The following is a 56,405-nucleotide window of genomic DNA, read 5'->3' on the forward strand; positions in this document are numbered from 1 at the left end:
GCGTGTACTTCCGGATGCTCCTGATTGGGTACTTCGAGCGGCTTGATTCGGAGCGTGGCATTTGCTGGCGCTGTGCCGATTCCCTCTCGTTGCGCAGCTTTCTGGGGCTTGGCCTGGACGAGTCGATCCCCGATCATTCTTCGCTTTCCAGGATTCGCACTCGTCTTTCTCTGGAGGTCCACGATGCGGTGTTTCGTTGGGTCCTTGGCGTTCTGGGAGCGCACGGCCTGATCGACGGCAAGACCCTCGGTGTCGATGCGACGACGCTGGAAGCGAATGCAGCGCTTCGAAGCATCGTGCGTCGGGACACGGGCGAGACCTACGAAGAATATCTGAAGGATCTTGCCCGTGAGAGTGGAATCGGCACCCCGACGCGCTCAGATCTTGCGAAACTGGACAGGAAGCGTCCGAAGAAGGGTTCCAACAAGGAGTGGGTCAATCCGCATGACCCGGATGCCGAGATCATGAAGATGAAGAATGGCGCCACGCATCTTTCGCACAAAGCAGAGCATGCAGTGGACATGAGCGGCGCTGGCGCGGTGTTGTCGGTGACGTTGCACGGCGGAGCAAAAGGTGACACGAAGAGCTTGCCCGACACGCTCGAAGCCGCGCAGTCGAACCTTCATGAGCTTTCCGATGATCCCGAGACCCAAGACGAAATCCATGAGAAGCAGGTCGAAAAGTCGTGGCAGACAAGGGCTGCCACGGAAACGAACGTTGTGCGCGCTGATCGACGAGGGTTACCGGGCCTACATTTCCGAGCCCGACCGAGGCACTCGAAAGTGGATCGGCAAGAAGGACGCCCAAGCCGCGACGTATGCGAATCGAAGACAGGTTCGTGGTGATCGAGGAAAACGACTCTTACGCAAACGGGGTGAGCTGCTCGAGCGGCCATTGGCTCACTATCTCGAAGCAGGGGCATGCGGCGAACGCACCTACGCCACCATGGGAATATCCTCAAACGGTTACTCGTGCATATCGCCGGCTTCAATCCGGGAATCCTGATGCGCGATCTCCTCGGTACGGGGACGCCAAAGGAGTACGCGGAGGGGGCGCGAAGCCTCATCGGAGCTTTTTCGCGCATTTTCGGCTATCTGTTCGCCTGTTTCACCCCTGGCCAACGCGCGCGGAGCACCTTTTTCACAGGGCGGTCAGTCGAAGACAACAACCCGGGCCGTGAATCACGGAATCCGAAGTTTGGCTCTCGGGCGAGAATTCTCGCTTTTTCAACGGGCTGCTAGGGTCGCGACCCCGCGAGGCCGTCAGCGGGTTCTGGGTGCCAGGGCGAGAATCCGCAGGGGCTTGTCGTGGAAGGCGTCGGCCTCCTGGGCCAGCAGGGCGAGATCGACGTTCTGGTGGCAACTGCGACAGGCGAATGCCATGTTGACCGCACCCTGGTCGCCGGCATCGAGTCTCACGAAGCCGCCCTCTTCGGTGAACATCTGCGCGTCCGCATCCGGATCGATGCGGAACAGGTGCGAGCGCACGCCACCCTTGTCCGCACCGAGGGCCTCGGCCGACTTGGCTGCAAAGGGCATGTGTAAGGCCCGGCCAGACAAACTACTCCCGCCCCATCAACCCGTCACGCGCCTTGCCCGGGAGTGCGCCGGGAGCCGGCTTCAGGGGACCGAGCCGGCCAGCAGCCGATCGAGGCGATTGGCGAAGGCCTGCCGGTCAGCCTGAGAAAGGGCGGGAGGGCCGCCGGTGTCGACGCCGGAGCCCCGCAGATCGTCCATGAAGTCCCGCAGGGCCAGCCGCTGGCGCACATTCTCTTCGGTATAGAGTTCGCCCCGCGGGGAGAGGGCCAGGCAGCCCTTGTCGACGACCTCGGCGGCCAGGGGAATGTCGGCCGTGATCACCAGGTCGCCGGCCCGGGCCTGCTGGACGATGAAACCGTCAGCCACGTCGAAACCCGCCGGCACCTGCTCGGAGCGGATGAAAGGTGAGACGGGAACGCGCAGGCGCCGATTGGCCACCAGGACCAGCGGCAGGCCCACGCGCTCCGCGGCGCGGTAGAGGATCTCCTTGATCACCTTCGGGCAGGCATCCGCGTCGACCCAGATCTTCCCCGGCTTCATCAGGCCCCCTGCGGGACGGTCGCGACCGCGCCCCGACGCGCCATTGTGAAGCGGCGCCGGAGGCTACGCCATCTTGCTCTGGGCCATGCCGAGGACCTTCAGGCAGTGGGGACAGAAGTAGACCGCTGAACGGGGGAAGAAGAACCACCCCACTCCAGTAGCCTTGTAGTAGACCTCGGTGATGGGCTTCTCGCAGTGGGGGCAGAGGGGGTCGAGGTCCTTGCGGGTGGTGACGGTCAGGGTCGCCTCACTCATGGTCGCTCTCCTTGGTGCCGGTGGGAGGGCCGGCTCGGGCCCGTTCCCGGAACCCGGATGCCGCATCAGCCTTACGGCCGCCGGCGCACTTTGTTCCGCAGCGGAGGCGATCTTCCGGAGAGGCCTCCCGTATCATCGGCTCCCATGACCGTGCCTCCCTCCCCTTCCACCGTTACCGCGACCCGCCTGCGCCGCTTCGCCTGGGTCGGCGTCTTCGCCCTGGCGTCGGGAATCCCCTTCGGCGTGTTCAAGGACCTGGTGCCGGTGTGGCTTCGCTCAGAGGGCGTTCCGGTGGAGGCCATCGGCGCGCTGGGAGCCCTGGCCATGCCCTGGAGCCTGAAAGTGCTCTGGGCCCCACTGGTGGACCGGGTGGGCGGCCGCCGGACCTGGATCGCCGGCAGCCTGGCCCTGGCGGCCGCCGCCCTGGGAGCGATGGCCCTGGTACCACCGGAGGCGGCCACGGTGCTGGCCTGCTTTCTGGGCGGCTTCACCGTGGTGGCCGCCACCGCCGACGTCGCCATCGACGCCTATGCCATCGGCATCCTCGAAAAAGGCGAGGAGGGCTACGCCAACGCCCTGCGGGTCGCCGGCTGGCGGGGGGGGGTGCTGCTCGCGGGAGGGCTGCTGGTGGTCTTCGCCTCGCGCTGGGGCTGGCCGGTGGCCATCGCCCTGGGAGCCGGCACGCTGTTCGCTCTCGGCCTGGCGGCCCCCCTGGCACCGCGACTGGAGATCGACCGCTCCGGCGCCAGGGAGCCCCTTTTCCGCGGCCTGGCCCGCTGGGCGGCCCGGCCGGGCGCGGCGTCTCTCGCCGCCCTGGTGCTCTTCTACAAGTGGCCGGACGCCGCCCTCGGGCCGATGGTGCGCACCTTCTGGGTCGACGGAGGACTCTCTCTTTCCCAGATCGGCGCCCTGGCCGTACCGGTGACCATCGTCGCCACCATCGGCGGCGCCTGGGTGGGGGGCTGGTTCGTGGCGCGATGGGGCCTTCTGGCCGGCCTTTTCTGGCTGGGCCTGGCCCAGGCCTGCTCCAACCTGGCCTACGCCGGGGCGGACCTGGCCGGCGGCGGGCGGGACGTGGTGCTCGCCGCCGCCACGGTGGAGAACTTCTGCGGCGGCCTGGGCACCGCCGCCTTTTTCGCCCTGCTGATGCGAGTCTGCGAGAAGGAACGCGCGGCGGTGGAGTACGCTCTGCTCTCGGCCCTGTTCGCCTCGACCCGCGACCTGACCGGCGCCGTCAGCGGCTTCGGCGTCGCCGCCTTCGGCTACGCGGGCTGGTTCGCCGCCACCGCCTTCCTCGCGCTGCCGGGCCTGGCGCTGGTCTTCTCCCGCGCCCTGGCCCGCCGCGTCGACGAGCCGCCCCTCTGGGGGCGAAGCGACCGGTGAACGGCGGCACTGTACCTCGTTCTGCTGCCGGGCGGTCACCGGTCTCCGTGAAACGCAAGCCGCGCGGGTGACGGAAAGCCGCCCGCGGGCGCTGGGATCGGGATCTCGTCTGGAGATGGTAGCGGGGGGGGGATTTGAACCCCCGACCTTTGGGTTATGAGCCCAACGAGCTACCGGACTGCTCCACCCCGCGTCACCGTTCGGACTGAAAGGCGCGTTCCGGCGTCGCGCCGACCGGGATACTAGCCAAGGGCACGAGGGTTGTCAACAAAACAGCAATGAATGGCGGGCCCCCGGCGGCCCGCCGATCCAGTCCGAAGGGCTGTTAGCCCGGGGGGGGAGCCACAGCGGAGCCGGGGGCGGCAGGAGCCGGAACCAGGGGGTCGTCGCTGCCGACCACCAGCACGGTCTCACCGGGTCGCTGATAGTCCAGTTCCAGCCGAATGGCCCGCTCGAGGACGAAGTCGTCATGGGCCAGGCCTTCCACCTCGGCGGCCAGTGCCCGGTTGATGGCGGCCTCCCGGGCCACCCGCTCTTTGAGAACATCGAGCCGCTGGCGGCGGCGGCGCTGGGTGAGAATGCCCTCGTCGCCGAAAAGGGCGTAGGTCCAGGAAAGCACGATCAGCACCAGCAAGCCCCATCGCAGGGCCGAGCGGGCCGCCGGTGAAGGCGTGGTCTCTGTGCGGGGCGCGTGGCTCACGAGCCTCGCCCCCTGCCCGCTCCTGCCTTCCGGGACCTGTCAGGACGATCCAATCGTGCTTCTCCCACAACCTCGACCGTAACGATCAGAAGGGAAAGCGCCCGGCGAAACGCGCCCCGTCGGCCAGGTCCTCTTCGATGCGCATCAGCTGGTTGTACTTCGCCGTCCGCTCTCCCCGACTCGGAGCGCCGGTCTTGATCTGCCCCGCACCCACCGCCACGGCCAGGTCGGCGATGAAGGTGTCTTCGGTCTCCCCCGAGCGATGGCTGATCACCGTACCGAAGGAGGCCGCCTTGGCCATGGAGATCGCGTCGAAGGTCTCGCTGACGGTGCCGATCTGGTTGAGCTTGATCAGGATCGCGTTGGAGATACCCTTCTCGATACCTTCCCTCAGGATCTCCGGATTGGTGACGAAGATGTCGTCGCCCACGAGCTGACAGCGATCTCCCAGGGCGTCGGTGAGCATCTTCCACCCCTCCCAGTCGGACTCGTCGAGACCATCTTCGATGGAGACGATCATCGGGTAGTCGTCGAGCAGCTTGCCGTAGTATTTCACCAGGCCTTCGGCACCGAGGGTCAGCCCCTCCCCCGCCAGGTGGTAGCCCTCGTCGGTCTTGAACTCGCTGGCCGCGCAGTCCAGGGCCAGGGCCACGTCCTCCGCAGGCCTGTAGCCGGCCTTCTCGATCGCCTCGAGAATCAGATCCAGCGCTTCCTTGTTGGCCTTGAGATCGGGCGCGAAGCCGCCCTCGTCACCCACGCCCGTGCTCAGGCCCCGCTCCCGCAGCACCTTCTTGAGGGTGTGGAAGGTCTCCGCCGCGCAGCGAATCGCCTCCGAGAACGCGTCGAAGCCCACGGGTACGATCATGAACTCCTGGATGTCCACGTTGTTGTCCGCGTGGGCCCCGCCGTTGATGATATTGAGCTGGGGAGTCGGCAGCAGCCGCGCCCCGGCGCCGCCCAGGTAGCGGTAGAGCGGCAGGCCCGCCAGACCCGCCGCCGCCCGGGCGGTGGCCATGCTCACACCGAGAATGGCGTTGGCGCCGAGGTTGCGCTTGCTGGGGGTGCCGTCCCGGTCATTGAGGGTCTGGTCGATCAGGCGCTGGTCGGTGGGGTCGAGTCCCTCGATGGCCGGCCCGAGCACCTCGTTGACGTGACGCACCGCCGTCTGGACCCCCTTGCCGCCGTAGCGGGCCGGTTCACCGTCGCGCAGCTCGAGGGCCTCGCGGCTGCCGGTACTGGCACCCGAAGGCACCGCTGCCCGGCCGATGATCTCGTCCTCCACCGCCACTTCCACTTCGACGGTGGGATTGCCCCGGGAATCGAGAATCTCACGAGCGTAGACGGCAGTGATCTCTGGCATGGGTCCCTCCTCAGTGCCCGACGCGTAGCGCCCCAGGCAACGGCCGACCGGGGTGGGGTCAGGCGCTTCTCTTAGTCTAGTATTTTCAACAGGCCCGCGTCAGGGCCCACGGGAGGTTTTCCCGATGACTGCCCCCAAGACCCGTGACGAAGAGCTGATCGTCGTCTTTTGCACCGTGCCCGACGCCGCCCAGGGCCGCGCGCTGGGCCGCATGCTGGTCGAGCGCCGCCTGGCCGCCTGCGTCAACGTGATCGACGGCCTGACCTCGATCTACCGCTGGCAGGACGCGATCCACGAAGACCCCGAGTCTCTGCTGGTGATCAAGACGCGCCGCGCGGCCTTCGCCGAACTGGCCGAAGCCCTGGTCGCCGCCCACCCCTACCAGGTGCCGGAGGTGGTCGCGCTCCCGGCCGCCGCGGTCCACGTTCCCTACCTGCACTGGGCTCTCGAGCAAACCCGGCCGTCCACCCCCGAACAGGGATCCTGATGCATCCGCGCGTTCATCACGTGGGGATCGTCGCCGCCACCACGCGCCGCGCCCTGCCCGCCCTGCGCCAGCGCCTGGAAGGGGTGGAAGTCATCCTTCACGCGGGAGGCCTGGGGCCCGCCGACGTGATCGAAGCCCTGGGGGCCCTCGCGCCCCTGCGGGCCGTGGTCGACCAACAGGACTACCTGCTCTGGGGCGACCGGTTCCCCGAAATCGACACTCTTACCGTGGGACCGGCGCGCATCCTCCTGACCCACCTGGCGGGCCGGCCGCCGGAGTGGCTGCCCCCCGTCCGTACGCGAATCGCCGCCGATCCTCCGGATGTGATCGTCCATGGCCAGGGAGACCGGGCCGCCGCCGAGTGGATCGGGGGCATCCTCTACGTCACTCCGGGGCCGGCCGACCCCGGCCCCGGCCCCTTGCCCGCGACGGCCGTTCGCCTGGACATCGAATCCCGGGCCCGGATCACCGCCCACGTGCTGGATCTCTCTCCCTCCGCCCCGCCCCTCCCTCCTCCTGCGCCCCGCCCCGGCTCAGGATCGGCCCTATATTGACCGGGTGAGATCGCGACGCCCCGGCTCGATGCGGTGCCTCGGCCGGCCCCTGCTGGCCGCCGGTCTCGCCCTCGCACTGGCCGCCGCCCCTGCCCGCGGCCAGTCCTGCGACGGCAGCCAGGTGATACGCAGGCTGGAAATCTCCACCCTGCCGGTTTTCAACCCCGCGGAAACCGGCAAGGACCGCAAAATCTTCCACCTGATCAATCGCCTGCACGCCCCGATGCAGACCCGCCACCGCACGATCCGCTCCCTGCTCACCCTCCGTGTGGGCGATCCCTGCCGGCCGGAGGACCTGGAGGAAGCCGAGCGTGAACTCCGGGCGCTGAGTTTCGTCCAGGACGCCTGGGTCGAGGCGATTGGCGAAGAGGACGGCGGTGTCGTGGTCCGGGTGCGCGTCCAGGACGCCTGGTCCACGAGACCGGGCTTTTCCATCAAGAGCGAGGGCGGCAAAACCACCACCCGCTTCCACCTCACCGAGGTCAACCTCCTGGGCACCGGCGCACGCCTGGAGTGGTCGGGCCGTCGCGACCAGGACCGCCGGGAACGCACACTCCGCTATCTCGACCCCTCGCTCAAGGGAACCCACTGGCAAGCCGAAATCATCAACTCCGACAACTCCGATGGCCGGCGGCGCCTGCTCGCCCTGCGCCGCCCCTTCTGGAAGCTCGACGAGAAGTGGGCCTTGAGCCTCGAGGGAGGCGATGAAACCCGCGAAGACAAGGTCTACGCACAGGGAGCCGCCATCGATCGCTGGCGGGTGGACGCCCGCACCGCGAGCCTGGGCTATGCACGCTCTCCTCGCGGCCTCGAAGCGCAGGGCCGCCTGTTCCGCTGGGGCGTGGAAATAGTTGCCGACCGCCAGCGGTGGACCCGCGCCACGGCCCGTCCGGCTTTCCGTCCGGAGTGGCGCCCCTACGACCGCGACCTGCTGCTGGTCGGGGGCTCACTGCGCTGGCAGCGCATCGACTTCCGCCGCACCTGGCACCTGGAAACCGCGCGACGCGTGGAAGACCTGGACCTGAGCCTGGACACGGGCCTGGCCCTGGCTGTCAGCGCCCCGGGCTCTCCGGACACCGGTGGCCGCCTGCGGGCCTGGTGGCGACGAGGCTTCGGCCTGTCCGACCGGGCCTTCCTGCAGATCGGGGGCAGCCACCAGGGCACCCGTCTGCGGGGTGGCTGGGTCAACGTGGTCACCTCGGCCCAGGTTCGGCTCTTCCGCCGCCTGACACCCCACCAGACGATCCTGGTCCACGCGGCCCTGGACCTGGGGGAAAACCTCGACGGCCCCTCCCGCTTCCTGCTGGGAGGCGAGACGGGGTTGCGGGGCTATCGCAGCCGGGCCTTCGACGGCAATCGCAGGCTGCTGATCGATCTGGAGCACCGCTTCTTCACCCCCTGGGAAGTGCTCGAGACCTTTCGGGTCGGTTTCGTGGGTTTCGTCGAGTTCGGGGCCGCCTGGGACGAGAGCGAGAGCCTGACCCTCGGCCGCGTCCACCCCGACGTGGGCTTCGGCCTGCGCCTGCAAGCGATTCCCTCCTCCCAGGCGACCACCCTGCACCTGGACCTGGCCCTGCCCCTGGATCCCAACGGCGAGCCCGGAGGAACCTCGCCGCGCTTCTCCTTCAGAACCGCGACCACCTTCTGAGCGGCGGCGGAGCCGCCCCCCCCCGAGTTGACAAAGGCGCCGGAAAGGCCTTAGGATTCGCTCCCTTCCCTGAATCATCCCCTTTTACCCAAGTTCAGGCCCCTGGCGAGATCCCTGTCGGGGGATTTCCTGCGGCAGAATCCTGATCGAGGATCCGATGGGTGACAAGGCTCGAGGCGGCTCGTCCGCGAAAGAGCACGAGAACACCTTCTCGATGAACCAGCTCGCACGCATGCGCGTCGACGAGGTGACCGCGCTCGCCGAAAAACTCCAACTCGAGGGCATTGCCGGCCTGCGCAAGCAGGAGTTGATCTGCCGCATTCTCCGGGCCCAGACCGACCGCAAGGGAACGATCTACACCGAGGGTGTCCTCGAAGTGCTGCCGGAGGGCTACGGTTTCCTCCGCTCTCCCGAGTACAACTACCTGCCGAGCCCCGACGACGTCTACGTCTCGCCGAGCCAAATCGGTCGTTTCTCGCTGATGACCGGCGATACGATCACCGGCCAGGTGCGCCCCCCCAAGCAGGACGAAAAATACTTCGCCCTGATCAAGCTCGATTCGGTGGGGGGCAGAGACCCGGAAAAATCCCGCGAGCGCATCCTCTTCGAGAACCTCACGCCACTGTACCCGATGGAGCAGATCCGCCTGGAGACCGGCCCCGAAAACCTCACGGGACGGGTGATGGACATGCTCACGCCCATCGGCAAGGGCCAGCGCGGCCTGATCGTCGCCGCTCCCCGCACCGGCAAGACCATGCTGCTGCAGAGCCTGGCCAACTCGATTCTCGTCAATCACCCGGAAACCTACCTCATCGTGCTGCTGATCGACGAGCGGCCCGAAGAGGTGACCGACATGAAACGCGAGGTGGCCGCCGAGGTGATCTCCTCGACCTTCGACGAGCCGGCCACGCGCCACGTCCAGGTGGCCGACATGGTGCTCGACCGGGCCAAGCGCCTGGTGGAGGCCGGTCGCGACGTGGTGATCCTCCTCGATTCGATCACCCGCATGGCCCGGGCTTACAACACCGTCCAGCCCTCTTCGGGCAAGGTGCTTTCCGGCGGTCTCGACGCCAACGCCCTCCAGCGCCCCAAGCGCTTTTTCGGTGCCGCCCGCAATCTCGAGAACGGCGGCTCGCTGACGATCATCGGCACGGCCCTGGTGGAGACCGGTTCGCGGATGGACGAAGTGATCTTCGAGGAGTTCAAGGGCACCGGCAACATGGAACTTCACCTGGATCGGCGGCTGGCCGACCGCCGGGTCTTCCCCGCCATCGACCCCACCCGCTCGGGCACCCGCAAGGAAGAACTGCTCCTCCCGCCGGACACCCTCAACGCCGTGTGGATTCTGCGTAAGGTGCTCAGCCAGATGAACGGCATGGAAGCGATGGAGTTGCTGCTCGACAAGCTCCGGGCCACGAGCAGCAACCAGGAGTTCATCGACATGATGCGGTCGGGAGGGTGATTGGCCTCCCCCTCCCCTCCCTGCTAGTATCCGCGCTGAAACGCCTACCGGGAGATTTGCCGTGAGCAAGCCCATCGAAGCAGCCCTGAAGAAGATCCCCAACCGCTTCCTGCTGACCACCGTGGTCGCCCGCCGCTGGGAAAGCATCGTGGCCGGCTCGCCGCCGCTGGTGGACTACGAGCCCGGCACGCCGCCGCTGAGGGTCGTCTTCAAGGAGATCCTGGAAGACAAGATCGAGCTCGATCACGAAGAGCGCCTGATCCTCCTCTCCGATCTTCCCCACGAAGAGGAAAGCAACGAAACCCTCTTCTCTTCGGCCTTCTCCCCCGACGCGGCCAACGTCAAAGAAATCATGGGTTCGGGCGACGGGGACTGACCTTACGCCCCGGAGCCCGCGACCATGGTTGCAGCGTGGCAAGACGACGAGGCGGCAAAGGCCGTCGAGCGCTGGGCTCCCCGCGGCGGTGAGGATCTCGCCACCCTGGTCTACGCCTCGCGGTTGATGGGCTCCGATCCGGCGCTGGTCTCCCACGGCGGCGGTAACACATCGATCAAGATCCGGCGGGACGATCTCTTCGGCGCTCCGACCGAGGTCCTGCTGATCAAGGCGTCGGGCCGGGACCTGGGCCAGATCGCGCCCGACGACTTCGTTCCCCTCGACCTCCAGCGGCTGCGCCGACTCTGCGCCCGTTCCGAGATGGACGCCGCCAAACTCGGGAAAGCCCTCCAGGCGGCGCGGATCGACCCCGAAGCCGGCTTCCCCTCCGTCGAGACGCTGCTCCACGCCAGCGTCGCGGTCCCGGTGGTGCTCCACGTTCACGCCGAAGCGGTGCTGGTGCTCGCCGACCAGGCCGCAGGGGGCGAGGCGCTGGCCCGGGCCCTGGGGGAGCACTTCGCGGTGATCGACTACGCCATGCCCGGGCTGCCCCTCGCCCGGCGGGTGGCCGCGACCCTGGAGGCCGATCCGGATCTCCGGGGCGTGGCCGTGCGGCATCACGGCCTGTTCGCGTGGGGCGCCACCGCCCGGGAGGCCTACGACCGCCTGATCGGAGCCGTAAAGGCCTGCCGCCAGGCGATCGACCCGGACCTCCGTCCTCCCGCCCAGGCGCTGGAGGGCGCCGCCGCGGCGGAAGCCGAGCAGGCCGCCGGCCGCCTCGCCCCCCGGCTGCGCGGGCTGCTGACCCGGGCCGCGGCACACGAAGGCCTGCCGATCCGCCCGGTCCTCGAATTCCGCAGCAGCCCGGCCCTCCTCGAAGGTCTCGACCGCCCGGGAGTCGGGGAGTTGTGCCGCCGGGGCCTGATGACCCCCGACCACGTCCTGCATACGGGACTGATTCCCCTGTTCCTGGCGGGGCCAGGCGACGACCTGCCCGCCGCCCTCGAGGCTTTCCGTAACGACTACGACGCCTACATCGGCCGCAACGGCGGTCAGGCCGGCCAGCCAGGCTACGATCCCCGGCCCCGGGTGGTCTTCGTACCCGGAGTGGGCCTGTTCGGCTGCGGGGCGAACCGACGGGAGGCGCGGGCCGCGGCGAGCCTGGCCGAACGCACCCTTTTCGCGCGCTTGGCGGCCGAGGCCATCGGCCGCTTCGACCCGACCCCCGAGTCGGAAGTCTACGCGCTGGAGTTCTGGCCCCTCGAGCAGGCCAAGCGAGGTCGCCGGCGCTCCCTCGAAGGCCGCGTCGCCCTGGTCACCGGCGCCGCCGGCGCCATCGGCGCCGGCATCGCGGCCGCCCTGGCCCGCCTGGGCGCCACGGTCTTCCTCGCCGACCGTCCCGGCGCGGAGGACGAACGACGCCTGGCCCGGGCGGTGGCGCGGGTCCGGCGGGAGGCCGGGGAGGACCAGGCCCTGGCCCTTCCCTTCGACGTCAGCGTTCCCGGCGATGTCGACCGCGCCCTGGGCCGAGCCGCCCTGGCCTGTGGAGGCGTCGATCTGCTGGTGCTCTCCCACGGCATGGCAGAAGTGGCCGGCATCGACAGCATCGATCCCCGGCGGCTGGAAACGGTCTTCAAGGTCAATGCCCTGGGCGCGTTTCACGTGCTTGGAGCCTACGTCCGCCAGGTGCGCGTCCAGGGTGCCGGCGGTGACGTGGTGCTGGTCTCCACCAAGAACGTACCGGATCCCGGGGCGAGTTTCTCGGCCTACTCGGCTTCCAAGGCCGCGGCCCACCAACTCGCCCGGGTCGCCGCCATCGAACTGGCTCCCGATGACATCCGGGTCAACCTGGTCAGTCCGGACGCGGTTTTCGGGGACCGCGAGATACCCTCCAAGTTGTGGCAGGAGGTGGGTCCCGGCCGCGCGCGATCCAAGGGCCTCGACCCGGCCCAGTTGCCCGAACACTACCGGCGCCGCAACCTGCTGGAGACTCCCGTCCGGGTCGAAGACGTGGCACGAGCCGTGCTCTTCTTCGCCAGGCGCCAGACGCCCACCACCGGCGCCGTGATCCCCGTCGACGGTGGCCTCCCCGGCGCCTTTCCCCGCTGACGCCCCGCGGGCGGAGCCGTTCCACAGTACAATCCCGCGATGCGTGTTCCGCTGCCTCCACTCTTGCGGCGCGATCGAAGGGAGACCGACCATGGACTGGGGTATGGCCAATCGACTCAACCGCATGATCGACCCCCGCACCGGGAAGATCGTGATGCTGGCCGTGGACCACGGCTACTTTCTCGGCCCCACCTCGGGGCTCGAGAACCTCGGCGAGACCATCGCTCCCCTGCTCGAACATGCCGACGCCCTGATGCTCACCCGTGGCGCCCTGCGCCACGGGGTCGACCCCGCCCGGCGGGTGCCGGTGATGCTGCGCATGTCCGGAGGCACCTCCATCGTCTCCAACGACAACGGCGCCAGCGCCCTGTCCAACGAGAGCCTGGCGGTTTCCATCGAAGACGCCCTGCGCCTCAACGCCTCGGGAATCACCGCCTCGATCTTCGTCGGCACCGAGCATGAGCGGCAGACCCTCGAGAACCTCACCAGCCTGATCGACGCCGGCCAACGCTACGGCCTGCCCGTCATGGCGGTCACCGCGGTGGGGCGCGACATGGTGCGCGACCTGCGCTACCTGGGCCTGTGTACCCGCATCGCCGCGGAACTCGGCGCCCACATGGTCAAGACCTACTACTGCGAGGGCTTCGAAAAACTGATCGAAGCCACCCCCGTACCGGTGGTGATCGCCGGCGGCAGGAAGATTCCCGAACGGGAAGCCCTGGAACTGGCCCATCGAGCCATCGCCGCGGGGGCTGCCGGGGTGGACATGGGACGCAACATTTTCCAGTCCCGGGCCCCGGTAGCGATGATCCGCGCCGTGCGGGCCATCGTGCACCAGGGAGCCACGGTGGACGACGCCTGGTCGCTGGTGGCCGGGGAACTGTCATGATGGGCCGCGGCCGGCTCACCCTGCGTCGATCTCTGCCCGCCAGGCCGGGCGCCCTGGTGGTGATGGAAGGCAGCGACCTGCCCGACCCCATCGCCCGTGAGGCGCGTCGCCAATTCGAGCGCAGCTCGGTGGCGGTGATCCCCAGCCTCGGACTGCATCCCGCCAACCTGCTGGTGGTCCTCAAACCACCCGCCGGTGACGCCCCTGAAGCGCTGACACGCGCCTGGGGCGCGGCAGGGCGCAAGCTGGTGGCCGAGGGCGTCACCCGGGCCACCGCCGTCGTCCCCGAGAACGCCGCGCCGGACAACGCCCGCCCCCTGGTGCTGGGCCTCGGCCGGGCCCTCTACCGTTTCGAACGGTACCAGGAAAACCCGAGCCCCCTGCCCAAGGTCGGCCTGGTCTCCCCTTCGCCGGCGTGGAGCCGCCAGGCACGGGCGGCCTTCGCCGTGCTCGAAGGGGTCCTGCTCACCCGGGACCTGGTCAACACTCCCGCCGAAGACATGGGCCCCGCGGAGCTGGAGGCCGCCGCCCGGGACGTGGCCCGGTCGACGGGGATGAAGATCCGCGTGCTGAGCGCCGCCCGCTGCCGGAAGATGGGTATGGGAGCCCTGACGGCGGTGGGCCGGGCCAGCACCCGGGAGCCGAGGATGATCGTCCTCGAACACCGGGGCCGACCGCGGGAGAGGGGCTTTTTCGCCTTCGCCGGCAAGGGCATCGTCTTCGACACGGGCGGCCTCGACCTCAAACCGCCCGCGGGCATGCTTTTGATGAAAAAGGACATGGGCGGCGCCGCCACGGTGCTGGGGGCGGCCCTGGCCCTCGGCGGCCTCAAGGTGCGCCACAATCTGCGCTTCTACCTGGCCGTGGCGGAGAACGCGGTGGCGGGCAACGCCATCCGCCCCGGTGACGTGATCACCGCCCTCGACGGTACCACCATCGAGATCGCCAATACGGACGCGGAGGGCCGCCTGGTCCTGGCCGACGCCATCGCCCTGGCCGTGCGGGAGGGGGCCCACCACGTGCTGGACGCCGCCACCCTGACCGGCGCGGCGATGATCGCCCTGGGCCGGATCCGGGTACCGATGATGGCCAACCGGGACGACTTCGCCGCCCGCCTCGAGGCCGCGGCGGACAGGGCGGGTGAACGGGTCTGGCGGCTGCCCATGGACCCGGAATACCGTGACCAGGTGCGCTCGAAGATCGCCGTGCTCAAAAACGTGGGCAAGGGCCGGGAAGCGGGAACCATCGCCGCCGGCGTCTTTCTCGAACACTTCGCCGCCGGACGCCCCTGGGCCCACCTGGACATCTCTCCCGCGAGTTGGAGCGACAGCGCTGGTGACCTGGGACCGGAGGGAGCGACGGGCACCATGGTGCCCACTCTCACTTCGCTGATCGAGGCCCTCTGATTCTCCTTCTCTCGAGGAGCAGTACGGTCTCCAGGTGGCGGGTCTGGGGAAAGAGGTCACAGGGCCGGATGCGGGTCGGCCGGTAGCCGCCCTCGATCAGGGCCGGCAGATCCCGGGCCAGGCCCGCCAGCGAGCAGGAGACCAACACCAGCCGGCCGGGAGCGGCCGCCAGGAGAGGCCCGAGGGCCGCCCCCAGCCCCGAGCGGGGCGGGTCCGCCACGATCGTCTCCACACGGCCTCCGTCAGCGAGAAAAGCCTCCGCCCGCCGGACCTGCCGGCGCCAGGATCCCGCCCCGGGAGCGGGAAGCCGATCGGCGGCGGCCACGGAGCGGGCATCGGCCTCCACCGACACCACGTCCGCACCGGCCGCGGCCAGTCGCCAGCCGAGAAAACCGCTGCCCGCGTAGAGCTCGACGATGCCCCCCCCCGCCCGCGCAGCACTGGCCTCCACGATCCATTGGGCCATCGCCTCGGCGGCCGCCAGGTGAGCCTGGACGAAGCCCCCCACCGCCGCCGCCACCGGTCCCCTTTCCGTACGACCCCACGCCCCGTCCGCCCCTTCCGGGCGCATTTTTCCCTGCACGTCCACGCCCGCAAAGCCGGCCTCCCCGATCAGCCGACGAGCCAGTGCGCGCCACCGGAATGGGGGCCGGTCCCGCGGATTGAGACGCGCGAGGGGGGCGCCGCCGCCGGGCAGGGCGATGATTTCCACACCGGTCAATCCCCTCTCGACCGGTTCCGCCCGTAGAACCTCCCGCAGGGCGCGATAAGCTCGATCCAGGTCGGGGGCCATCAGGGGACAGCGGGGCACATCGACCACCTGCCGGCTTCCCGGCCCGTGAAATCCGACCGTGCCCTCCGGTCCCACCTGCACCCGCACCCGGCAGCGATAGCCCAGGGCCGGGGGCACCCACAAATCATCCTCCACGAGGCTGCCGGTGACGCCCGCCTGGTCGAGCAGTCTCAGCAGGCGATGGCGGCGCCAGCGGCGCTGCGTCGCCTCGTCCATGTGCTGCCAATGGCAGCCTCCACAACGATCGGCCAGCCGACACGGCGGCGGGCGCCGTCCCGGGGCGGCCCGCACCACGCCTTGCAGATCGGCCCAGCCCGGATCCCCAGGGCGGAGTGCGATCTCGATCCGTTCTCCGGGAACTCCACCGCGCACCTTGAGAAGCGGCCCCTCCCGACCGGCGGCCCGCAGGGGGAACCAGCTCCCCTCACCGGGGGGCAGAACTTCCCAAGGACCGGAGTCCCGGCACCCCGGCGGGTTGGAGTCGGCGGGAATCAGGCCTGCTCTTCGAGCCACCGCTCGGCATCGATGGCCGCCATGCAACCCGTGCCGGCGGCGGTGACGGCCTGGCGATAGGTCCAGTCCTGCACGTCTCCGCAGGCGAAGACCCCCTCCACGGAGGTGTAGGTGGAATCCGGACGGGTGATGATGTAGCCGGAAGGGTTCAGCTCGAGCTGGCCCTGCAAGAGTTTCGTGTTCGGCACGTGGCCGATGGCGACGAAAACCGCCGCACAGGAAAGCTCGCGGGTCTCACCGCTCTTGACGTCCTTGAGACGGATACCGGTGACCTTGTCGTCGCCGAGAATCTCTTCCACGACCGCGTTCCACTCGAAGGAGAGCTTCTCGTTGGCGAAGGCTCTTTCCTGCATCGCCTTCGAGGCGCGCAGCTGGTCGCGCCGGTGGACCACCGTGACGCTCTTGCCGAAGCGGGTGAGGAAGGTCGCTTCCTCGATAGCCGTGTCCCCTCCCCCGACGACCACGATGTCTTCATCGCGGAAGAAAAAGCCGTCGCAGGTGGCACACATCGAGACCCCGTGGCCCAGCAAGCGTTGCTCGGAAGGCAGCCCCAGGTGCCGGGCGGAAGCTCCCGTGGAAATGATCAGGGCCTCGGTCTGCAGGGTGGGCTGGCCGTCGATCTCCAATTCGAACGGGCGCGTGCCCAGCCGCACCGCCGTCGCTTCGCCCTGGATGAAGCGGGTGCCGAAACGCTCGGCCTGCTTGCGGAAGCGGTCCATCATCTCCGGTCCCATCACACCATCGGGAAAGCCGGGATAGTTCTCCACGTCGGTGGTGATGGTCAACTGGCCACCGGGCTGCAGGCCCTCGACCAGCACCGGCTCGAGATTGGCGCGGGCGGCATAGATCGCCGCCGTCAGGCCCGCGGGCCCGGATCCGAGGATGACTACCTTGTGCACACCTTCCGCCACCTGGTTCACGGGTCGTTCCTCCTCGCGTTGTCGGTACGGTTCGGGGGAGAGGCGATCGTAGCCGCCCCCCGCGCCGGGGGCAACTCAGCCGCGGCGGCGCCCGCGGCGGGTCAGACGACGGGCCAGCGCCGCGAGATCGGCGGCTTCGATCTGGATCTCCACCTCGCCCGGTCCCCGCTCGTCCGAACGGTGCACCCAGGCATGGGCCACCCCCAGCCCTTCGGCGGGGAGCAGGTCCTCCATCGGCCGGGCGGAGACCTGCAAGACCCTGTCTTCGTCCACTTCCAACTCGTGGATCAGGGCCATCAGGTGATCCGGCTCGGGCAGGAAACAACCGACCCTGTCGGCACCCACCAGGTGCAGCGGACCGACGTCGAGACGCCGGGCCAACACCTCCAGCCGACGCTGATCGAGATTCGAGACCAGAGCCAGCCGGTAGGCGGGAGCCAGGGATGCGAGAGCAGGCACGACGTCGTCGAACAGGGGCCAGTCGGCCATCCGTGAAACGGCCGCCCGGGCCGTGCTCTCGTCGAGCTGCAGCCCCCTTTCACCGGCTGCGAGGCGCAGGGCCCGGACCAGCAGGACCTCCCAGGGAACGAAGGCCTCGAGTTCTTCGATCAGCGGGCCCATCCGGTCGAGAGCCGCACCGCCCAGGGCCCGGGCCGCGTCCGGGGCGAGTCCCTGGGCCTCGAGCCCCCGGGCCAGGCCGCTCCGGTCGTCGACCAGGGTGCCCAGCACCGCCAGAGAAATGACCCGGTTTTTCCGGCTCGCCACGATCCGCCTCCTGCCCCGGCCCAAAATACCGTTGCCCGATCGCCCGCGCGACCCCTGGCTTGGCCCCATGGACAGAGGTCGCCGGGCCCATGCCACCCCCAAGGCCGTCCCGGCGCGCCGAGATGAGGCGCCTCGAGCCCGCGACCGGGTCGAACAGCCTCTCTGCAGCGAGGCCACGGGCCCCGGGTTCAGCGGGTGCTGGACCGCCAGGCGCCTTGCGCGAAGGCCCCCGTCCACCGCCCCGGCACGACCTCTCCGTGACGCCCCTGGTCTTCGACCTGCCGGCGGCGCTCGGCGACGGTAGCCGCTACGGAGAAGGGCTCGACAGCGGCGACGTCACCGACCTGGAGATCGGCCATGTCATAACGCGACTGCAGGACGGGGGCGCGCTGACCTCGAAAATGGAGTCTGCGCCGGACTGAACTCCGGCCCCCGCCGGGCCGTCGTGATAACGTGCGCCCCATGAGCGGCAAGGCACGGTACCGGCTCGAGGATCCGGTGGAAGTCCTGCGCGGCATCGGACCGCGCTGGACGGCGGACCTGGCCCGGAAGGGCGTGCGGCGGGTCGCCGATCTGCTCGATCACCTGCCTTTCCGCTGGGAGGACCGGCGGCACCTGCGCCCCCTCTCCCAGGCGCGGGAAGGCCGCGAAATGACCACTTGGGGCGTGATCCGCGAGGTCAGTACCTCACGCACCAAGAATCGGGGACTGGAGATGTTCACCGTGCTGGTGGACGACTCCAGCGGATCGCTCCGCGTCGTCTTCTTCAACCGCAGCTACCTCGGAGAGATCTTGATCCCGGGCCGCCGCCTGCTGCTCCACGGCACCCCCCGCAGAATGCGTCGTGGCCTCGAACTCCACGGACCGGAATTCGAAGTGCTCCGGGAAGGCCAGCAGCCCGAAGCGTTGCTGGGCTGGATTCCCGTCTACGAGCGCCTTGGTCCGCTGACACCCCGGCGCCTGCGAGGAGTGATCACCGAGGCCCTCGATGGCCTCGAGCCGGTGGCCGACCCCCTGCCCGCGGAGTTGCTCGAGCGCCTGTCGCTGATCAGCCGGGACCTGGCCCTGCGCCAGGCTCATCGCCCTCCCCCCTCGACCCCGGCCGAACGGCTCGCGACCCGCCGCACGCCGGCCCACCGCCGACTGGCCTTCGACGAGTTCTTCTTCCTCGAACTCGGCCTGGCCATCAAGCGGCAACGACGGCGGGCCGAACGGCGCGTGGGCGGCTACACCATCTCGCCCCGGCTGCGCCGCAGGATGGCCGAGTGGTTGCCCTTCCGCCTGACCGACGCCCAGCAGCGGGTTCTGCAGGAGATCGGCGAAGACCTGCGAGCGGCCTGGCCGATGCACCGCCTGCTGCTGGGGGACGTGGGATCCGGCAAGACCGTCGTCGCGGCCCTGGCCATGGCCGTGGCGGTGGACAACGGCTTTCAGGCGGCCCTGATGGCACCGACGGAGATCCTCTGCCGCCAGCATGCTCGCAGCCTCGGCGATCTGCTGGCGCCGGCCGGAATCGAGGTGGAGATGCTCACCTCGAGCCTGCCGGCGGCCGAACAGCGACGCCTGCGCGAGCGCCTGGCGACGGGCTCGGCCAGGCTCACGGTCGGCACCCATGCGCTGATCTCCGAAAAAGTGGACTTCGCCCGTCTGGGTTTGGTGGTGATCGACGAGCAGCATCGCTTCGGTGTGGTCCAACGGGCCGACCTGGTGGCCAAGGGAGAACACCCCGACGTGCTGGTCATGTCGGCCACGCCGATTCCGCGCACCCTGTCGATGGTGCTCTACGGCGACCTGGATGTCTCGGTGATCGACGAGAAGCCGCCGGGGCGCCAGCCGATCCGCACCCTTCTGCGAACCGCCGCACAGCGCGAACAGGTGCTGGCGGGCCTCGGCCAGGCCCTTGCCCAGGGCCACCAGGTCTACGTGGTCCACCCGGCGGTGGAAGGCGCCTCCGGCCTGCGCGCCGCCGAAGACGGCCTCGAGGAATACCGCCGACGCTTTCCCGGCGTCGGGGTGGTGATGGTTCACGGCCGGATGGACGCCGCCGAGCGGGAAGCGGCCCTCGGGGCCTTCGCGGCAGGTCGGGCCGCGATTCTGGTGGCCACGACGATCATCGAGGTCGGCATCGACGTGGCCCGGGCTTCGGTGATCATCGTCGAAGACGCCGACCGCTTCGGCCTGGCCCAGCTCCATCAGCTCCGCGGAAGGGTTGGCCGGGGCCAGCAGCGATCCTACTGCGTGCTGCTGGCCTCGCCCCGGGCCGAAGGCAAGGCCCTCGAGCGGCTGGAGGTCCTGGTCACGACGGACGACGGCTTCGCCATCGCCGAAAAGGACCTCGAGTTCCGGGGGCCGGGCGAGTTGGCCGGCGCCGCCCAGACGGGTTTCCCGAGCTTCGCCGTCGCGGACCTGGTGCGGCACAAGGACCTGCTCCTCGATGCCCGGCGGGCGGCGTTCGAACTGGTGGAGTCGAAGCGTGGCGGCCTGACCCGCGCCCTGGTGGATGAAACCCTACGGCGCCATGGCCAGCGGCTGCGCCTGGCCGAGATCGGTTGAGCCGCCGGCGCCCCGTGGGCCGCAAACGCCGACAGGCCCCCGCCGACGCTTCCCCGTACCCATGAACGGCTAGCGCCTGTTGCGGCGACCGGGGCGACCGCTGCTACGGCCAAAACCGCCCTGGTCCATTCGGCCGGGAGGCTGCTGCCCGGGTTGCTGCCCGGTGCCCATTCCCGGCCCCTTGCCCTGGGGCAACCCGGGGATGGCGCGCCCGGCGACTTCCTTGCGGTAGTCCTCGAGGGTGTAGTACCAGCGGTCGTAGGTCTCCTCATCGCGCTTGAGGATGTTGTAGGCCCGCCCCTTGCTCTTGGAATGAACGCCGACGATGCCCTGGCCGGCCGCCAGGCCACCGGCGCCCGGACGGTTCCGGGGAGCACGGCTCTGCTCGCCCAGCTTGAAACTCGAGCCCAACCCGAGCTGGCTGGGGTCGCCGCCGGCCGAACAACTCGAAACCACCCTCCCCGCCCCACCGAGCTTGAGCAGACACCAATCCTCGAGAGTCGCCCCGGGCGTCATGGGATCCACGTAAGGATGCCGCAGGTAGAGCCCCAAGGTGGCGTGCACCTCGTTGAGGGCGTCCAAATCCACCGGCAGATGGCCGTTGGCTTCCTGGTAGCGGAGGATCGCAGCGGCGTACTGCTCCTGGATGAAGATCAGTTGCGCCTCGCGCTCCCGCTGGAGGATGACGGACCATTCCTGCACCGCGGCACTGGCGAGGATGCTGCCCACGGTGATCACCGTCACCAGGCCGAGGAGCAGGAAGCCGCGATCGTCCGCCAACAGGCGGAACCCCCAGCCTCGAGGCCCCTGTCCCTTGTCGCCGGCAGTCATCGACACCTCCTTCAGGGGGCCGGGTGACAGATCACGGTGGTCGTGTCCTGGTCGTTCTTCCGCGTCGGGCAGTCGTCGAGCGTGCCGATGTTCGGTGTGTTGCACTCCGGCGTCGATCCGTCACCGTTGTCGAAGACGGTCAGTGTCACCAGGGTACCGTTCTCATTGACCTCGAAGGGCCAATCGAACGTACAGGTATTGAAACGGGTTTCGTTGATCGTCTGGAAGGTCCAGCGGTAGGCCACCAGGCGACCGTCGGGATCGGTGGACGAGCAGCCATTGAGCCGCACCGTGCACTTTCCGCTCAACCCGGCGGTTCCCTCCAAGGCGGGCCCGGCATCAGCGACGGGAGGCAGGTTGGCGAAAATATCGTACTGATCGCTGGTGGTGTCCCTCAGGCCGTCGTTGTCTTCCACGGTCAGCCCCACGTCGAGATGCTGGGGGTTGGTGTAGGTCCGGATGATCGCCTGGTTGGTGGTCTCCACGACCTCCGGATTGTCCTTGGTGGGATCCGGGTTGTTGGAGAGGATGGTCCAGACATACTTGACGATCTCCCCGTCGAAATCCTCACTCGAAGCCCCGGAAAAGGTGACGCCGGTACCGATCCGTGCCGCGCCACTGGGATTGATCGAGATGCCCGCGGTCGGGGGTGCGAGATCGCCGATGCGCACGGTCACCTTGCCCTCGACCGAGCCGCTTTTGACCTTGACCTCGGCCTCCACATCGGAAGCCGCGAGAAACAGGGTATCGCGGGCTTCACCCCGCTGGTCGGTCTCGATCACGTCGCCACCACTGGCCATGCTCCCCGCGGTGGTGGAAAAACGCAGTCCCACTCCGGGCTGCAGGCGGCCGTTCTCGTCGAAGAGTACCGCTATCACCGTCGCCTGCCCCGTCTCACCGGGGCCCGCGCTGATCGTGGCCGGATTGGCCGTCACCTCGAGCACCCAGGTCGCCTTGGCGGTGGGCTCGGAGTCCTCGCAGCCGGTGGTCAGCAGGCCCACCAGGGCGAGTCCCAGGGCGAGGGATAGAGTCGAAAGACGCTTGTTCATGGTTCCAACCTTCCTTGTTAAAGGCCCGACGGGCGGAACCCGTCCTGCCGCAATGCCCTTGCCGTAATCGCGCTACAACTCGTCATAACTCAGCCCCTCCACCGTCTCTCCCGAGGCCCGGCTCCTGACATCCCAGATTCCCGGCGGCTGGGTCGGATCGAGGCTGGTCTCGCTGTCGGCCGGGATTTCTTCCCAATCCTCGGAGTTGGTGATCGGATCGAGAGGGATACGCCTGAGGTAGTTCTCGTCCACCAGGACCTGCAAATCACCGGGGTAGTACCCCTTGTCGGCGAAGTACTGGTCGATCGTCTGCCGAAGGATGAACAGATTCTCCTTGAGTACCGCCTCACGCGCCTTGCGCTGGGCGATCTGGTAACGCGGGAGGGCGACACCCACCAGCAGGGCGATGATCGCGATGACGACCATCAGCTCGATCAGCGTGAATCCCCGTTCCTTGCGCATGTTCACCTCCATGCCGATCCCGCGGCCTACCACGTCTTGTACTCGGTGCCGTCGAGCCCTTTACCTTCGGCAAGAGAGAAGACGTCGAAGACGTTGACCCCGTCCCAGGAATCGTCATCCGCGTCCTGCTTGTTCGAACGCTTGCCCCATTCGGCCTCGCCGGTCATCGGATCCCGCGGAATGCGGCGCAGAAACTTCACCTTGACCTCCTTGGCCAACCCCAGGTCGAGCCCCTCGACGAGGATCTCCAGTTCTTCCGGCCAGCCTTCCGCGGTGGCGTTTTCCTGCGCGCTGGGAACCGCCTTGACGGTGAAGTGGTAGGCGTCGATCGCCCGTCGCATTTCCCGCAGGTGTTGCCGCAGCTCCAGTTCCCGGGCCCGCCGCTCCATGGTGTGGGCCACCGGCAGAGCGATGCCGGCCATGATCGCCAGCAGAAAGGTGCAGCACACCAGCTCCACCAGGGTGAATCCGCCCTCCCGCAAAACTTTCTGCCGAAGGGCGTCGCTCATGGCGTGACCTCCACCGAGGTGCGGCGGAAGGATGCCGGCTGGGCCCGACTGTCGGGGGATCGCACGCTGGCGGCGGAGATCGTGAAGCCCGCCTCACCGGGAGCCAGCGCGATGAAGTTCAGGCGCACCAGCCCTCCGCTGCCGGAAGCTCCCACGTCACCGGCCCGTGCCGCGGAAACCACGATCAGCCCACCCTCGGCGCTCTCCACGGCCTGCAGGTCGACTCGCACCCCACCCTGCTGGAGAAAAGAGCCGGGCTCGGCTGGCGGTACGAAACGCAATACAGCGGGGTCGTAGCGCAACTGGAAGTTCACCTGTCCCACGTTCTCCGCGCCGCTGACCACCATTTCGACGCCGAAGGCCTCTCCGGCGGCGACCCGGGTCCGGTCGGCGGCCATCCTCACCTGGGCCACCGCCGGCCGCCGAGGCTGATCCTCGACCTCTTTCCGTGCCTCCGCCGTGGAGTCCGACTTGCCGCCCTCCAGGTCCACGTCGGGCTGATCGGCGTCGAACACGCCGTCGTCGGGCAGCGCCTCCGGCTCACTGCGCCGGCGCCGTTTACGGCGCGGAGCCGCCTCTTCGGCGCCCGCTTCGACCCGCCCGGACTCTTCCGCGTCCAGCTTGACCCGCGGGGCTCCCTCCTCGTACCCGGTGGGCTCCTCCCCGCTGAGCTCCTTTTCGATCTCGTCCCACGGACTCTTGCCCTCGAAGGGACTTTCGCCCAGGGCGTTACGCGCCACGCCACGCAATTGGAGACGTTCCTCGGTACCGACCCAGAGGGGTACCAGGTCGATCGGTTCGATATTCGGGACCCGAAGAATGTGGGGTGTCACCGCCATCACGATATCGGTGGTCTGGGAAGCGTCCTCGTTGGCCCCGAAAATCCTCCTCAGGAAGGGAATGTCCGACAGGCCGGGGATTCCCGACAGGGAAGAACGCTCGTCTTGCTTGATCAGGCCGGCGAGAAGGTTGGTCTCGCCGTCTTTGAGCCGAATCGTCGTCTCGATGGTCCGGGTGCCGATGATCGGCTGACTGACGCCGCCGGTACCTTCCACCGTTCCGGACAGGGAGGAGATCTCCAGCTTCAGCTCGAGAGTGATTTCCTTGTTGTGGTGCACCCGCGGCTTGACGTCGACGATGATCCCCACGTTCTGGTAGGTGAAAGAGGTGATCGGCACCACGTTACCGCCGATCGTCTGGCTGGTATTGAAAGTCGTCGCCGGAATCGGCACCCGGTCACCGATGGTGATCTTGCCGTCCTCTCCCTCGAGAATCCGCAACTGGGGTTTGGCGATCGATTTCGAATCCGAGTCGGTCTTGAGGAAGTTCAGCAACACGCTCGGCACCGGCCCCACCGCCCAGGCCGCCTTCGACTTCAGGGCATCCAGGGCGTTGAGGGTCAGCGATTCACTGCCGTCTCCGAAAACCAGTGAAAGACTCTTGGAACTCAGATCGAGACCGAGGCGTTGGAGCTTATTGCGATTGATCTCGAGCAATTCGAGGTCCACCACCACTTCGCCCTTGGCCTTGTCGTTGGCCTTGATCACCCGCTCGGCGATCTTGATCACCTCCGGAGTATCCTTGATCGTGATGGCGTTGAGGTCCTGGTTTTCGTGAATCCGCCGGGTTTCCAGCAGGGCCCGGACCAGGGTCTGTACCTGCTTGGTCTCGGCATTCGAAAGATAGAACGTCCGAATCACCTGGTCGGCATACTCGGCCCGCTTCTGCCGGGTATCGTCGGCGATCAGAATGGTGTGAGCATCGATGACCTTGTAGAAGTGCTTGTTCTGGAGCATCAGGATGTCCATCGCCTTCTCGAAGGTGACGTTGGACAGCTCCACGCCGACTTTCTTTTTCTTGTCCAGTTTCTCGTCGTAAATGAAGTTGATTCCAGAACTCTTCGACAATGTCTCATAGACCTCGCCGATGGTGGAATCCGGGAAATTCAGCACGATCGGAATATTCGACGCGGCATCCAGCTTGGGTGGACCGTAGTCCTTCGCCCGCTTGGCCGCCTCCCGCCTGGCGAGGTCGTACTCCGACGGACCACGGCGCCGACGCTCCTGCTCCGTCAGGGCCTTTTCGAGTTCCACCGCCGCATACTGGTTCGACGGGTCGAGGATCACGGTTTCCTGCAACTCATCGATAGCCAGCTCGAGCTGCCCATTGGCCAGGTAGCGCTTGGCCCGGTCGAAGTGGGCGGCCGAAGCGCGCAGCTTGGCCCGGGCCAGGGCCACCTTGTAGCGGGAGTTGCCGGGATCGAGAGCCCTGGCCTTGGCGTAAGCCAGCACGGCATGGTCCCACAGCTCCCGCTGAGCGGCCTCTTCGCCACGAGCGTAGGAGGCCCTCGCCGCACCGCCCGAGCAGGCCGAAAGAAGCCCCAACGCCAGGGCCATGAGCAGCCCTGCGAGAATGGGAAAGATAGTCTGACGTCGCGTTTTCATATTCACGGCCCTGGTTTCCCCTTGCATTGGAACTCGTTTTCAGCCGCGCCGCCCCTTGGACGCGGGGCCCTTGGGCAACACGAGCTTGACCGTCTTGGTCTTCTCGCGGAACTTTGGATCGGTATAGCCGATGGTCATCGAATCGATATCGATTTTCTTGACGACGAACTTGTTGTCGATGATTTCACCGACGCGCACGGTACGGATGTCGGCGCGCTTGATGTCCTTGGACGCTCCGGCACGGGTGAGAACCGCGAGAAATTCCATGGGTTCTGTGAAACGGCCGATGTAGGCCACGTACTGGTAGCGGAAATCCGGCGGCGGCGCGGCGCGGGGCGGGGCCGGCGGGCGGGGGTTGAGCGCAGCCTGCCGTTGACGCTGCTGGACCAGCTCTTTCTGCCGCTCTTGCTGCTTTTTGCGGGCGGCCTCCCGGGCGAGTTGTTGCAGCCTCCGCTCGCGCAGCACCTCCGGATTGGTCGAGTAGTCGAAGATGTTGCGTGACCCGGCGTAGTCGGCGGAAGTGGTCGGCCGGTCGACGAGTACCGGCGGCAAGTTGGCCAGGGCGTCGAGGCGCTCTCCGAGAGAGAGTTCTGCGGCACTCTTTTCAGCGCCGGCCTGGCGGGGAGCGAAAACTCCCGTCTTCCAGATGAAGAAAACCACGAGAAGCAGGAGGATCAGGAGAAGAACCTGCGGTCTGGAGGAGTTTGACTTCGCCATGATTCAGGGCCTCCTCCGGCGCCCGCTGCGGCGCCGCTGTTTGAGTTTCCACAGTCGTTCACGCTCGATCTCTTCCTTCATGTTCGGCGCGTTGAAGTAGGTCTCCACCGCGATATCGAGTTGCAGGTTACGCCCTCCCTCCCGAGCCTCCGAGCGCAAGCTGATCTCACGAACGATGAGAAATTGATCGAGTTGCTCGAGTCGCGCCAGGAAGCTGCGCAGGTTCTCGTAACCACCGTTGAGAGGAAAGGTGAAGGCGAAGACCTCGATCCCTTCCTGCTCGAGTTCCTGGCGCGTGATCGCCGCCCGGCGTGGCTGGACCTTGAACTCCCTCCCCACCTCGTAGAGCGCTGTTTGAAAACGGACGAAGCGGCGCGAACGAACCGAGAGCATTTCATCGAAGAAGGTCCGCACATGCTGCTGCACCGCCAGGGCGTGATCGTGAACCCGCCGGATCTGCTCCAGGCGTTGGGCCGACGCCTGCTCGGTCTTGCGGGCCGTCGCCTTTTGCTCCTGCTTGATCTCGATCTGCTCCTGCAGGGGGCGGACGACGATCCACCAGAAGGCCAGATTGAGCACCAACAGTCCGGCGAGAACGACCATGATCCGGCCGCCATCACGCCGCAAGTCGAATCGCCCGGCCAGGCCCTTCCGGCCCCGCGGCGGTGACGGCGTGGTTGTCGAGGCGCTCATGGCTGCCCTCCCCCGGAAGAGCCCGAGCCCGACCCTCCCGATCCCGAGGATCCTGAAGTCCCTCCCTCGGAGGAGGAACCGGAATCCGCGTTCCCGTTGTCGCCGCTGTCGCCCTTGGCCGGGTGTCCGTCAGGCAACCGGTCGCGGATTTCCTTGGGCAGCTTGGGCAGCGGCCCGCTCTTGATCTTCGGCGTGATCATCGGAACCCCGTTTTCGTAGACGACCTCGGCCTCGCGCTCGGCCTTGAGTTCCTCGGGGGTCAACCGGCGCCGTTTGGCGTCCTTGCCGTCGGGGCCTTGCGCCCCCTGGTTTTCAGAAGCTCGCTTCGGTTTCGATGCTCCCGCCTTGGGACGCTCTGCGAGAGCGGGCTCGACGATCCGCCGCGCTCCCCCGCTCCCGCCGGGAGGCAGCACCGCCGATCCGGCGAAATCGCCTTGCCCCCCGCTGCCGCTCGGGTCGGCGGCATTCCGCCGTTGGCGCCCTGCCTTCCGCTGACTCCGCGACCCCCTGGCCTTGCCCGCCCGTCCGGCGCGGGACTTCCCGGCTTTTTCCCGGCGCGGATCCGCGGAGCCGCTCTCCTCCGCCGCCAGGGCCGCCGGTTCGACCGTCTCCGGCACATCGACAGCCAGTACCTCTCGCCCGGAGCCCGCCCCGCCGTTTGCGGTCAGCCCCCGGTCCACAGCTGCGTCCCCGGCGCCCTCTTCCGGCACGACGATGGTCTCGACGCCCGCCTGCCGGCCGTCGTCTTCCCGGCTGGGAGCCGCCAACTCCACATCGGGGTCATAAGCGAATTCCAGCGAGAAGAAAATCCTGTTGTCGCTGCCTTTGCCCGTCTCGTAGCCCGTGGGCACCACCTGGTCGAAAAAAGGCGAATTCTGCAACGCCGTCTGAAAGTCGAGGAAGCTGTCGTAGTTCTGGGAGGTCGCTGTGAGGTCGATGATGACCCGCCCCGCATCGAAACGCGGACGAATCGAAGACAGTTTCGTGTGCCACGGCAGCACCTGTTCGAGAGCGTTGAAAAAACGCGTCCAGGAGAAGTTCCGCTCGCGAAGCACGGCATTGGCGAATTCCGCCTGGGGGGCCAGCACATCCAGATCGATGGCCTCGAGTTCCTTCTGCAACCGATCCGCCTCCGACTGAATCTCCGCCATCCGCTGCTCGTGATCGGCCATCTCCCGATCGAGCGCCGCGAGCCGCGAGTCGGCTGTGATCCAGGTATAGGTGTTGTGGGCGGTCAACCCCAGCGCGGAGATCGCCAGCAGGGCGAGCAACACACCCAGCGGCAGATCGTTGCGAAAGGGCCTGGAGGCCAGGTTGAGCTCGATCGGTTTCACGGCTCCCTCCTCAACGCCAGGCCCACGACGGGAAGCAGGTCGGGGACATCCTCGTCGGGAGCCGCCTGAAGTTCAGCGACGGCCCGCTGCATCGATGCCATCACGACCTCTCCGCAACCGGCATCCCGCGCCACCTGGAGAATTCCGGGAGCCTGAATCCCGACGACGCGCACCAGGGTACGGGCCAGCCCCTCTCCCAACAGGTGCTCCTCGTAGTAGCTCAGGCTGGAACGCAACTCGCGAGCCACCACCCTTAGACTCTCCTCGCCCTGGTAGGCTCCCTGGACATGATAACTGCGAGCGCGATAGAAAATCAGCTTGCCACGACGCAGGATGATCAGGCTGTAGTAGCTGGGTGTCGCGGAGAGCACAGCCGTATCGCCGCGTCGGCTATCGTCGAGTTGCCCGTCGACCCGCAACGCGTTGAAGGTCGAGAACGAGGAGAGGTCGATCAGCCCCACCCGCAAACCGATCGCACGGACCAGGTTCTCGATCACCGACAGGCCCTCGTCGGGGGCCAGTGCGACCAGGAGCTGGGCCCTGGAATCGTCCCCACGACCGAGTTGGACCCAGGAAAGACGCGCCTGTTCCAGCGGAAACGGAACCGACTTTTTCAGCCGCCAGCGAATCAGATTCTCGACCTCCCGGGGCGCCGAGGGCAGATCCTGGAAATCCACCACGAAGGCCCGCGCGACGGTATCCGGCAAGGCCACGGAGACCCGCGAGGCCCCTTCCGCACCGGCCCTGGTCAACGCCTCGCTGATGGCCTCTCCCAGCTCTTGGCTCGAGCCGACCTTGGAGCGCATCATCGAGGTCGAGAAGACCCCTTCCGGCAAAGAGCGGTGCCCATGTCCGAGCAGGTGATAAGTTCCATGTCGCCGCCCGAGGCGGGCAGCCACCACGGCGTCCTCCCTCAGCTCGAGGGCCACCAGCGGATAGCGCGGCCGGAACCATACCGACCGGCGAACCCGCTCGGGGACCAGGTGCTCGAGGTTGCCCAGCCCAAGTTGCATCGTTCCCATCCTGTCAGCCCCTTCCAGCGGGGCTCGAAAACCCAAGGTGGCGACGGATCATTCCACGAAGGTTACCTTGTTGATCTCCCGCAGCGTCGTTTTCCCGGCCATCGCCTTGAGCAGGGCGGACTGACGCAGCGGGCGCATCCCCTCGGCCTCCGCCTGGCGCCGGATCTGAGCCGCCGGACGACGATCGAGGATCAGCTCTCGGATCTGGTCCGAAAGGTCGAGAAGTTCGGAAATCGCCTCGCGGCCCCGATACCCCGTGCCGTGGCACTCGATACAGCCACGCCCCTCGTACCACGGCCGATCACGATACTGGGCCGGATCGAGGCCCGACTCCTCGAGGAGCTGGTCGGTGGGTTGCATCTGCACCCGGCAATTCGCACAAATCATACGCACCAGGCGCTGAGCCAGCACGCAATTGAGGGCCGAGACGAAATTGTAGGGCTCGACGTTCATGTTGAGAAACCGGCCGAGCACGTCGATCACGTTGTTGGCGTGCACAGTGGTGAACACCAGGTGCCCGGTCAGCGCCGACTGGATGGCGATGTTGGCCGTCTCCTCGTCCCGGATCTCTCCGATCATCACCTTGTCCGGATCGTGTCGCAGAATCGAACGCAGTCCACGGGCGAAGGTCAGGCCCTTTTTCTCGTTGACCGGAATTTGGGTGATGCCTTGAAGCTGGTACTCCACCGGGTCTTCGATGGTGATGATCTTGTCCTCGGAATTGTAGATCTCCGAGAGAGCCGCGTAGAGCGTGGTCGTTTTTCCGGAACCGGTGGGCCCGGTCACGAGAAACATGCCGTAGGGCTCGCCGATGAACTTTCGGACCTTGGCCTTGACGTCGTCTTCGAAGCCGCAGACCTCGAGGCTGAGGGTCTTGAATTTCTCGCTGGCGGACTCCTTGTCGAGGATACGGATGACGCAATCCTCACCGTAGACCGCGGGAATGATGCTGACGCGGAAGTCGATCGTCTTCTCTTTGATCCGCAGCTTGAAGCGGCCGTCCTGGGGAATGCGCTTCTCCGAGATGTCGAGCTCCGACATCACCTTGATTCTCGAGATCACCGCCTGGTGGAAGCGTTTGTCGATCGGCTCCATCGCCTGGTAGAGCACGCCGTCGATGCGGTACTTGACGATCACTTCACGCTCACGAGTCTCGAAGTGGATGTCCGAGGCGCGCCGTTGCAGCGCGTTGAAGATCGTCGAATCCACGAGCTTGACGATCGGACTCTGGTCGGCGGTGATGCGGTCGATGGAAAGAACTTCCTCGCCGTCATCGGCCTCGCGCACGACCTGGATCTTCAACTCTTCGGTGGCTTCGTCGAGGACCCGCTGAGACGACTCCGACCGCTTGAGAATCTCCTGGATCGCCGAACGGGTGCCGACCGACACGTCCACCGGGTGCCCCAGCAGCAACTCCAGCTCGTCGATCATCAGCACGTCGGTCGGATCCGAAACGACGATCTGCAGACGCTCGTCCTGCATCCGGAAAGGGATGAAGTGATAGCGGAACATCAGCTCGACCGGCACCGACTCGAAAAGCTCGTGATCGATTTCGAAATCCTGCAGCTGGACGAAATCGAGCCCCAGGCGCTCGGCTCTCTGACGGGCTTCCACCTCCTCGTTGATCGTGTCGGTGGCGGCTGCGATGGGCTGCCCGGAATTGGTCGTATCGGTCATCAGCTTCGTCCTCGTCTCAGAACTGCGAGCTGTTGGCGTAAGCGGAAAGCAGCGGGTAGTAGATCGCCAGCAGCATCACACCGACGACCACGGCCATCGCCACGAGCATCAACGGCTCGACCAGCGACTCGGCCCGCTGAATCTGGACCGAAATTTCCTCGTCGTTGAATTCCGCCACGTGCTCGAGCATTTCGGCCAACGCTCCGGAAGACTCGCCGACCTTCACCATCTCGACCATCATCTCGGGGAAGAGGCCGCTTTCCTCCATGCTGGCCCACAGGGCCGCGCCTTCACGCACCCGGCTGGTGATACTCTCGATCGCCTCCCGGTAGATCGGCGTCTCCACGGCGCGGGCCACGATTTCGAGACACGTCACCAGCGGGATGCCGCCGGCGACCAGTGTACTCAGGGTGCGGGAGAAGCGCGCCATCACCAGCCGGCGGGCAATGCTCCCCGCCACGGGGGTGCGGTAGAGCAATCCCTCGAGCAGCCGGGCACCGGCGGGTGTTCGTTTCCACACCGTCACACCTGTCACGGAGAAGAAGAGGATCGTGATGATCGCCAACCAGTGCCCCCGCAACAAGTCCGAGGCGGCGATCACCATCCGGGTGATCCAGGGCATTTCGGAGCCGATTTCCGCGAAGAAACCCTGGAAAGCCGGCAGAACATAGACCAGCAGAACGACGATGATCCCACAGAGCAGGGTCAACAAAATCGCCGGGTAGACCATCGCGCCGACCACTCGGCGGCGTACGCCCGAGACGGTCTGGGCGTAGTGGATGTAACGCCGGAGAACCGTGTCGATCTCGCCGCTCCGCTCACCGGAGGCCAGGGTGCTGGCATACAGGCCGGGAATCGCCTGCTGGGCGCCAAAGGCTTCCGAAAGGGACTCTCCCGTTCGTACCCGGTCCCGCACATCCTCGAGCACCTGGCGCAGCACGGGATTGCTCCGCCGCTCGATCAGCAGGCTCAGCGCCTCGGTGATCGGCAGGCCGGCACGGATGAGAGCCGCGAACTGCTGGTTGAAGATCAGAAAGTCCCCTACCTTGACCTTTTTCTTGCGCCGGAAAAGGTCACCCATGGCGGTGAGAACCGCCGACCGCCGCTGGATCCCCAGAACCAGGAAGTCCTGGCGCTCGAGTTCCCGACGGAGGGTCTGGGGATCGCTGGCCGTGTAATCACGCTCGACGATCTCTCCCGAGGGGGTGCCGAGCCGACAGCGGTAGTCAGGCATCGCTCAGCGCTCCTCCTGCAGCAGGACTTCGGTGGCGGCCGGCGCCTTGTCATCGACCGACCAGGCGGTGAAGACCAGGAAGATAGCCCTTTGTCGTCCCCGTGAGGTGGCGCCCACCAGGTGTTGCCGGCCCTCTTCCAGATCCAGCTCTCCACTCCACAGCCTGCGCGGCCGGGGCTCGATGGAAGAGCCGCCGGCGGTGACGGGAGCCGGTAAACGATCGAGGCGGAAGGGTTCGACGAGGATGCGACGCCGTCCCTGGTCGACCCGCTTGATCTTCAACGAAACTCGGTAGCGCTCGGCGATCTCCGCCTGTCCCTCGCCCCCTTCCCGGAGCCGCAGGTTGGCGGTACCCAGAGAGCGGAAGCGGGTCCAGCGGGTCATCTCGGACAGGGTCCGGCTGATGTCACGCAGTTCGTCCGCCACTCCCGTGACCGGCGGCAGGTCACGAGTGGCGATCAGCAGGCTGACGCTGACTTCCACCTCCCGGGGCGGTTCGTCCCACTCGGCGATCGCCCGGGCGATCTGTTCGAGGCGAGCCGGCTCGTCTTCGATGATGATCGCGTGCAGGGCGCGGGGCACCTTGTAGGCGCCACAATCGCCGATCATCTGGTCCGCGAGCTGGGCCGCGTCACCCACCTCGCGATAGTGGATCTCGATCACCCGCGTCGCGATCTCGACACCGGCGCAGGGATCGGTCTCGCCGACCGCCGGGGCGACCATGCCGAACGCGACCGCCAGGGCGGCGGCAAACAGGCGCACGCTCACAGGTCCAGCTCCTCGTCGATGATCAGCGTCAGCGTGGGGCCCTGCGCGGTGGCTGGCACGATGGTGATCACCTGGGCGGTGGCCGAGTCGATTCGGCGCACCACCGGTTCGACACGCGCTGCAGCGAGTCGGGAAACCGGTTGTCCTGTCGGACCCGCCAGCCCCCACAGTGCGCCGGCGACCACGAGCGCGGCGGCGGCGGCCACCCCCCCCCGGCGCCAACTCCTGTCCGCGGCGGGCAACGGGCTGCGGTAGGCCGGCACGCCCTCCGCGGGCGGCAGACCGCCAAGGGGTGCGAAAACCGCCGTGGGATCGAGCGCCACCAGGCGGCGACGAACGGCGGAATCGGTCAGCAGCGCCAGGGCCTCGGCGGCATCCGGCCGGGCACCGGAGGCGATCTCGGCCAGGCGGCGATCGGTCGGCCCCGATCCATCGCTCCGGGAAGAACGGCTCATGTCTGATCTCCAGGATCGATACCCAGCAGGCCCGGGTAATCCTGCCGGAGGCGCCGGGCGATCTGGGCCCGGAGCTGGAAGAGATGGTTGCGAACCGTGGACGGGGCCACGTCCAGAAGTCGAGCGGTTTCGGCGGCCGAAAAGCCCTCGATCCGGGTCAGCACGAAGACCGCCTTCTGCCGCGGAGGCAGGTCGGCGGTCACCGCCTCGAGGGCCCGCTCCAGTTCCCGCGCCAACACCCGCTGCTCGGGACCGGCAGCCTGGTCGACAGGCTCGGCGGGACGCTCGACGGTCCCCGACCCGATGGCCGAAAGCTCCGGGCGGGCCTTTTCGCGCCGCAGGGCGTCGATAGCCAGGTTTACGACCATGCGATAGATCCAGGCATCGAGGTCCTCACCGATCCGAAAGGATCCGAGCCTGTTCCAGAGTCGCAGGCAGGCCTGCTGCGCCACATCCTCGGCTTCCTCCCGGTTTCCCGTGATCCGCAGGGCGATGCGGTAGATCCGCCCCCAGCGCGGCGCGATCAGCCCGTCGAAGGCAGCCCTCTCGCCCCGAACCGCCCGGATCACGAGTTCCCTGTCGCCGCCCGTCATGGGACGGACTCCGACCCGTCACCCTGCCCTACGGAGCGGGTCCCGCATCTGTCTAGCCGGAAAAAGGCCTGGGGCTCGCGGACCGGGAAAAAGCCGCCCAGCCCCGGAGCAGCGCGCAACATGGCGCGCATTGTGGGGGCCCGCCTTCCGTCAGGCAAGGGCAGCCGGCCCCCGACGCCGGACCCGGGGAGCCGACGTGGATCAGCCGGACACCAGCGCCCGGTCCTCCCGGGCATCCACCCTCGATTCGGCGGCCGCCGGGGGCTCGGCGAGGACCACGGCCAGCACTTCTTCCATCGACTCGACGAAGACGAACTCCAGTTCCCGCCGGGCGACCCGGGGCAGGTCGTGGAGGTCCTTCTCGTTGGCCCGGGGAAGGATCACCGTCTTCGCCCCCGCCCGGCGGGCGGCGAGAACCTTCTCCTTGACGCCGCCGACGGGCAACACCCGGCCCCGCAGGGTGATCTCGCCGGTCATCGCCACATCCCGCCGCACCGGCCGGTCGGTGAGCACCGAGACCAGCACCGTGGCCATGGTGATTCCCGCCGAGGGACCATCCTTGGGAATCGCCCCCTCCGGAACGTGGACGTGGATGTCGTGACCCGAGAAATCGTCTTCTTCGAGCCCCAACTCTGCGGCCCGCGAGCGGGCCCAGCTCAAGGCCGCCTGTCCCGATTCTTTCATCACCGCGCCGAGTTGCCCCGTCAGATGGAGACGGCCCTTACCCTTCATCTTCAGCGCCTCGATGGAGAGCACGTCGCCCCCCGCGGCGGTCCAGGCCAGGCCCGTCGCGACGCCCACCAGGCTGCCTTCGAGCCGGTCCTCCGCCTGGGGAGGCGGCGGCCCCAGATAAGCCTCGAGGCTGGAGGCGGAAATGCGGGTCGGCGCCCGCCGCCCCTCGGCGACCTTCCTGGCCACCTTGCGGGCGATGGCCGCGATGCGTCGTTCGAGGTTCCGCAGCCCCGCTTCGCGGGTGTAGCGGTTGATCAGCTCGCGCACCGCCCCCTCGCTGAACCGCACGGTCTCCACGCTCAGGGCGTTCTCCTCGACCTGCTTGGGAATCAGGTGGCGTTTGGCGATCTCGAGCTTCTCTTCCTCGGTGTAACCGGGGATGCGGATCACCTCCATCCGGTCCCGAAAGGCCGGGTGGATCGTGTCCATCAGGTTGGCGGTGGCGATGAACATCACCTGGCTGAGATCGAAGCTCACCCCGAGGTAGTGATCGCGGAACGAGTTGTTCTGTTCCGGGTCGAGAACCTCCAGCAGCGCGGCCTGGGGGTCGCCGCGGAAGTCGTTGCCCAGCTTGTCGACTTCGTCGAGCATCATCACCGGGTTGCGCGATCCGGCCTGCCGGATCGACTGGATGATGCGCCCCGGCATCGAACCGATATACGTCCGCCGATGACCGCGAATCTCGGCCTCATCCCGAACTCCGCCAAGAGAGACTCGCACGAACTTGCGGCCCATGGCCCGAGCGATGGAACGCCCGAGGGAGGTCTTGCCCACTCCCGGAGGCCCGACGAAGCAGAGCAGGGGGCCCCGGTGGCGCTCCTTGAGCTTGCGCACGGCCAGGTACTCGATGATCCGCTCCTTGACCGGGTCCAGGCCGTAATGATCCTCGTCGAGGATCTCCTTGGCCGGACCGAGCTCCAGGTTGTCCTCGGTTTCCACGTCCCAGGGCAATTCCACCAGCCATTCCAGGTGGTGCCGGATCGTCGCGCTCTCGGCGGCGTCCGGGTGCATGCGCTCGAGTCGGCGGAGTTCGCGCTCGATCTCCTCCCGCACGGCCTCGGGCAGGTCGCGGTTCCCGATCTTCTCCCGGATCTCGTCGATCTCCTCCTCGAGTTCCGAGCCCTCACCCAGTTCGTTGCGAATCGCCTTCATCTGCTGGCGCAGGTAGTACTCGCGCTGGGAGCGGTCGATCTCGTCCCGGGCCAGGGAATCGATCTCATGCTGCATCGAGAGCAGGTCGAGTTCCCGCTTGAGCTGCTGGGCCACCGAGCGCAGGCGCTCGAGGGGGTCGATGATTTCCAGCACCTGCTGGGCCTGGGCGGCGTCCAGTTCCAGATTCGAGGCCACCAGGTCGGCCAACCGCCCCGGATCTTCCAGGTTATTGGCGATCACCTGCACTTCCGAGGGCAGGTTCTTGCCCAGGTTCACGCCGCGCTCGAGGGCCTTCTTGACCGTCCGCATCAGCGCCTCGCACTCCAGCGGGGTCTCGCTGCCACTGTCCGCCGGAGGCTCGAGCAGAGGCTCGACCCGGGCCACGAGGTGGGGGCCGCCGGTCTCGAGGCCCGTGAGCCGGGCCCGGCACACACCCTGGACCAGCACGCGGATGCGCTCGTCGGGCAGCTTGAGCATCCGCATGATCACGGCGACCGTGCCCACCGGGTAGAGATCGTCCTGCCCCGGGGCATCCTCGTCCCGCTCTTTCTGGGTCACCAGCAGCACCATGCGGTTGCCCGACAGCGCGGTGTCCACGGCGCGGATACTGGCCACGCGGGCGATGGAGAGCGGGGCAATGATGAAGGGGTAGACCACCATGTCCCGAAGGGGCAACACGGGCAGCGTCTTGGGGATCCTCACCGGATCGCGGGTCGTCATCTCGGACATGGCCTGTTCACCTCTTCCCGGTATCGATGGCGATGGACACAGCCTCGCCCCGTCGATTGGGCACCTTGGGAAGTTGGATGCGAAGCACGCCCCGGGCAAGGTCCGCCTTCGCACGATGGGTATTGACCGCTGTCGCCAGGGGAATCTCCACTTCGAACGGGCCGTATTCCCGCTCATCGTGGAGCACATGGGCCCCTGGGATCTTGCGCAACTGGCTGGAAGGGCGATCTCCCTGCACGAGCAGGCGCCCCCCGCGGGCTGAAACCTTCAACGACGAAGGCTCGACCCCGGGCAACTCGACCTCGACTCTCAATTCTTCGGCGGTCTCCGCCACGTCCACGGCAGGGGACCAGGCTCCGACCGAGGCCCCCCCGTCCCGCAGGCGCAGCAAGGTCTCGAAGAGCCGATTGATCTCGCTCTGGATCCGGGCCACCTCGAGTTGGGCGCTTTGCAGCTTCTGCTTCATGGCTCTTCCCGCTCTCTTCCCTTGCCGCGCCCCACCAGGCCGCGGATCTCGTCGAGAAACTCCTCGACGTCCTGGAACTCCCGGTAGACCGAGGCGAAGCGAACGTAGGCCACCTGGTCCAGCCGGCGTAACCCCTCGGCCACCTTCTGCCCGATCACCTCGGTGGCCAGTTCCCGGTCCGAGGCTTCCTGGACCAGGGCGCTGATATCCGCCACCAGGGACTCCAGGCTGCGGCGCGGCACGGCGCGCTTTTCGCAGGCCTTGAGCAGGCCCGCCAGCAGCTTCTGCGGGTCGAAGAGTTCCCGCCGGCCGTCCTTCTTGATCACCATCGCCGGCACCTCTTCGATGCGCTCGTAGGAGGTGAAGCGCCGCTGACAACCCAGGCATTCCCGGCGGCGGCGAATGACCTCCCCGTGGGCGGATTCCCTGGAATCCACCACTCGATCGTCGTTCGCATTGCAGAAGGGACACTTCATGGGGCCACCGCTCCAGAAGCATCGGCAGGCCCCCTGCCGCCGTCACGGCGGCCCAGGCCACCGGCCACGATGAACCCGCCTCCCATGGCGAGCACCGGCAGCCAGGTCACCGCGTGCACGACCACGCCGGCCCCCAGGGCCGCCGCCTCGTCCACTCCGAAGAGCTTCGACAGGCCGAGCATCATGGCCAGGTGGTAGGTGCCTGTGCCCCCCGGCGTGGGAATCCCGATACCGGCGGCCAGGATCGGCAACATCAGCAGAAACGCCCCCGGCGGCACGGCGACGCCGGTGGAGTGGATGCCCGCCTGGATGCCCACGCCGATCACCAGCCAGACCAGCAGCGTCTCCCAGGCCAGGCGCAGGGCGCCCCGCATGGTGGAAAAGGTCGCCAGCCCCGGAAGCAACGAAGCCAGCCAGCCGGTCACCAGGCGGGGCAGGCGGCCCATCGTCTGCCGTCTTGTCTCGAGCCAGGCCCCCACGCTTTCCCGGTGCCGGGCAAGGAGCATCGTCAGCACCAGGGCCACCAGGGCCCCGGCCAGCACGGCGCCTCCGGCCACGCGCAGGCGAGCCAGCAACAGGGGATCAGCCCCCGCGCTGAGTCCCGAGACGCCGGCGGGCAGCACGAGCGCCGCCGCTCCGAAGGCCAGCACAGCCAGCAGGTCGAGCACCGCCCGTTCCACGCCCACCGTCGCCAGCGCCGGCGGAAAGGGGAGGTCCGCACGGCGGGCCAGCAGCGCAGGCCGCAGGACCTCGCCCACCCGGCCGGGCAGCAGCGAGGCCATGTAACCGATGGAAGTGGCCGAAAGCAGCTCCCGGTAGGGGATCTTCGCCCGCACGGACCGCAGCAGGGTGCGCCAGCGCCAGGAGCGCAGGATCAGGTGGACGACGACCGTCAGGGCGGAGAAGGCCAGCCAGAGGGGATGGGCGCCGCGAACCTGGGTCCCCAGGTCGTGCAGGGACACGCCTCGCAGGCAGAGCCACAGAAAGAAGGCTGCCAGCAGCGGGCCCGACACCCAGGAGACGATTCGACGCCACATCTTCACTCCCCCGGACCACGGTATGCCCCGTCGTCCTTGGCGATACTGCCCGCAGTGCCCGGCCGCGGATCCGGCGTCTCCCCTCAGCCCTCGGAGCGAGACGATAAGTTTCGGAACGCGAAAGGTCAATTCAGGCGCTCATGATACCCATTGAAAGCGGAATGGCCGCCTTTCCACCCCGGGATGAGGCCATCGGCGCCCCAAATCCGTCCGTCGAGGCGCCCAGGATCTCACTCGCTCCCGGGGGGCCGCTCGGCCGTGACCAGCAGGACCTGCCCCTTGCGCACCACCACCTGTCCGGGTCGGCCCCCCTTGGGGCGCCTGAGGTGCTTGCGCCGAGCGACGTGCACCTCGACCTTCTCGCCTCGCGGCGCCTGGCTCCAGGCCGCCGCCAGCCGGGCGGCGAAAAGGCGGTCCGCCTCGGCGATCTCCCGCCGGCCGCCGCACTGGAGCAGCACATGCGCCCCCGCATAGCCCCTGACGTGAAACCAGAGGTCCTCCGGCGCCGCCACGCGAAAGGTCAGGTGGTCGTTCTGCTCCCCGCTCCTCCCGGCCAGAATCCGCAGACCGCCCGGGCTGAAAAGCACCCGGGCCGCCGGCGCCCCCCCGCTCTTGCGGGCGGGACGCCCCCCGCCGCTCACCCGCTCTGCGGCCAGGGTGATGCCCAGGGCCTCGAGTCGCTGTTCGAGGGCCTCGATGTCTGCGCGCCCCGCGGCCCGCTCGAGAGCCGCGGCCAGCCGGGTCAGCGCTTCCACCTCGGCGCCCAGTTGCCGCCGGCGCTGCTCCCGGCGTTCCCGGCCGCGTTCCTGCTTGCGAGCCCGCTCGTAGAGGCGCTCGGCCGCCTGGGCGGGACGGGACACGCCCGGAGGCGGCTCGATGCGCAGGCTGCGCTCCGCGTTCCAGGGATCGGGCACGACCCATCCATCGGCGCCGGGAGGCCCCAGCCGCCCCGCGGCGGAAAGCAGGGCCAGGGCCCGGCGGCGCACCTGCTCGGGGTCGGCGGCCTTGCGCTCTTCCCGCTCGAGGGCCGCCAGTGCCCGGCGGTGGCGCCGGATGCGCGCCGCCACGGCGGCCGCCAGAGCCCGGCGATGCCGGAGGTCCGTCACCGACGCCGCTTGCAGGTGGTAGATCGCCTCGAGAGCCTCGGCCAACCGTCCCGAACCGCCGTCTTCGACCCAGGAGAGCCACCCATCCAGGCGGCGGGGATCCGCCGCCGCCACATCCGCCACCCGCCGGCTGCCCCGCCGACCCAGGGCCGGGACCAGCGCGAGAAGATCCTCGGCCGCAGCCGGCGCTCCGATCCGGGGCACCGATTCGGCCCAGCGGCGAAGGGTGCGGGCCAGCCGCCGGTGATCGACAGGGCACAGATCGTCCTCGCTGATTCCCAGCCGGCGACTCTCGCCCGACGCGGCGGTCAGGACGATCGCCCCGCCGCGGCGATCGGCGACCAGGGCGATCCGACAGCCGCTTTCCAGTGCCAGCCCCACCCCGAAAGGCGTCAGGGACAGGTGCAGGGAGACGGCGACGGCGCCGGGAAGTTCCCGGTCGGCCCAGGCCGCCAGATCGGGCCAGGCCGAGCGCCCGCCTCGAACACGGGGCGGCGCCGAACGACAGAGCACAGCCGCACCGGGCAGGGGCTCGAGATCGAGCCGGAGACCGGGACCGGGGCCATCGAAGACGAGATGCAGGCCGTGGCGCTCGACGGGAAGGACCCGCTCGAGGCGGCGGGAGACCAGACCGCCGGACAGGAGCGGGAATCCGGCAAGCAGAGAGAGGGGCTCCATCAGAACCTAGCAGTCCGTCGACAAGAAGGTCTTCTCGGTGCGGGGGGCCGGGCTACCGGCGGCCAGCCCCCATGTTTCACGACACCGCCGGCCGAGACGCCGGGCAGGCGGACCGCTGCGGGAGCCTCCCCCGCGGGATGTCTTCCGCCCGGCGAACGGGATCATGCCGGCAGAACCGGCCACCACCAGGGTCAGTGCTCGGAGACGGTACTGCCCGAAGCTTCGACGCCCATCGCTTCTTCGACGAGCTGTTCCATCGCGTCGAAGGGCTTCCGGCTGGCCTCGGAGAGTTCGCTGACCACCAGCGCCTTAGCCCGGTCGAGCATCTTGCGCTCGCGGTAGGAGAGCGTCTTGACCGTGTTGAGAAAAGTCAGGTTCTTGAGCACCTCGGCCACCTGCTCAATATCTCCCGAGCGCATCTTGGCCTGGTTCTCCTGGTAGCGCCCCTTCCAGTCGGAGGGCACCTCCACCTCGGCGTCCCGGAGTTTGTCGAGGACCTTGCCCACCCGGGTCCGGGGCACGAGCTTGCGCAGGCCCACGGCCTTGCTGTTCTCCACCGGCACCATGACGATGCTGTCGCTCTGGACGATCCGCAGACTGATATACGTGGCCCGGTTGCCGCCGTAGTTCAGATCGCGAATTTCGTTGACGATGCCCACGCCGTGGTTGGGATAGACGACCTTGTCACCGACCTTGAACTTCAAAACGTGCCTCCTCCGGCCAGGGCTCACGCGCCTCCAGCCACAAGGCTGGATTTGGTTGATAATAAAGGAGATTATCGCGATTGGCAAGCCGCCCCTCCCATCAGGCAGAATGAACCGGTGCGAATGCGGCCCAGAAAGCGACGATTGCCCACCGGCCCCTGGCTGGTGGCCGCCGATGGAGACGGCAACGTCTTTGAAATCCCGGGGTTGCTGGCCCTGGGCCGCTCGGGCGGGTGCTGGATGCGCCCCCTGCCCCGCAAGTGGGCTCCCCTGCCCCAGGGCTCGCTGCTCTTTCGCCTGCCGGACCGACGGCCGGTGGGCTGGGATGCCACCGAGGGGCGTGCCGTGGTGCTCGACGAGTACGAGGGGCGCGAGGTCTTCGCGGCTTGCGCCTTTCTTCCGCCGGCCCATACCGCCCTCCACCTGGCCGCCTGGAAGAAAATGCCCCAGGCAGGGCCCCTGCCCCTTTACGCCTACTGCGCCCTCGGATTCCACAAGGACGGCTTCGTCGCTCCCGCCGTGCGCGTCGACCCGGACCGCCGGCAGGACCTGGTGGAGTTCGATGAGCAGGAGATCCGCGCGGGAGCGCGGGCGATGCTCGAGCGGCATCCGGACAACCGCCTCGCCGCCCACCTGGTGGAAAACTGCGCGCTGGACTACTGCTGCCCCGCGGCTCGCAACTGGGTGCTCGGGCGCTGGGAAGCCCCCCTGCCCACCAGCCCGGCCTGCAACGCCGACTGCGTGGGCTGCCTCTCTTTCCAGCCGGGCAAGCAGGTGCCCGTGACCCAGCCCCGCCTGCGCCTGGTACCCGAGGTGCGGGAAATCGTCGAACTGGCCGTCGAGCACCTGGAATCCGCCCCCCGGGCGGTGGTCTCGTTCGGACAGGGGTGCGAGGGCGAGCCCCTGCTCCAGGCCGACCGGATCGAGGCCGCGATCCGGGAAATTCGGCGCCATACCCAGCGGGGCACGATTCACCTCAACTCCAACGCCTCGCGTCCCGAAGCCGTCGAACGCCTGGTCGCGGCGGGACTCGACAGCCTTCGGATCAGTCTCAACTCCTGCCGGGAGGACCTCTACGAGCGCTACTACCACCCCCGGGGCTACGGCCTGGACGCGCTGGTACGCTCAGCCCGCGCCGTCAGCCGTGCGGGAGGCCTGGTCAGCCTGAACTACTTCATCTTTCCCGGCGTGACCGATACCGACGAGGAGTTCGACGCCCTGGTCGACTTCATCCGTGACACCGGGGCCCGAGTGCTCCAGTGCCGCAACCTGAACATCGATCCGGACCTCTACCTCGAGGCCCTCGGCATGGAGCCTCGCAAGGCCCCGGGCTTCGGCATCGACCGCTGGATGGACAGGGTACGCCAGGCCTTTCCCCACCTCTGTTTCGCCTATTTCAACCCGCCCCGGGAGGAGTGGCCGGCACCGTCCCCCCAGCCCGGGCGGTGATATCATCGGGAGGTCGGGCGGCCCATCGGGCTGGCCCACCCGCGGCCGTCCACCAGGGTGGGAGCGCGACGACGAACAGGGAGGTCAGTGATGCTTCCTGTCGAGCGTATTTTGTGCCCGACCGACTTCAGTGATCCCGCCCGCCATGCCCTCGACACCGCTGCGGAACTCGCCCGCCACTTTCAGGCCCAGCTCCTGGTCCTGACGGTGATCGATCCGCTGCCGGCGATGCACGCGCCGGTGGAAGGGGCCGCCTTCGACCTGGCCGCTTTCGAGAAGGATCGGGAGGCGGCGGCCCGGCGGCGCCTGTCCGAGCTGGTGGAGACCGGCCTCGGCGAGGGCCTCGCGGCCCGGCCCCTGGTCACCCACGGCTGCGTCTACGCCCAGATCGTGGCCGCCGCCGAGGAGCACGACGCCGATCTGATCGTCATCGCCACCCACGGCTGGACCGGGTGGCGACGCCTGCTGTTCGGCAGCGTGGCCGAGAAGGTCGTCCGTACGGCCCACCGCCCGGTGCTGATCGTCCACCAGCCCGAACAGGAGCGGGCCGGGGCCGCCTGAAGGCGCGGGCTGCCGGGCTGGTGCCGGAGGAGGGACTCGAACCCTCAAGGGCGCGGGGCCCGGCGGATTTTGAATCCGCTGCGTCTGCCAGTTCCGCCACTCCGGCAACCCCTGGCCGGTGAACAAGTTGAGCCGCTGCCCGCGCCCCGGTCCCCGAGACGCTGACGGCGTCGGGGCGGCGGCTGGAACTTCCGCCATCCCCCAAAACCGTGCGGCGTGTCGGTCCGCGACAAAGGCAGCGCCTCTCGCTCGCCACGACCAGCCGGCTGCCCGCCCGCTTTCCGGACGGTAGCCGGCGAGACTCTACCATCCCAGGCGATTCGTGTCCCGCGCCGAGAGTGCGCCCGGCGCCTTTCCATCGGGCGACCGCCGAAGTTTCTCCGGGCTGTATCCCCCTTGAACACCGGGGGGGTGCCGCGCCGCGTCACCCCCCCGGGGGGTAAAAGCGCTCGAGACCCTTGGCGGGCGCCTGGAGTGTTCGAAATCCGACCCCACGAAACGAATCCGTCAACGGCGCCTTCCGCTCTGTCAGAGGCTTCCGGTTCACTTTCCGCCACCTCACACCGCCGCCGCTCGCCCTCGCCCGCTCGCTGAACGGCACGACTCTTGCTTCTGAATGTCTGCCGGCTGCACCCGGAGCCGGCGCGCCAGGGAGCCGATGGTCAGTTCCACGGGCGCGACCCATATTGGCAGCGGGGATCAATGGAAGGGTGAGGTGCATCTATGAGCCGCCAGCCGGTGCCGAGCACGACTCCCAGCCGACTGCCGCCATCAGAGAGGGGATTCTCCCTCGTTGAAATGCTGGCCGTTCTCGCCATCGTCGGCCTGACGGCGGCGATCGGCGTTTACACCATCGACCTGGCCGGCTGGAGAGCCTCTTCGGCCGCCTCGGACGTGGCCCGCCGGATCGAGTTGGCCCGTTCCCGGGCCGTCTTCGAGCAGAACGACTATCGGGTGATCTTCGACACCGCCTCCAACTCCTACCGGGTTCACGACGACGAGAACTCCAACGGCAGCATCGACGCCGACATCTCGGAAAGCGTGACGACCTATCACCTGTCCACCCAGGGGGCGGGAACGGTCTTCGGCTATCCCGCGGGCACGAAAGGCATCGACGGCGCGGACATCACCGCGGCGATCTCCTTTTCCGGATCCGCTCCCGTACTGACCTTCGATCCCCTGGGGTCCGCCAATGCGGGGGTGATCTACCTGATCCCCACCGCCGATCTCGACCGCGCCGACCCCGCCAACATGCGGGCGATCAGCATCAACCAGGCAACGGGCCGGGTCCGCCGCTGGCGCTACGACCCGACGATATCCAACCCCGGACCATGGAGGCTCGAACAATGAGCAGCCACAGGATGCCCCTTCCCCGCGACGAGTCCGGCCTTTCCCTGGCCGAAACCATCGTCGCCATCGGCGTGTTCGCCATCGCGCTGCTGGGACTGAATACGCTCCTGATCAGCACGATCAGGACCTCCGAAATGGCCCGGGATCACGCGACGGCGCGGTTCCTCGCCGCGCACCGCCTCGAGCAGATCAAGAGCGCGCGCTACCAGGACGGAAACCGCGACGCATGGAACGACACTTCCGACCCCTGCACCGACATCGACGAAGTGACCTACACCAATTTTCCGGACGAAGACTACGGGGAGGTCGACCTGCTCAATGGCACGCAGTTCAACTTTCGTTCCTGTGCGGGCACTCCCGACATCAAGAACGGGGCCGTACTCTTCGGCCGCAGCGACTATCCCAGCGACGCGCAGGGTGATCACGATTACTGGGTCAATCACGGACAGTACGATCGCTTCCGGCGTGAGGTCTACATCATCGACAGTGCGGACTACGAGGACGTCATCCGCAACGTGACGCTCCAGGGCCTGAATCCTGATGCGCGGGACAGCGTGAGCGTCGAGACGACCACACCCTCCGAGACCGAGCCGGCGACGAACTTCGTCAAGTACGTGCTTGTACGCGTGAAGTGGAAGGACAGCCATGGACAGCCTCACGAGGTCACTCTCACCACTGAAAAAGCGTTCTACATCCCGGCCTTCTAGTCGGGCCAAGGAGGCGACCGTGGAAACGCTGCAGGGACACAAGCGCCCCCCCGCCGAGAGCGGTTTCTCCCTCGCCGAGGTCACGGTTGCGCTCGGCATCACGACCATTCTCTTCCTTGCCGCCCTGTCGATGCTGACCATGGACCACAGGCTGTACAACCGGGACGACGCGGTCCTCGAGGCGGCACGGGAAGGACGCTACGCCATCGACAAGCTGGAACGCGACATGTTGATGCTCGGCTACCAGGTGGATGTGCGCACGGTGGCGGATCCGGGCCCTGACGGCACGGAAAACACCGACGACGACCTCGTCGGCCAGCCGTCCATCGTCTACGCAGCCCCCTACGAGCTGGTCTTCAACGCCGATATCGACCCCACCATCGACGCGATCCAGGACGGAAAGACCGGAGACAGCGTGCCCTCGGGCTACGCCCCCGTGACCTTCCACACGGGAGCCGAAACGATCCGCTACACCCTGGATTCCAACGGCGACGGTGATGTCGACGCCAGCGACCAGGGTGACGACGCCGACGAGGCGGTGATCGACAACGACGGCCTCTTTCTGCTGCAACGCGAGACCTACGGCTACAACGGCACCGACAATCAGAACCCCGCGGGCCCCGTGGCCCTCGTCCGCGGTCCGGTGGCCTACCCCAACGGTGCGCGGGCGATCCCTCTCTTCCTCTACTGGGGTCACTTCGACTCCGACCCGGCCGAAGACCTGTGGGGCGACGACGGCAGTGGAGGCGGGACCGCCGGCAACGGTATCCTCGAGCCGGGAGAACTGGCCGCCCTCGGCCCCGTCACCGACGAAGATGCCGACAACGATGCGGTTCTCGACACCGGCGAGGACCGGAACGGCAACGGGACTCTCGACCGTCGCATCTCGGACATCATCACGCGGGTCGAGATCCACGTCACCTGCGAGACTTCTTACCCGGACATGACCTACGAGGACCCCAGGCGTTCCTCGAGCACCGAGCCCTTTCGTTACCGCTCGGTGACAATGAACACCGAGATCAAGCCGCGGAACACCGATCTTCCGGGAGGCGCCTGCGGCGACGAGCCGGAGAAGACCAGTTCGCCGAGCATCGTCAACGCCTGTTCCGACCCCCTGGCCGACGGCAAGGTCACCTTGAGCTGGAGCCTGTCGGCGGACGACGGCAATTTCGAGGATGATATCGAGAAGTACCTGATCTGGCGTACCGACGTGAACTCCGTGTTCGGACCGACGGCCTTCGACGAGGTCCTCGACGGCACGTCTTCCTGGGAAGACGACTGGATCGAGATGCGCACCTGGCCTCCCCGCCAGTACTGGTACCGAGTCCGCGCGATGGACTGCACTCCCCAGCTCAGCCGCCTCGACCCGGTCGTCGGTCCCTACCCTTCGGCCACCGGGCCGTCATATCCGACGTCCTTCTCGGTATCCGATATCGCCGGTGACGACGGCACGACCCTGAGGGTCGACTGGCATGCTTCTCCGGACGATCCCGCCAACACCACAGGCTACGGCCAAGACGTCGCCAATTACCATGTCTATCGCTCGACCCAACCCGACTACCGCTGTGTCCCGCCCGTCAACAAAACCGCCATCGCCGCCGACGGGTCGACCCTGTACAGCTACCTGGACGACGCCACCAACTCGGATTCGGCCCCGGACTACGGCAAACTGTACTACTACTGGCTCCGCGCCGAGGACGACAGCGGAGTGCTCTCTCCCTACAGCCCCCGCGCCTGTGCGCGGTCCTACAAGGGCCCGAGTCTGCCGCTCTTCCCGCAGATACGCGTTGCCGTCCATGGCAGCAACGACCATCCGGTCGAGGCATGGTGCCTGCCCAATCCCGACAACGAAGCTGCCGGCTACGACCCCTACCTGATCCAATACAAGCTCTATACCTCGAGCGACCTCAACTCCGACGGCACTCTCGACAGCCTGGTGGACATTCCCGTCGGTTATACCGAAACGAACAACCTCGATCAAACCAAGTATTTCGACGGTATCTACTGGATCCTCGGTGACGCCACGAACAACACTCTGCTTCACGGAATCACGGCCGGTAACGCGCCCCGCGACATGGGACAGCCCGGCAACAATCTGCTGGATGTCGACTTCATCAATCGCCTCGACGGCCTGGCCGTTGGTGACGCCGGCGAGATTCTCCAAACCAGCGACGGTGGTATCAACTGGACCGATGTTTCCGGCAGCGTGACATCCTCCGACCTCAAGGCGGTCGACCAGATGGACGAGCAAGTCGCAGTCGCCGTGGGCCTGGGCGGAACCATCGTTCGCAGTGCCGACGGCGGTGCGAGCTGGGCACTGATTTCATCCCCGGTGTCCAACGACCTGCGCGGCGTCAGCGGCTGGGACGGCTTCTTCGTCGCCGTCGGCGACGCGGGAACCGTGCTGACATCCTCCGATGGAGGAGTGACTTTCACGGAGAACCTCACCTACCCCGGTACGGACACTGTTTTCGACGTCTGCGCGACATCCACGGCCGGCGGTGGCACCTTGATATATGCCGCTACCCAAGACGCCATCTACGTTTCGGCGGACGGGGGTGGAACCTGGTCCCTGAAAGACTTTACCGGTGAAGGGCGAATCACCTCTATCGCTTGCGTGGAGACCGGATCCGCGATTGCGGCTTCCAGCGACACGGGCGCCGTGCTCCTGACGACCGACGAAGGCACGACATGGAGCTACCAGGGCGCCTCCGCCACAGAACCTGTCGACGTGGAAATGGTCACCTCGCGGCTGGTCTGGGTCGCCGATCGAACAGGAGAACTGCACTACCGGGATCATACGGGAACCTGGCAGACCCTCAACCTTCCGCCGGGCGTCGTTCCCATCAACCTTGCCGCACGCGACGAAATCGTCTTCGAGTTGAACAACACCGCGGATTGGCCCAGCGGAACGCCCTATTTCGGGGTAATCACGGCCGCCTACAACCAGGGCTCCACCCTGGACGGCGAGGCCGGGATGATTCCCGATCAGCCTTCCAGCATCGAGTCGCCCGACGACTCGGATCCCCAGATCCGGGTCGATTCCTGCAACAGCTTCGAGCTTTCGGTCATCCAGCCGTGAGGAAGGAGCAGACGATGATCACCCATGTCAACGAAAAGGGATCGGCGCTGGTCGTCGTGCTCTTCGTCATCTCGGGCCTGACGCTGATCGGCTTGGCGATGCTCGGCTCGGCGACCTTGTCGCTCAAGTCGGCTTCCGTCGGGGCCGACGACGCCGAACTCTTCTACATCGCCGAAGCCGGTCTCGAGCGGATGATCGGCGACGTGACATGTTCGCTGGTCGGCCAGCCGGACCTGGACCATATCTTCGACAACTATGTCATGCTTCACATGACCCATGGACGCTCGCGGGGTGCTGACGGAGAGGCCGGAACCTCGGACGACTCGGGGCGCGATTACGTGAACGTGCAGCACGGCCGCGGCACCTTTACCATCGACATCCTCTGCTACCCCTCGACCATCGCCGAGGCGCGGAACCTGGAATTCGTCGATATGAACATTCGTTCAACCGCCACCATCGGCGACCAGACGAAGACCGTATCCAGCGTGATCCGGCTCAAGCTGATTCCCTCGCGGGTCTTCGACAACGCCTATTTCATGAACAACTTCGGTTGGATGAGCGGCTGGTCCTGCGGCTCGCTCTACATGCACGGCAACCTGCGCGCCAACGGCGACATCAAGCTCTACAACTCCTGCGTGCGCGGCCGTGGCACTCCCTACTACGAGAAGATCGTGGTCAACGACCTGATCGGTCGTATCCACGACGGTGGCCTGATCGCGGGCGGCAGAATTCTCGGAGCCGACGACGTCCAAGGCGACTACGCCGATTCGGCCAATCAGCATGAATACCAGGACGTGATCCCGATGCCGAACCTCTCCGACCTTTCGATCTACGTCAAGGCCGCGCGGGAGTGGAACGGTGGAACACCCGGAGACGACGGCATCTGGGGTACGCCGGACGATACCGGCGGCTCGACGCTGCAGGTCTGGGACCGGGCCCTCGGACGTTACCGCACCTATCGTGGCTGCATCGGGTGCAACCTGGGGCCGGATGGCCTGTGGGGTACAGCCGACGACTTCTACGGCCGGGACGGCCTGCCCAACACCGACGACGACGAGTCCCCCTTCATGGTACTCGACGGACGCACCCAGCCGATCATCATCGACGGGCCGGTGGTCATCGGCTCCCCCGGTGCCGACGGCATCTGGAACACCGACGACGAGTGGGATGCCACCGGTCTGCGGCCGATGACCGGCGCGGTGATCATCGTCGGCCGCGTTTCCGGTCAGGGCAGCATCTACACTCCGGGCAACATCTACCTGCCCGATCAGCTCGTCTACGACAATCCGACGCGGCCTCATCTGCCGGGTGACGGCACGCCTCCGGGCACCGGATACGGCAATAGCGTCAGCACCAACTACGCTTCGATGGCGGAAGAAGACATCGAGGGCTGGCGACAGCTCACCACAGCCACCAGCCCGGCGGGGACCTACCAGGTTCGGGACGCCGACATGCTCGGCCTCTTCGCCCGGGAGAACATCATCATCGGCCGTTTCACCAATGGGGCTTACTGGGGGTCTGTGGATGGATGGCTGGCTGATCCGGACAACGAATCCAAAGAAGATCTCGGGCTGGACAATTTGCCCAATACCGGTGACACGAACGAGGGTAACGGCACATGGGATGTCCGGACCTACGCTTCCAACGGGGCCAATCAGTGTGGATCGGGCCTGATCCCGGCGGGCTACAGCCCGGGCGACGTGATTCCCGGCTCCGGCGAGGACCTGGACGGGGACGGGCGCTACGACGCGACCATCGTCCGCGGTTCGCTCAACGCCCAGGGTATACCGTCTTCGGGATCGTCGAGCTTTGCCTTCCCCGAAGACATCAACGACCGCCTCGACTCCAGCGCCAGCGACCCCAACACGGCCACGCCGATCGACACCGACGGCGACGGGCTGATCTGGCGGGGTAGCCCCTTCTGGACCGACAGCGCCACCAACCACAGCTGGGCCGAGATCGCGCCGTACCTGCCGCAGACCGACTCGGTGCACGCCGTGCTCTACACCAACCACGCCATCGCCGGCGTGCAGATTCGGGGGCCCTCGGGTTTCCACGAATACTTCGGCGCCTTCGTCGCCCGGGTCGAGGCCACCGTCGGCTCGGCGATCTCTGTCTTCAGCCACGACCCGCGCCTGCTGGGAGGCGCCAAGGACTTCGGGCTGTACCTGCCCCGCGAAAAGGCGATCGAGGTGCGGGCCTGGAAGGAGGAGATCGTCGAGTGAAACCGGTCTCCCTGCTCAGCCTCGGGGCCCCGCCCCTCGCCGCCATCGCCGCGGCCATGGCGGCACCATGGCTGACGGGTGCCGCCGCCACGACAGCCCTGGCCGCGGCGGCGGCCGTCTGCCTGGCTGCAGCGGCCCACGCGCTCGGGCGGCAGGATGGCTCCTCCCCCGCCCTGCGGGTGCTCGCCGGCGGCCTGGCCGCGCTGGCTTTCGCCGGTGCCGCAGGCATCCTTTTCGAAGCGCCCCTCCGCCTGCTGATCACCTTCGTCCTGCTCGGCGCCGCCGCCTGCAGCGTGGGGGCGACCCTCGTCAGCCGGGCCTGGCAACGACGGGAAGTCGAACTCGCCCGCCTGCGCTCTCAGCTCGTTCGCCGCGAGGGTGATGTGCGGGCCCAGGCCGACCGCATTCGACGGCTCGACCTGATCGACCCCGTCACGGGGCTCCTCAACCACCGGGGGCTGCTCAGGGCCATCGAGGTAGCCACCGCCGAAAGCGCGAGCCGCCATGAGCCGTTGGCCCTGATCGTGATGGAACTACCCGACGACCTGCCCCGCCCCGGCGAACCCACGGCGGGGGGCCAGCGCCTCCGCCTGGGACGGGCGCTGGGTAGCGCCGTCCGCGGGTCGGACGCCCTGGGCCGATGGAGTGATCGCCGCCTGGCGCTGGTGCTCTCCTGCTGCCATAACCCACGCCCCGCAACCGAGCGCCTGCAGCACGCGCTCGAGACCGTCGGTCTCTCCCGGCAGACGACCCCGCTCGCAGGGGTCACCATCGGGCCCAACGGCCCCTGGCCCGCGGCTCCCGATTTGCTGGCCGCCGCGGAGGCTGCCCTCGATGCCTCCCGCCAGGCGCCGGAAAACGCGGAGACCGCCCTCTGGCCGGTGGAACTGGGCCTCAGCGCCCGCGCCGAAAGCCCCGCCCCCGTCCATTGACCCCACGCCGTGGACCGAAACATGCCCTTCCCGGCCTCTCCCGCGACGCGGACGGGAAACGCTGGAGCGCGCAGTGGCGGGATCGGGCGATCCGGCCCCGATCCCTGCCCCCTCGAAAAGCGCGAACGGAGTCCATGCGCGGTCGACGCTCGAGCGTGGAATCCGAAGCCCGCAGCGCCCCCATGCGGACAGACATTGCGGACACCGCCCGCCCTTCCGGGAGAGGCCGGCTTTTCAGCGCCCGGGGCGGGAAGGAGCTTCTTCGCGCCAGGGCGGAAAAGCCGAGGGCGCCCCGCGGGGCGCCCATCGCGTCAAGCTTCTACCGGCCGCGAAAGACTCAGGCCTGGAAGCTGTGCCCACAGCCGCAAGAGCTCGAGGCGTTGGGGTTCTGCACGGTGAACCCGGAGCCACTGAGACTCTCGACGTAGTCCACCGTGGCGCCGCGGAGGTAGTTCATGGACAGGGGATCGACAGCCACTTTGACACCGTGGACCTCGCCGCGGAAGTCGTTCTCCTGCGGCTCATCGAAAACGAAAGCATAGCGAAAACCGGCGCAGCCGCCGCCCTCGACGAAGACCCGGAAGGCCTTGCCCGAGAACTCTTCGTTACCGTTCGCATAAGTCCGGATCTTCCCGGCTGCGACCTCCGTCAACTGAACAGGGAATTCGTTGGTCGTCGCACTCATCGGATCGTCTCCTCGGTCGTGCCGGTTGCGGGGAGAAGCACCCCGCCCCGCACGGCTGACAATGACAAGTCTTACAGGACTAGCTTAGTCGCTTTTCCGCCTCGGATCAAACCGGGCCGCCCGCGAGCGCACTGCGGCTCCATGGCCATCTTCCGGTATCATGCCCCCACGAGGCCCCCAAGGCGGAGCGGAAATGTACAGCAGGCGCGTGGTGATCACAGGCATGGGTGGAGTTTCCTCCATCGGCACCGGCCTACCGGCCATCACCGAGGCCCTCAAGCAGGGACGCTCGGGCATCGGACACGTGGCGGACTGGGCCGAACGCGGCATCGCCTCCCGGGTCGGCGGGCTTCCCGAAGCCGAACCCGACTCCCCCATCACCACCCGCAAGACCGCCAAGACGTCGAGTTCCTGTGGCCTGATGGCCATGCGGGCGTCCACCGAGGCCCTCGATCAGGCGGCCCTGCCCCTCGAGGAAGTCCAGGGAAGCGACCTGCCGGTGCTGATCGGGTCGGGCACCGGCTCGTCGATCGAGAACTACCGCATCGCGGCGACGGTGGAAAAGCACCACTCCACCCGGCGGGTCAGCCCCTTCGGCGTACCCCGGGTGATGGGCTCGACCGCATCGGCCAACGTCTCGGTGGCCCTGGGCGTCCGTGGCGAGAGCTGGTCGGTCTCCTCGGCCTGCTCCACCGGCGCCCATGCGCTGGGCCTGGCCGCGATGATGATCCGCTGGGGCCGCTACGATCGCATCCTCGCCGGCGCCGCCGACGAGATCGACTGGTCCCGGGCCGGCGCCTTCGATGCCATGCGTGCGCTCTCGCGGGGCTACAACGACCGTCCGGAACAGGCGTCCCGGCCTTTCGATCGAGACCGGGACGGCTTCGTCATCAGCGGAGGAGCCGGCGTGCTGGTCCTCGAAAGCCTCGACTCGGCCCTCGGTCGCGGCGCGCCGATCCAGGCCGAGATCCTCGGCTTCGGCGCCAATTCCGACGGCCGGGACATGGTCGCCCCGGATCCCGCGGGAGCTGCCGGCGTCATGCGCCTGGCTCTCGACGAAGCGGGAGTCGCCCCCGGAGACGTGGACTACGTCAACGCCCATGGCACATCCACGCCCCAAGGCGACCCCTCCGAGGCCCGAGCCATGGAGCAGGTCTTCGGTGACAGGCAACCCTGGATCTCGTCCACCAAGTCCATCACGGGACACGCGATCGGCGCCGCCGGCGCGCTGGAAGCGATCTACTCGGTGATCATGCTCCAGGAGGGCTTCATCGCGCCGAGCCGCAACGTGGAAAACATCGACGAGAGCTGCGCCCACCTCAATCTGGTCACCGAGATCAACACGCTGGCCCCGCGCCTGGCCCTTTCCAACAGCTTCGGGTTCGGCGGGACCAACGCCTGCCTGGTTCTCCGACGCTGGGAGGACGGCTGCGCCTGATGCGCTCGGCTGACGTAGATCCGCAAACCCGGGCGGCGGCACCGAAGCCTTGGCGTCGGCGACTGGAAGCCTGCGCCATCAGCCTCGTCGGGGGAGTGCTGTGGTACCTGTCCGCACGCTGGACAGCGGCGGGTCCCCTGCTCGCCCTGGCCATGGTGCTGCTGGTCACCCCCGCGGCCGTGGAACGCTGGCGGGCCCCCTTGTGGGGCTACCTGCCCGGCCAGCTGCTTTACGCCGTCGTCGGCCATCTTCCGGCCTACCGCTACGGCCTGGTGGGCCTGATCGTCTTTCCCCTGGCCATCACCTGGAGCTATGCCACTCAGGCCGTGGCCACCGGGATCCTGCGCCGCACCACCCGCCTGCCGGCCTGGGTGACCGTTCCCCTCGGGCTGGGCGCCGGCGAGTGGCTTCGCCCCTGGCTGAATCCCGGCAACTTCAACATGTACCAGATCGGTTCTTTTCTCTTCGACTGGCCGATCTGGATCCAGTCGGCCGAACTGATCGGCGCACCGGCTCTCTCGGTTCTCGCGGCCCTTCCGTTCGCGGTAGGAGTCGAGGCCGTCCGCGCCGCCACGGGCACTTCGACCTGGCGTTCGGTGCGACGCGGCGCCGGACTGGCCCTGACGATCCTGGTACTGCTGGGATGTTATGGGGCCGTGCGCATCGGCCAGGTGTCCGGCGAGCCGGGCCCGCGACTGGCGGTGATCCAGCCCAGTCTGGATCACGGCCGCGACCTGACCGCAGGCGTCGTCATCGCGCAGCAGCAGTTGACCGCCCAGTGGGTCGAACCCGGCGAGGTGGACATGGTGGTCTGGCCGGAGAACGCCATCCTCTCCGCCTACGACGTCCAGGCGGAGTACCACGGCGCCGTGGAATGGACGGCGGCGTCCCGACAGGCTCCGCTGCTCTTCGGCGCCCAGGGCATGGACCCGGTCGAACACCGTCGGCCGACCAACACGGCCTACCTGGTCGCCCCCGACGGGGCCCTCCTCGGACGCTACGACAAGGTGGTCCTCTTTCCGTTCACCGAACGCCGCGTCTTCCCCGCTCTCGAGCGGGTCTGGCCCTGGATGTCGAAGCAGATCATCCGCCTGACCCTCGCGACCTGGCGCGACGCGCCCAACGGATGGGCGGCTCCCGCGCCGATTCCCATGAGCGCGGAGGTGGGCGGCCGAACCTGGACGTTCTGGACGCCGATCTGCTACGAAACCTGCTACACCGATCCCGCCCGTGCGGCCCGCCGACGGGGGGCGCGGTTCTTCGTCAACCTCACTTCCGAAGGGTGGCTCGGCTGGGGACCGACCCACAACATGCTCGCCGTCAGTGTCCTGCGCGCGGTGGAGAACCGGGTCGGTGTCGTGCGCGGAGCCAACGCGGGGATTTCGGCGTTCATCCTGCCCTCGGGTCGTATCGATACTTACCTCCGGGGCCACAAGACGGGACGCCTGCTGCTGGAACCGGGCGTGGCCATACGAAGGGTCACGGCCGGTCCCCCTGAGCCGACCGTCTATGCCAGAATCGGTTTCTGGATCGACCAGCTCTGGATGATACTGGCGGTGGTCGCGGTCGCCCTCTCCCTCTGGCGACGGCGGCGAGAGCGGCGCCGGAAACGCCCCATGCGACTCGACCCGGAGGGGATGTGAACTCTCAGCCGCTGGAAGCCGACCCCGCCCTCACCCCGGGGCCGCCCTCCGCCGAGCCGCCCGACAGCTACGTGCGGCGGGTGACCCGTTCGTCGGGCACGAGCTTCTACTACGCCTTTCTCACCCTGCCGCGCCCCCGTCGCGAAGCGATCTTCGCCGTCTACGCCTTCTGCAAGGCAGTGGACTCCGCCGTGGACGAAGCGCCGGACATCGACAGCGCCCGGCGGGAACTCGACCACTGGCGCGGGCAACTGGAGGCCGCCTTCACGGGCCGGGCCAAAGACCCCATCGCCATCGAGGTCGGTCGGGTCTCCCGGGCCTTCACGCTGCCGCGAGCCCTGTTCGAAGCCGTGATCGCCGGTGTCGCCCTCGACCTCGAGCCACTGCGCTTCGACACATGGGAACGGCTCGGCAGCTACTGCGACCTGGTGGCCGGGGCGGTGGGCCAACTCTGTGTCCGTATCTTCGGTTGCGGCGATCCCTGGGCGGACGACTACGCGATCAAGCTCGGCCGAGCCCTGCAACTGACCAACATCCTGCGAGACCTGGGCCCCGACGCCCGCCGGGGCCGCTTCTACCTTCCCCTCGAGGACCTGCGCCGTTTCGATGTGGACGAGGCCGCTGTCATCGGCACAGCGGCCAACGACCAGCAGCGCCGGGGCCTGTTGCGCTTCGAGGCCGAGCGGGCCCGGCGCTACTTCGACGCCGCCCGGCAGGCGGGCCGGCGAGGCGGGCGGGATTTCTGCGCCGCCGAGGTGATGGGGGCGGTCTACCGGCGCCTGCTCGACCGCATCGTAGCGGCGGACTTCCCGACCTCCGGACCGGTGGTCCATGTTCCCCGCAGAGAGAAGCTGGCGCTGGCCGCCGCCACCTGGCTGCGGGTACGCCTGGCCCGCCGGCAAACCAGCCCCGATTGATCGAAGCGCCCCGGGTTTGATATGGTCTGCCCACTTGGGCCTGCATCGCAGCCACCGCACTGGATTTCAAGGAGTCGACCGATGGCGCTCTGTCCGGAATGCGGGGGGAGGCTAGGACCTTGGACCATGGCTCGCCCTACCCCGGGGCGACCGATCATCTGCCGCTGGTGCCGTTCGCACCTGGGTCTGGCTCGTTGGGCCCGCTGGCTGCGAGACGGCCTGCTGGCCGTCGGCGGCGCTTTCCTGGTCACCCGCCAGGTGGCGCTCTACCTGGACACGGGTGACCCGGTGGAACTC

52 protein-coding genes and 2 tRNA genes (1 of these 54 running past the window's edge) are annotated in these 56,405 nt (G+C 67.7%); 23 read left to right on the forward strand and 31 right to left on the reverse strand.

What is annotated here, in order from left to right; all coding sequences use genetic code 11:
• Positions 1 to 845: transposase (locus tag Q9Q40_13120; protein ID MDQ7008162.1), on the forward strand; the 845-nt coding region annotated here is incomplete at its 5' end.
• Between the two features lie 417 nt (positions 846 to 1,262).
• Here the strand turns inward: Q9Q40_13120 and Q9Q40_13125 are convergent.
• The 3 genes from Q9Q40_13125 to Q9Q40_13135 form a co-directional block, all read right to left on the reverse strand.
• On the reverse strand, positions 1,263 to 1,538 hold the full coding sequence (locus Q9Q40_13125) for a hypothetical protein (protein MDQ7008163.1): 276 nt from the start codon (positions 1,536 to 1,538) through the stop codon (positions 1,263 to 1,265).
• Positions 1,539 to 1,619: 81 nt separating this feature from the next.
• The gene (locus tag Q9Q40_13130; protein ID MDQ7008164.1) at positions 1,620 to 2,078 is read right to left on the reverse strand and encodes a YaiI/YqxD family protein; all 459 of its coding nucleotides are present in this window, start codon (positions 2,076 to 2,078) and stop codon (positions 1,620 to 1,622) included.
• A 63-nt stretch (positions 2,079 to 2,141) separates the two neighbouring features.
• A complete protein-coding gene (locus Q9Q40_13135) occupies positions 2,142 to 2,333 on the reverse strand; it encodes a hypothetical protein (protein ID MDQ7008165.1) in 192 nt (63 codons plus the stop codon).
• Between the two features lie 144 nt (positions 2,334 to 2,477).
• Here Q9Q40_13135 and Q9Q40_13140 point away from each other — a divergent pair, with 144 nt between their 5' ends.
• Entirely contained in the window at positions 2,478 to 3,716 is a 1,239-nt protein-coding gene (locus Q9Q40_13140; protein MDQ7008166.1) for a hypothetical protein, read from the forward strand.
• Positions 3,717 to 3,832: 116 nt separating this feature from the next.
• Here Q9Q40_13140 and Q9Q40_13145 read toward each other — a convergent pair.
• The 3 genes from Q9Q40_13145 to eno all read right to left on the reverse strand — a co-directional run bounded on the left by Q9Q40_13145 (position 3,833) and on the right by eno (position 5,776).
• A tRNA-Met gene (locus tag Q9Q40_13145) sits at positions 3,833 to 3,909 on the reverse strand.
• 132 nt (positions 3,910 to 4,041) lie between these two features.
• Positions 4,042 to 4,416: a septum formation initiator family protein gene (locus Q9Q40_13150; protein ID MDQ7008167.1), complete on the reverse strand. Its 375-nt coding sequence runs from the start codon at positions 4,414 to 4,416 to the stop codon at positions 4,042 to 4,044.
• Between the two features lie 85 nt (positions 4,417 to 4,501).
• Positions 4,502 to 5,776 (reverse strand): phosphopyruvate hydratase, encoded by a 1,275-nt coding sequence (eno, locus tag Q9Q40_13155; protein ID MDQ7008168.1) that lies wholly within the window; start codon positions 5,774 to 5,776, stop codon positions 4,502 to 4,504.
• Positions 5,777 to 5,900: 124 nt separating this feature from the next.
• Here eno and cutA point away from each other — a divergent pair, with 124 nt between their 5' ends.
• The 8 genes from cutA (at position 5,901) to Q9Q40_13195 (ending at position 14,707) form a co-directional block, all read left to right on the forward strand.
• A complete protein-coding gene (gene cutA, locus Q9Q40_13160; protein MDQ7008169.1) occupies positions 5,901 to 6,263 on the forward strand; it encodes a divalent-cation tolerance protein CutA in 363 nt (120 codons plus the stop codon).
• Positions 6,263 to 6,817: a metallophosphoesterase family protein gene (locus Q9Q40_13165; protein MDQ7008170.1), complete on the forward strand. Its 555-nt coding sequence runs from the start codon at positions 6,263 to 6,265 to the stop codon at positions 6,815 to 6,817. The genes cutA and Q9Q40_13165 overlap by 1 nt, the downstream gene beginning before the upstream one ends.
• A gap of 4 nt (positions 6,818 to 6,821) precedes the next feature.
• The gene (locus Q9Q40_13170; protein ID MDQ7008171.1) at positions 6,822 to 8,465 is read left to right on the forward strand and encodes a BamA/TamA family outer membrane protein; all 1,644 of its coding nucleotides are present in this window, start codon (positions 6,822 to 6,824) and stop codon (positions 8,463 to 8,465) included.
• A 214-nt stretch (positions 8,466 to 8,679) separates the two neighbouring features.
• Positions 8,680 to 9,927 (forward strand): transcription termination factor Rho, encoded by a 1,248-nt coding sequence (gene rho, locus Q9Q40_13175; GenBank protein MDQ7008172.1) that lies wholly within the window; start codon positions 8,680 to 8,682, stop codon positions 9,925 to 9,927.
• A 61-nt stretch (positions 9,928 to 9,988) separates the two neighbouring features.
• Positions 9,989 to 10,303, forward strand: coding sequence for a DNA-directed RNA polymerase subunit omega (locus Q9Q40_13180; protein MDQ7008173.1), 315 nt, complete (start codon positions 9,989 to 9,991; stop codon positions 10,301 to 10,303).
• Between the two features lie 24 nt (positions 10,304 to 10,327).
• Positions 10,328 to 12,412 (forward strand): SDR family NAD(P)-dependent oxidoreductase, encoded by a 2,085-nt coding sequence (locus Q9Q40_13185; protein ID MDQ7008174.1) that lies wholly within the window; start codon positions 10,328 to 10,330, stop codon positions 12,410 to 12,412.
• A 43-nt stretch (positions 12,413 to 12,455) separates the two neighbouring features.
• Complete coding sequence (gene lsrF / locus Q9Q40_13190; protein MDQ7008175.1) at positions 12,456 to 13,301, forward strand: 3-hydroxy-5-phosphonooxypentane-2,4-dione thiolase; 846 nt, start codon at positions 12,456 to 12,458, stop codon at positions 13,299 to 13,301.
• Positions 13,298 to 14,707, forward strand: coding sequence for a leucyl aminopeptidase family protein (locus tag Q9Q40_13195; protein MDQ7008176.1), 1,410 nt, complete (start codon positions 13,298 to 13,300; stop codon positions 14,705 to 14,707). The genes lsrF and Q9Q40_13195 overlap by 4 nt, the downstream gene beginning before the upstream one ends.
• Here the strand turns inward: Q9Q40_13195 and Q9Q40_13200 are convergent.
• From Q9Q40_13200 to Q9Q40_13210, 3 genes are all read right to left on the reverse strand, one after another.
• Complete coding sequence (locus Q9Q40_13200) at positions 14,682 to 16,013, reverse strand: hypothetical protein (GenBank protein ID MDQ7008177.1); 1,332 nt, start codon at positions 16,011 to 16,013, stop codon at positions 14,682 to 14,684. The genes Q9Q40_13195 and Q9Q40_13200 overlap by 26 nt on opposite strands.
• A complete protein-coding gene (gene trxB, locus Q9Q40_13205; protein MDQ7008178.1) occupies positions 15,992 to 16,933 on the reverse strand; it encodes a thioredoxin-disulfide reductase in 942 nt (313 codons plus the stop codon). The genes Q9Q40_13200 and trxB overlap by 22 nt, the downstream gene beginning before the upstream one ends.
• Before the next feature lie 75 nt (positions 16,934 to 17,008).
• Positions 17,009 to 17,698: a hypothetical protein gene (locus Q9Q40_13210; protein MDQ7008179.1), complete on the reverse strand. Its 690-nt coding sequence runs from the start codon at positions 17,696 to 17,698 to the stop codon at positions 17,009 to 17,011.
• Between the two features lie 215 nt (positions 17,699 to 17,913).
• Between Q9Q40_13210 and Q9Q40_13215 the strand changes: the two genes are divergently transcribed.
• Entirely contained in the window at positions 17,914 to 18,120 is a 207-nt protein-coding gene (locus Q9Q40_13215; protein ID MDQ7008180.1) for a hypothetical protein, read from the forward strand.
• Positions 18,121 to 18,160: 40 nt separating this feature from the next.
• Positions 18,161 to 20,251, forward strand: coding sequence for an ATP-dependent DNA helicase RecG (gene recG, locus Q9Q40_13220; protein ID MDQ7008181.1), 2,091 nt, complete (start codon positions 18,161 to 18,163; stop codon positions 20,249 to 20,251).
• Between the two features lie 69 nt (positions 20,252 to 20,320).
• Here the strand turns inward: recG and Q9Q40_13225 are convergent, their stop codons facing one another.
• From Q9Q40_13225 to Q9Q40_13320, 20 genes are all read right to left on the reverse strand, one after another.
• Complete coding sequence (locus Q9Q40_13225) at positions 20,321 to 21,082, reverse strand: type II secretion system protein (GenBank protein ID MDQ7008182.1); 762 nt, start codon at positions 21,080 to 21,082, stop codon at positions 20,321 to 20,323.
• An 11-nt stretch (positions 21,083 to 21,093) separates the two neighbouring features.
• Complete coding sequence (locus tag Q9Q40_13230) at positions 21,094 to 22,131, reverse strand: hypothetical protein (GenBank protein ID MDQ7008183.1); 1,038 nt, start codon at positions 22,129 to 22,131, stop codon at positions 21,094 to 21,096.
• A gap of 72 nt (positions 22,132 to 22,203) precedes the next feature.
• On the reverse strand, positions 22,204 to 22,593 hold the full coding sequence (locus Q9Q40_13235; GenBank protein MDQ7008184.1) for a type II secretion system protein: 390 nt from the start codon (positions 22,591 to 22,593) through the stop codon (positions 22,204 to 22,206).
• Between the two features lie 26 nt (positions 22,594 to 22,619).
• Positions 22,620 to 23,102, reverse strand: a complete 483-nt coding sequence (locus Q9Q40_13240; protein MDQ7008185.1) for a type II secretion system protein — start codon at positions 23,100 to 23,102, stop codon at positions 22,620 to 22,622.
• Complete coding sequence (locus Q9Q40_13245; protein ID MDQ7008186.1) at positions 23,099 to 25,546, reverse strand: cohesin domain-containing protein; 2,448 nt, start codon at positions 25,544 to 25,546, stop codon at positions 23,099 to 23,101. Before Q9Q40_13245 ends, Q9Q40_13240 begins: the two co-directional genes overlap by 4 nt.
• 39 nt (positions 25,547 to 25,585) lie before the next feature.
• Positions 25,586 to 26,263 (reverse strand): hypothetical protein, encoded by a 678-nt coding sequence (locus Q9Q40_13250; GenBank protein MDQ7008187.1) that lies wholly within the window; start codon positions 26,261 to 26,263, stop codon positions 25,586 to 25,588.
• 3 nt (positions 26,264 to 26,266) lie between these two features.
• Complete coding sequence (locus Q9Q40_13255; GenBank protein ID MDQ7008188.1) at positions 26,267 to 26,956, reverse strand: hypothetical protein; 690 nt, start codon at positions 26,954 to 26,956, stop codon at positions 26,267 to 26,269.
• Complete coding sequence (locus tag Q9Q40_13260; protein MDQ7008189.1) at positions 26,953 to 28,290, reverse strand: hypothetical protein; 1,338 nt, start codon at positions 28,288 to 28,290, stop codon at positions 26,953 to 26,955. Before Q9Q40_13260 ends, Q9Q40_13255 begins: the two co-directional genes overlap by 4 nt.
• Entirely contained in the window at positions 28,287 to 29,303 is a 1,017-nt protein-coding gene (gene pilM / locus Q9Q40_13265; GenBank protein MDQ7008190.1) for a pilus assembly protein PilM, read from the reverse strand. The genes Q9Q40_13260 and pilM overlap by 4 nt, the downstream gene beginning before the upstream one ends.
• 57 nt (positions 29,304 to 29,360) lie before the next feature.
• Positions 29,361 to 30,989, reverse strand: coding sequence for a GspE/PulE family protein (locus tag Q9Q40_13270; GenBank protein MDQ7008191.1), 1,629 nt, complete (start codon positions 30,987 to 30,989; stop codon positions 29,361 to 29,363).
• A 16-nt stretch (positions 30,990 to 31,005) separates the two neighbouring features.
• The gene (locus Q9Q40_13275) at positions 31,006 to 32,223 is read right to left on the reverse strand and encodes a type II secretion system F family protein (protein MDQ7008192.1); all 1,218 of its coding nucleotides are present in this window, start codon (positions 32,221 to 32,223) and stop codon (positions 31,006 to 31,008) included.
• Between the two features lie 3 nt (positions 32,224 to 32,226).
• The gene (locus Q9Q40_13280; GenBank protein MDQ7008193.1) at positions 32,227 to 32,991 is read right to left on the reverse strand and encodes a hypothetical protein; all 765 of its coding nucleotides are present in this window, start codon (positions 32,989 to 32,991) and stop codon (positions 32,227 to 32,229) included.
• Complete coding sequence (locus Q9Q40_13285) at positions 32,988 to 33,446, reverse strand: hypothetical protein (protein ID MDQ7008194.1); 459 nt, start codon at positions 33,444 to 33,446, stop codon at positions 32,988 to 32,990. The genes Q9Q40_13280 and Q9Q40_13285 overlap by 4 nt, the downstream gene beginning before the upstream one ends.
• On the reverse strand, positions 33,443 to 34,039 hold the full coding sequence (locus Q9Q40_13290; GenBank protein ID MDQ7008195.1) for an RNA polymerase sigma factor: 597 nt from the start codon (positions 34,037 to 34,039) through the stop codon (positions 33,443 to 33,445). Before Q9Q40_13290 ends, Q9Q40_13285 begins: the two co-directional genes overlap by 4 nt.
• Positions 34,040 to 34,240: 201 nt before the next feature.
• Positions 34,241 to 36,652: an endopeptidase La gene (lon, locus tag Q9Q40_13295; protein ID MDQ7008196.1), complete on the reverse strand. Its 2,412-nt coding sequence runs from the start codon at positions 36,650 to 36,652 to the stop codon at positions 34,241 to 34,243.
• A 7-nt stretch (positions 36,653 to 36,659) separates the two neighbouring features.
• On the reverse strand, positions 36,660 to 37,118 hold the full coding sequence (locus Q9Q40_13300; GenBank protein MDQ7008197.1) for an Hsp20/alpha crystallin family protein: 459 nt from the start codon (positions 37,116 to 37,118) through the stop codon (positions 36,660 to 36,662).
• Positions 37,115 to 37,594 (reverse strand): transcriptional regulator NrdR, encoded by a 480-nt coding sequence (nrdR, locus tag Q9Q40_13305; protein MDQ7008198.1) that lies wholly within the window; start codon positions 37,592 to 37,594, stop codon positions 37,115 to 37,117. The genes Q9Q40_13300 and nrdR overlap by 4 nt, the downstream gene beginning before the upstream one ends.
• Positions 37,591 to 38,631 (reverse strand): lysylphosphatidylglycerol synthase transmembrane domain-containing protein, encoded by a 1,041-nt coding sequence (locus tag Q9Q40_13310; protein ID MDQ7008199.1) that lies wholly within the window; start codon positions 38,629 to 38,631, stop codon positions 37,591 to 37,593. Before Q9Q40_13310 ends, nrdR begins: the two co-directional genes overlap by 4 nt.
• Positions 38,632 to 38,861: 230 nt before the next feature.
• Entirely contained in the window at positions 38,862 to 40,415 is a 1,554-nt protein-coding gene (locus tag Q9Q40_13315; GenBank protein MDQ7008200.1) for an NFACT family protein, read from the reverse strand.
• Between the two features lie 191 nt (positions 40,416 to 40,606).
• On the reverse strand, positions 40,607 to 41,119 hold the full coding sequence (locus tag Q9Q40_13320; protein ID MDQ7008201.1) for a CarD family transcriptional regulator: 513 nt from the start codon (positions 41,117 to 41,119) through the stop codon (positions 40,607 to 40,609).
• 123 nt (positions 41,120 to 41,242) lie between these two features.
• Between Q9Q40_13320 and Q9Q40_13325 the strand changes: the two genes are divergently transcribed.
• A complete protein-coding gene (locus Q9Q40_13325) occupies positions 41,243 to 42,568 on the forward strand; it encodes a radical SAM protein (protein ID MDQ7008202.1) in 1,326 nt (441 codons plus the stop codon).
• A 90-nt stretch (positions 42,569 to 42,658) separates the two neighbouring features.
• Complete coding sequence (locus tag Q9Q40_13330) at positions 42,659 to 43,129, forward strand: universal stress protein (GenBank protein MDQ7008203.1); 471 nt, start codon at positions 42,659 to 42,661, stop codon at positions 43,127 to 43,129.
• 18 nt (positions 43,130 to 43,147) lie between these two features.
• On the opposite strand, the gene Q9Q40_13335 is transcribed toward Q9Q40_13330, so the two are convergent.
• Positions 43,148 to 43,235 (reverse strand) — tRNA-Leu (locus tag Q9Q40_13335).
• Between the two features lie 617 nt (positions 43,236 to 43,852).
• Here Q9Q40_13335 and Q9Q40_13340 point away from each other — a divergent pair.
• From Q9Q40_13340 to Q9Q40_13360, 5 genes are read left to right on the forward strand one after another with little or no spacing between them, the layout of a single operon-like run.
• Entirely contained in the window at positions 43,853 to 44,479 is a 627-nt protein-coding gene (locus Q9Q40_13340) for a GspH/FimT family pseudopilin (GenBank protein ID MDQ7008204.1), read from the forward strand.
• On the forward strand, positions 44,476 to 45,186 hold the full coding sequence (locus tag Q9Q40_13345; protein MDQ7008205.1) for a hypothetical protein: 711 nt from the start codon (positions 44,476 to 44,478) through the stop codon (positions 45,184 to 45,186). Before Q9Q40_13340 ends, Q9Q40_13345 begins: the two co-directional genes overlap by 4 nt.
• Before the next feature lie 19 nt (positions 45,187 to 45,205).
• A complete protein-coding gene (locus Q9Q40_13350) occupies positions 45,206 to 48,268 on the forward strand; it encodes a YCF48-related protein (protein MDQ7008206.1) in 3,063 nt (1,020 codons plus the stop codon).
• Between the two features lie 14 nt (positions 48,269 to 48,282).
• Entirely contained in the window at positions 48,283 to 50,493 is a 2,211-nt protein-coding gene (locus Q9Q40_13355; GenBank protein MDQ7008207.1) for a pilus assembly PilX N-terminal domain-containing protein, read from the forward strand.
• Positions 50,490 to 51,425 carry a diguanylate cyclase gene (locus Q9Q40_13360; protein MDQ7008208.1) on the forward strand — a complete coding sequence of 312 codons (936 nt, stop codon included), beginning with the start codon at positions 50,490 to 50,492 and terminating at the stop codon, positions 51,423 to 51,425. The genes Q9Q40_13355 and Q9Q40_13360 overlap by 4 nt, the downstream gene beginning before the upstream one ends.
• A gap of 337 nt (positions 51,426 to 51,762) precedes the next feature.
• On the opposite strand, the gene erpA is transcribed toward Q9Q40_13360, so the two are convergent.
• Complete coding sequence (gene erpA, locus Q9Q40_13365; protein ID MDQ7008209.1) at positions 51,763 to 52,110, reverse strand: iron-sulfur cluster insertion protein ErpA; 348 nt, start codon at positions 52,108 to 52,110, stop codon at positions 51,763 to 51,765.
• 193 nt (positions 52,111 to 52,303) lie between these two features.
• On the opposite strand from erpA, the gene Q9Q40_13370 reads away from it, so the two are divergent.
• The 4 genes from Q9Q40_13370 to Q9Q40_13385 all read left to right on the forward strand — a co-directional run.
• Positions 52,304 to 53,548, forward strand: coding sequence for a beta-ketoacyl-[acyl-carrier-protein] synthase family protein (locus Q9Q40_13370; protein MDQ7008210.1), 1,245 nt, complete (start codon positions 52,304 to 52,306; stop codon positions 53,546 to 53,548).
• Complete coding sequence (gene lnt / locus Q9Q40_13375) at positions 53,548 to 55,191, forward strand: apolipoprotein N-acyltransferase (GenBank protein MDQ7008211.1); 1,644 nt, start codon at positions 53,548 to 53,550, stop codon at positions 55,189 to 55,191. The genes Q9Q40_13370 and lnt overlap by 1 nt, the downstream gene beginning before the upstream one ends.
• On the forward strand, positions 55,188 to 56,108 hold the full coding sequence (locus Q9Q40_13380; protein ID MDQ7008212.1) for a squalene/phytoene synthase family protein: 921 nt from the start codon (positions 55,188 to 55,190) through the stop codon (positions 56,106 to 56,108). Before lnt ends, Q9Q40_13380 begins: the two co-directional genes overlap by 4 nt.
• Positions 56,109 to 56,234: 126 nt before the next feature.
• A protein-coding gene (locus Q9Q40_13385; protein ID MDQ7008213.1) for a hypothetical protein crosses the window boundary here: on the forward strand, positions 56,235 to 56,405 show its 5' portion. It continues 153 nt past the right edge of the window; 171 of the gene's 324 nt are visible here — the first part of the coding sequence; the start codon lies at positions 56,235 to 56,237; the stop codon falls past the right edge of the window.

The organism is Acidobacteriota bacterium (genome assembly GCA_030949985.1).
Classification (GTDB): Bacteria; Acidobacteriota; Polarisedimenticolia; order J045; family J045; genus JALTMS01.

What these genes read in the sequence shown, in the direction of transcription:
- Q9Q40_13165 (MDQ7008170.1), top strand. Translation starts at nt 6,263, where the DNA reads ATGCATCCGCGCGTTCATCACGTGGGGATCGTCGCCGCCACCACGCGC.
- Q9Q40_13355 (MDQ7008207.1), top strand. Translation starts at nt 48,283, where the DNA reads ATGATCACCCATGTCAACGAAAAGGGATCGGCGCTGGTCGTCGTGCTC.
- Q9Q40_13250 (MDQ7008187.1), bottom strand. Translation starts at nt 26,263, where the DNA reads ATGGCGAAGTCAAACTCCTCCAGACCGCAGGTTCTTCTCCTGATCCTC.
- Q9Q40_13135 (MDQ7008165.1), bottom strand. Translation starts at nt 2,333, where the DNA reads ATGAGTGAGGCGACCCTGACCGTCACCACCCGCAAGGACCTCGACCCC.
- Q9Q40_13275 (MDQ7008192.1), bottom strand. Translation starts at nt 32,223, where the DNA reads ATGCCTGACTACCGCTGTCGGCTCGGCACCCCCTCGGGAGAGATCGTC.
- rho (MDQ7008172.1), top strand. Translation starts at nt 8,680, where the DNA reads ATGAACCAGCTCGCACGCATGCGCGTCGACGAGGTGACCGCGCTCGCC.
- Q9Q40_13370 (MDQ7008210.1), top strand. Translation starts at nt 52,304, where the DNA reads ATGTACAGCAGGCGCGTGGTGATCACAGGCATGGGTGGAGTTTCCTCC.
- Q9Q40_13245 (MDQ7008186.1), bottom strand. Translation starts at nt 25,546, where the DNA reads ATGAAAACGCGACGTCAGACTATCTTTCCCATTCTCGCAGGGCTGCTC.
- Q9Q40_13310 (MDQ7008199.1), bottom strand. Translation starts at nt 38,631, where the DNA reads ATGTGGCGTCGAATCGTCTCCTGGGTGTCGGGCCCGCTGCTGGCAGCC.
- Q9Q40_13345 (MDQ7008205.1), top strand. Translation starts at nt 44,476, where the DNA reads ATGAGCAGCCACAGGATGCCCCTTCCCCGCGACGAGTCCGGCCTTTCC.
- cutA (MDQ7008169.1), top strand. Translation starts at nt 5,901, where the DNA reads ATGACTGCCCCCAAGACCCGTGACGAAGAGCTGATCGTCGTCTTTTGC.
- Q9Q40_13285 (MDQ7008194.1), bottom strand. Translation starts at nt 33,446, where the DNA reads ATGAGCCGTTCTTCCCGGAGCGATGGATCGGGGCCGACCGATCGCCGC.
- Q9Q40_13230 (MDQ7008183.1), bottom strand. Translation starts at nt 22,131, where the DNA reads ATGAACAAGCGTCTTTCGACTCTATCCCTCGCCCTGGGACTCGCCCTG.
- Q9Q40_13140 (MDQ7008166.1), top strand. Translation starts at nt 2,478, where the DNA reads ATGACCGTGCCTCCCTCCCCTTCCACCGTTACCGCGACCCGCCTGCGC.
- Q9Q40_13330 (MDQ7008203.1), top strand. Translation starts at nt 42,659, where the DNA reads ATGCTTCCTGTCGAGCGTATTTTGTGCCCGACCGACTTCAGTGATCCC.
- erpA (MDQ7008209.1), bottom strand. Translation starts at nt 52,110, where the DNA reads ATGAGTGCGACGACCAACGAATTCCCTGTTCAGTTGACGGAGGTCGCA.
- eno (MDQ7008168.1), bottom strand. Translation starts at nt 5,776, where the DNA reads ATGCCAGAGATCACTGCCGTCTACGCTCGTGAGATTCTCGATTCCCGG.
- Q9Q40_13270 (MDQ7008191.1), bottom strand. Translation starts at nt 30,989, where the DNA reads ATGACCGATACGACCAATTCCGGGCAGCCCATCGCAGCCGCCACCGAC.
- Q9Q40_13195 (MDQ7008176.1), top strand. Translation starts at nt 13,298, where the DNA reads ATGATGGGCCGCGGCCGGCTCACCCTGCGTCGATCTCTGCCCGCCAGG.
- Q9Q40_13290 (MDQ7008195.1), bottom strand. Translation starts at nt 34,039, where the DNA reads ATGACGGGCGGCGACAGGGAACTCGTGATCCGGGCGGTTCGGGGCGAG.
- Q9Q40_13300 (MDQ7008197.1), bottom strand. Translation starts at nt 37,118, where the DNA reads ATGAAGCAGAAGCTGCAAAGCGCCCAACTCGAGGTGGCCCGGATCCAG.
- Q9Q40_13225 (MDQ7008182.1), bottom strand. Translation starts at nt 21,082, where the DNA reads ATGACTGCCGGCGACAAGGGACAGGGGCCTCGAGGCTGGGGGTTCCGC.
- nrdR (MDQ7008198.1), bottom strand. Translation starts at nt 37,594, where the DNA reads ATGAAGTGTCCCTTCTGCAATGCGAACGACGATCGAGTGGTGGATTCC.
- Q9Q40_13185 (MDQ7008174.1), top strand. Translation starts at nt 10,328, where the DNA reads ATGGTTGCAGCGTGGCAAGACGACGAGGCGGCAAAGGCCGTCGAGCGC.
- Q9Q40_13255 (MDQ7008188.1), bottom strand. Translation starts at nt 26,956, where the DNA reads ATGAGCGCCTCGACAACCACGCCGTCACCGCCGCGGGGCCGGAAGGGC.
- recG (MDQ7008181.1), top strand. Translation starts at nt 18,161, where the DNA reads ATGAGCGGCAAGGCACGGTACCGGCTCGAGGATCCGGTGGAAGTCCTG.
- Q9Q40_13325 (MDQ7008202.1), top strand. Translation starts at nt 41,243, where the DNA reads ATGCGGCCCAGAAAGCGACGATTGCCCACCGGCCCCTGGCTGGTGGCC.
- Q9Q40_13125 (MDQ7008163.1), bottom strand. Translation starts at nt 1,538, where the DNA reads ATGCCCTTTGCAGCCAAGTCGGCCGAGGCCCTCGGTGCGGACAAGGGT.
- Q9Q40_13130 (MDQ7008164.1), bottom strand. Translation starts at nt 2,078, where the DNA reads ATGAAGCCGGGGAAGATCTGGGTCGACGCGGATGCCTGCCCGAAGGTG.
- Q9Q40_13340 (MDQ7008204.1), top strand. Translation starts at nt 43,853, where the DNA reads ATGAGCCGCCAGCCGGTGCCGAGCACGACTCCCAGCCGACTGCCGCCA.
- lon (MDQ7008196.1), bottom strand. Translation starts at nt 36,652, where the DNA reads ATGTCCGAGATGACGACCCGCGATCCGGTGAGGATCCCCAAGACGCTG.
- Q9Q40_13235 (MDQ7008184.1), bottom strand. Translation starts at nt 22,593, where the DNA reads ATGCGCAAGGAACGGGGATTCACGCTGATCGAGCTGATGGTCGTCATC.
- lnt (MDQ7008211.1), top strand. Translation starts at nt 53,548, where the DNA reads ATGCGCTCGGCTGACGTAGATCCGCAAACCCGGGCGGCGGCACCGAAG.
- pilM (MDQ7008190.1), bottom strand. Translation starts at nt 29,303, where the DNA reads ATGCAACTTGGGCTGGGCAACCTCGAGCACCTGGTCCCCGAGCGGGTT.
- Q9Q40_13315 (MDQ7008200.1), bottom strand. Translation starts at nt 40,415, where the DNA reads ATGGAGCCCCTCTCTCTGCTTGCCGGATTCCCGCTCCTGTCCGGCGGT.
- Q9Q40_13240 (MDQ7008185.1), bottom strand. Translation starts at nt 23,102, where the DNA reads ATGAGCGACGCCCTTCGGCAGAAAGTTTTGCGGGAGGGCGGATTCACC.